Raw genomic sequence first — 57671 nt, forward strand, 5'->3', positions numbered from 1 at the left:
GCTTGCACCCTCCGTATTACCGCGGCTGCTGGCACGGAGTTAGCCGGTGCTTCTTCTGCGGGTAACGTCAATTGCTGTGGTTATTAACCACAACACCTTCCTCCCCGCTGAAAGTACTTTACAACCCGAAGGCCTTCTTCATACACGCGGCATGGCTGCATCAGGCTTGCGCCCATTGTGCAATATTCCCCACTGCTGCCTCCCGTAGGAGTCTGGACCGTGTCTCAGTTCCAGTGTGGCTGGTCATCCTCTCAGACCAGCTAGGGATCGTCGCCTTGGTGAGCCGTTACCTCACCAACTAGCTAATCCCATCTGGGCACATCTGATGGCAAGAGGCCCGAAGGTCCCCCTCTTTGGTCTTGCGACGTCATGCGGTATTAGCCACCGTTTCCAGTAGTTATTCCCCTCCATCAGGCAGTTTCCCAGACATTACTCACCCGTCCGCCACTTGTCAGCGAAGCAGCAAGCTGCTTCCTGTTACCGTTCGACTTGCATGTGTTAGGCCTGCCGCCAGCGTTCAATCTGAGCCATGATCAAACTCTTCAATTTAAAAGTTTGATGCTCAAAGAATTAAACTTCGTAATGAATTACGTGTTCACTCTTGAGACTTGGTATTCATTTTTCGTCTTGCGACGTCAAGAATCCGTATCTTCGAGTGCCCACACAGATTGTCTGATAAATTGTTAAAGAGCAGGTGCGACGCGGCTTTCAGCTCACCGTCGCGAGGTGGCGTATATTACGCTTTCCTCTTTCAGAGTCAACCCTGAATTTCAGGATTTTTCTCTTCAACCGACCGACTGTTTGTGTGAAGTGATTCACATCCGCCGTGTCGATGGAGGCGCATTATAGGGAGTCGGTTCAGGAAGACAAGCGGAAAAATGCATTTTTGTTTTAACCGCTCATCTTTTATCCATAACGCTTATTTTTGCTGCTTTTTTATCGCCGATGGCAGGTCAGCAAGGCTGTTTAACACCCAGTCCGCCGCGTTTTCTGCTTCTGCCGTGACCGGTTTGCCCGTACGCACCAGCACTTTTGTCCCGACATTTGCCGCCGCTGCCGCCTGCATATCTTCCAGCTTGTCTCCCACCATATAAGAAGCCGCCATATCGATATGCAGGAAATCACGCGCCGAGATAAGCATTCCTGGATGCGGCTTGCGGCAATCACATACCTGACGGAACTCTTCTATGCTGCCCTGCGGATGGTGAGGACAATAATAGATGCCGTCCAAATCAACATCGCGATCCGCCAACGACCAGTCCATCCATTCGGTTAACGTTTCAAACTGCGCCTCAGTGAATTTGCCGCGCGCGATTCCGGACTGGTTCGTCACCACCACCAACGCATAGCCCATTTTTTTTAGCTCGCGCATCGCGTCAATAACGCCGTCTATAAACTCAAATGCATCGATTTCATGTACGTAGCCGTGATCCACATTAATGGTGCCGTCACGGTCGAGAAAAATTGCGGGTACAGACTTTGCCACCTTTTATAGCTCCTGAGTAAAGCAAGTGGCGCTAGTATCGCATGTTTCAGCAGGCAAGAAAGTGCTCATCGTATAAAGCCTGATTGATTTAGACGTCTGGATGCCTTAACATCCATTCTGTTGACGGCGTTGACCGTATTAGGCAGACGAAAATGCCTCCGCTCATTTCATTACGATAATAAAGAATCAATGATTAAACTTTCGAATATTACCAAAGTGTTCCAGCAGGGGACGCGCACCATTCAGGCGCTAAATAATGTCAGCCTGCACGTGCCTGCCGGGCAGATTTATGGCGTCATTGGCGCCTCCGGCGCCGGTAAAAGTACGCTTATCCGCTGCGTTAACTTACTTGAACGTCCTACTGAAGGAAGCGTAATGGTCGGCGGTCAGGAGCTGACAACGCTTTCAGAGTCTGAGTTGACCAAAGCTCGCCGTCAAATCGGCATGATTTTCCAACATTTTAACCTGCTCTCTTCCCGTACCGTGTTTGGCAACGTCGCGTTGCCGCTGGAACTGGATAACACACCAAAGGAAGAGATCAAACGCCGTGTCACAGAGCTGCTGGATTTAGTCGGTCTTGGCGACAAGCACGACAGCTATCCGGCAAATCTTTCCGGCGGTCAGAAACAGCGTGTCGCGATTGCCCGCGCGTTAGCCAGTAATCCAAAAGTGTTGCTGTGCGATGAAGCCACCAGCGCGCTTGATCCCGCAACGACCCGTTCGATTCTGGAATTGCTGAAAGATATCAACCGTCGTCTGGGGTTGACGATTCTGCTTATCACTCATGAAATGGATGTCGTGAAACGTATCTGCGACTGCGTTGCCGTTATCAGTAATGGCGAGCTTATTGAGCAGGATACGGTCAGCGAAGTCTTCTCGCATCCTAAAACGCCGCTGGCGCAGAAGTTTATTCAGTCCACTCTGCACCTGGACATTCCGGAAGATTACCAGGCGCGTTTGAAAGCGTCGCCGGAAACTGACAGCGTGCCGATGCTGCGCATGGAATTCACCGGACAGTCTGTGGATGCCCCGCTGCTTTCTGAAACCGCGCGTCGTTTCAACGTGAACAATAATATTATCAGCGCGCAGATGGATTACGCGGGCGGTGTGAAGTTCGGCATTATGCTAACGGAAATGCACGGCACACAAGAAGAGACGCAAGCCGCAATTGCCTGGCTGCAGGATCACCATGTGAAAGTAGAGGTACTGGGTTATGTCTGAGGCAATGATGTGGTTACTGGTTCGTGGCGTCTGGGAAACGCTGGCGATGACCTTTGTCTCCGGTTTCTTCGGTTTCGTGATTGGCCTGCCGGTCGGCGTATTGCTGTATGTTACGCGCCCGGGGCAGATTATGGAGAACGCCAGGCTGTATCGCTCCCTCTCTGCGGTGGTCAATATTTTCCGCTCAATTCCCTTTATCATCCTGCTGGTGTGGATGATTCCTTTTACCCGAATAATTGTCGGCACCTCCATTGGTTTGCAGGCCGCGATTGTACCGCTGACCGTTGGCGCCGCGCCTTTTATCGCCCGTATGGTGGAAAATGCGTTGTTAGAGATCCCTGCCGGGCTGATTGAAGCCTCGCGAGCGATGGGCGCCACGCCGCTGCAAATTGTACGTAAAATCCTTTTACCGGAAGCGCTGCCTGGTCTGGTGAATGCGGCAACCATTACACTGATCACCCTGGTCGGTTACTCCGCAATGGGCGGCGCTGTCGGCGCAGGCGGCCTCGGTCAAATCGGCTATCAGTACGGTTATATTGGATACAATGCTACCGTGATGAATACGGTGCTGGTATTACTTGTCGTTCTGGTTTATTTAATTCAGTTATCCGGCGATCGCATCGTCAGGGCTGTCACGCATAAGTAACGTTAAACACAACACAAATACTCATTAAGGAAATAAGCATGGCGTTCAAATTCAAAACCTTTGCGGCAGTGGGTGCTCTGATTGGTTCTCTGGCACTTGCGGGTTGCGGTCAGGATGAAAAAGATCCGAATCATATTAAAGTCGGCGTAATCGTTGGCGCAGAGCAGCAAGTTGCCGAAGTCGCGCAGAAAGTCGCGAAAGAAAAATACGGCCTGGACGTGGAATTGGTGACCTTTAATGATTATGTTCTGCCTAATGAAGCGCTGAGCAAAGGCGATATCGATGCCAATGCCTTCCAGCACAAACCGTATCTGGATCAGCAAATCAAAGATCGCGGCTACAAACTGGTTTCTGTTGGTAAGACTTTTGTCTATCCCATTGCAGGATATTCCAAAAAAATCAAATCTCTGGATGAGCTCAAGGACGGTTCCCAGGTCGCTGTGCCTAACGACCCGACCAACCTTGGTCGTTCCCTGCTGCTGCTGCAAAAAGTAGGGCTAATTAAACTGAAAGACGGCGTCGGTCTGCTTCCTACCTCGCTGGATATCGTGGAAAACCCGAAAAATCTGAAAATTGTTGAGCTGGAAGCGCCGCAGTTGCCGCGTTCGCTGGATGACGCGCAGATCGCGTTAGCGGTCATCAATACGACATACGCCAGCCAGATTGGCCTGACGCCAGCGAAAGACGGTATCTTCGTTGAAGATAAAGATTCTCCGTACGTTAACCTGATCGTGACGCGTGAAGATAACAAAGACGCCGAGAATGTGAAAAAATTCGTTCAGGCTTACCAGTCTGATGAAGTGTACGAAGCCGCAAATAAAGTTTTTAATGGCGGTGCGGTGAAAGGCTGGTAAGTTTTAGGCTGATTCCACAATCTGTAATATTATTCAGGACGGGCTATTGCCCGTCTTGTCATTTATGCAAGCTCCTGATTCAATATCTGGCAATTAGAACATTCATTGAGGAAATATTATGCGTGCTTTACCGATCTGTTTATTGGCACTCATGCTGGGCGGTTGTTCCATGCTAAGCAGATCCCCTGTTGAACCCGTTCAAAGCACCGCAACCCCGCCAAAAGCGGAGCCGGAGAAACCTAAAGCGTCGCGTGCCGCTCCCGTCAGGATTTACACCAATGCTGAAGACTTAGTCGGCAAACCTTTCCGCGATCTTGGCGAGGTTAGCGGCGAATCCTGCCAGGCAACAAATCAAGACTCTCCGCCTAACATTCCAACTGCGCGCAAGCGTATGCAGATTAATGCCTCTAAAATGAAAGCCAACGCCGTCCTGCTGCACAGCTGTGAAATTACCAGCGGCACGCCAGGCTGCTACCGTCAGGCGGTTTGTATCGGGTCCGCCCTGAATATTTCGGCGAAATGAGCAGCTTTCAGTTTGAACAAATCGGCGTTATTCGCTCCCCCTATAAAGAAAAATTCGCCGTTCCGCGCCAGCCTGGTCTGGTCAAAAGCGCCTGCGGCGAACTGCATCTGATAGCGCCTTACAACCAGGCCGATGCCGTTCGCGGCCTGGAAGCTTTCAGCCATTTGTGGGTGCTTTTCGTTTTTCATCAGACGATGGACGGCGGCTGGCGGCCGACAGTTCGTCCGCCCCGTCTTGGCGGTAACGCCAGAATGGGCGTTTTTGCCACGCGCTCCACGTTCCGCCCCAATCCGATTGGCATGTCGCTCGTTGCGCTAAAAGGTATCGAGTGCCGGAAAGAGAGCGTAATTCTGAAATTAGGCAGTCTGGATCTGGTGGATGGCACGCCGGTGGTGGATATCAAACCGTATTTACCGTTTGCCGAGGCCTTACCGGACGCCGCCGCCAGCTATGCGCAACAGGCGCCGATAGCTGAAATGCCCGTGAGTTTTACCGCTGAGGTGGCTCAACAGCTTACGACGCTGGAAAGGCGTTATCCGCAGCTACGGACATTTATTTGCGATGTGCTGGCGCAAGATCCTCGCCCGGCTTATCGTAAGGGTGAAGAGACGGGCAAAACCTATGCCGTCTGGCTGCATGATTTTAACGTGCGCTGGCGTGTGGTTAACTCGGGATTTGAAGTGTTTGCGCTGGAACCACGGTAATTTCACGCCCTTCTCTTTTGACATCTCTTGCACGCTGGTAAACTAAATCACTTTTTTTGTATCAGGCTCACATTGAGCCTGTTCGATCGTTCAACTGGAACCGTAACAACATGCGTACTAGCCAATACCTGCTCTCCACTCTGAAGGAGACACCTGCCGACGCCGAGGTTATCAGCCACCAGCTGATGCTGCGCGCCGGGATGATCCGCAAGCTCGCCTCCGGGTTATATACCTGGCTGCCGACCGGCCTGCGCGTCCTGAAAAAAGTCGAAAACATCGTGCGTGAAGAGATGAACAACGCCGGTGCTATCGAGGTGTCGATGCCAGTCGTTCAGCCAGCCGACCTGTGGCAAGAGAGTGGTCGTTGGGAACAGTACGGTCCGGAACTGCTGCGTTTTGTCGACCGTGGCGAGCGTCCGTTCGTACTCGGCCCGACCCACGAAGAAGTTATCACTGATCTGGTGCGTAATGAACTCAGCTCTTATAAGCAGTTGCCGCTGAACTTCTTCCAAATCCAGACCAAATTCCGTGATGAAGTGCGTCCGCGCTTTGGCGTGATGCGTTCGCGCGAATTCCTGATGAAAGATGCTTACTCTTTCCACACCTCTCAGGAGTCGTTGCAGGAAACCTATGACGCCATGTACGCCGCGTATAGCCGTATCTTCAGCCGTATGGGGCTGGATTTCCGCGCGGTACAGGCCGATACCGGTTCTATCGGCGGCAACGCCTCGCATGAATTCCAGGTGCTGGCGCAAAGCGGCGAAGACGATATCGTTTTCTCTGATGTTTCTGATTACGCGGCTAACATTGAACTGGCAGAAGCTATCGCGCCGCAAACGCCGCGCGCAGCGGCGACGCAGGAAATGACTCTGGTCGATACGCCAAATGCCAAAACCATCGCGGAGCTGGTGGAACAATTCAACCTGCCAATTGAAAAAACGGTAAAAACGCTGCTGGTGAAAGCGGTGAAAGACAGCAAGTCTCCGCTGGTGGCTCTGCTGGTTCGCGGCGATCATGAACTGAATGAAGTTAAAGCGGAAAAACTGCCGCACGTTGCCAGCCCGCTGACCTTCGCTACTGAAGAAGAGATTCGCGCCGTGATTAATGCCGGCCCTGGCTCCCTCGGCCCGGTCAATATGCCGATTCCGGTCATCATCGATCGTACCGTTGCCGCCATGAGCGATTTTGCCGCTGGCGCTAACATCGACGGTAAACACTACTTTGGTATTAACTGGGATCGCGATGTGGCGACGCCTGTTGTTGCCGACATCCGTAACGTAGTCGCCGGCGATCCGAGTCCGGACGGTCAGGGAACGTTGCTTATCAAACGCGGTATCGAAGTGGGTCACATCTTCCAGTTAGGTACCAAGTACTCAGAAGCGCTGAAAGCCTCCGTTCAGGGTGAAGATGGCCGTAACCAGATCCTGACAATGGGCTGCTACGGTATCGGCGTAACACGTGTCGTTGCCGCGGCTATCGAGCAGAACTTTGACGAGCGCGGCATTGTATGGCCTGACGCCATTGCGCCTTTCCAGGTCGCTATTCTGCCGATGAATATGCACAAATCCTTCCGTGTGCAGGAGCTGGCGGAAAAGCTGTACAGCGAATTGCGCGCGCAAGGCATTGAAGTGCTGATGGACGACCGTAAAGAGCGCCCGGGCGTGATGTTTGCCGATATGGAGCTGATTGGTATTCCACATACTATCGTGATTGGCGATCGCAACCTGGATAACGACGATATTGAGTATAAATACCGTCGTAGCGGTGAAAAATCGCTGATTAAAACCGGCGATATCGTTGATTATCTGGTCAAGGCGATTAAAGGCTAAACGACATTTTGTTGGGATTGCCCGGCGCCATCCGGCAGATATGTAAAGGCCTCGCACCCTGCGAGGCCTTTTATTAGTGAGTGCAATCTTTACCCGGCGCAAACTTCACATTTTTATCAGCTATTAGCGTTTTTACCGGCTCGCCCGTGTCCGGATTCGCGGCTAACACAAAATGCCCTTCTACCGTCAGCAGCACCGGTTTTTCCGCTTCACCTTTCGCCGCCAGATAGCCGCGCTCAAGCTGGGCGTTACTGGCGACCGGCAGCCGTTTTCCGGTCGCGCAATCGGTAAAGGTCGCCGCATCGGCCCTGTATACATACATACCACGCAACGGCATTGGCGTTACCGGCAGGCTGGCGGTAACAGGCACCAGCGTATAATTAAGCTGCGAAGCCACCGGATTGCCTTCTCTGTCGAGCATCTCCAGCGCATTGCCTTTCGCGCGATAATACGATTTCTCGCCATTGCTGTCGGTTAACACCAGTTTATCCGCCGTCCGCGCCCAGGTACCGTATGACGCAAAAGAGGAAGGTTCTTCGCGCACGCCCTGATAGCGCTCGTTCATCACCCATGTGCCGTCTTTTTCCAGAAACAGTGACGTTTCAATACCTTCACAATCCGCACAGGGCAGCACGCCGCGCCAGCTTTGCTGCATGGGTTTTAATTCCGCCGCCTGCGCAGGTTGCAGGGCGTCAACTTCCGCACGGTTATTACACCCTATCAATGCAAATAGCGTACAGGCTGCCGCTACTGACAATATTGCTGTTCTCACCATAAAATCCTTATGAAATTGCTATTCCTGCCCGTCAATCCAGTGGACGACGAACTTTGCCGCGAAGCGCCTTTACAGAAGATTTTTGCGCCTTTGAGGACAAGCGGCGCTCTTTCGAGGCACGCGTCGGACGTGTTGCGCGACGGCTTTTTTGCTCCGCGGTTAATTCTTTTATGACGGCAACCAGCCTGGCGATAGCCGCTTCCCGGTTGAGCTCCTGGCTCCGGAACTCCTGCGCCTTAATGATAATGACGCCATCATCGCTTATCAGATGGTGGCTGGCCGTCAGCAAACGCTGTTTATAATACTCTGGCAGGCCAGAGGCCCGAATGTCAAAGCGCAAATGAATCGCGCTAGAGGTCTTATTTACGTGCTGACCACCCGCGCCCTGCGCGCGAATGGCCGTAATTTCCAGCTCATTATCGGCTATGGAGACCGTCCGGGAGATGGCAATCATGAGGGCTGTTGCCAGGCGGTTAGCTGTATTTCCAGATTATTCCGAGCATCAGAAAGCCAGATTGCGCCGTCCTGAATCGTCGCCTGTAGCGTCATGGTACGATCGGCAAATTCACTGAGCTGCGCCAGCTGCCCGTCATCCAGATACCAGACGGACAGGTTAGCGAACTGCGCGCACTTGCTTTGATGCTGCTGCCACCAGATTTGCGCCGCCCGGGAGTTATAAGCAAAGAGCGCGACATCGCTCGCCTGAGTACAGGCTTTCTTAATACGGCGCTCATCCGGCAGCCCCAGCTCTATCCAGAGATCGATGCCCAGATGATCGTTGCGCAGCCAGGCCTCCGGCTCATCTTCCGCGCTGAGCCCACGTGTAAACTGCAACCGTTCATCAGCATATTTTATCCATGCCAACAGGCGCAGCATCATGCGCTCCTGCGTTTCAGAAGGGTGACGCGCCAGCGTCAATGCCGCATCCAGAAACCGGTTGCGATCAAGGTCAGCCACATTGACGACGGCTTTATAAATTGTCGCTTTAAGCGCCATGAGAAAACTCCTTTCGAATCAGGCGCCCATTGTAGCGAAAACCGCGCTAAAAGGCTGTTAACGAATCTTTTACCCACTCGCGTCAGGCGCTGATATTGCGCAAATGAGTATGGTATAGTCACCTTGCTAAACAAGATTTAACTTCGTAGGCTTAGACTTGCATCCACGGTTAAGTCAGAATGCTGACAGGAGGGCATGTGGAAAAATATTGTGAGTTAGTACGCAAGCGGTATGCGGAAATCGCCAGCGGAGACTTAGGGTATGTCCCGGATGCGCTGGGTTGTGTATTGAAAGTGCTTAATGAAGTGGCGGCAGATAGCGCCCTTTCAGAGTCGGTCAGGGAAAAGGCAGCTTATGCTGCCGCGAACTTACTGGTGAGCGATTATGTCAATGAATGAAACGTATCAACCCATTAATTGCGATGACTACGATAGTCTTGAGCTTGCCTGCATGCATCATTTAATACTGACGCTAACGTTAAAAGATGGCGAGGTTTTGCAGGCAAAAGCGAACGATTTGATCTTACGTAAAAACGTAGAATATCTGCTTGCCGAAGTTTCCGGCGAGTCTTGTGAGCTTCGTCTCGATAAAATCGCCAGTTTCAGCCACCCGGAAATTGGTACCGTGGTAGTTAGCGAATCCTGAGTATTTTGTTGCCGGATGGTGGTGCAAGCACCTTATCCGGCCTACGTTCCATGCGATACGTAGGCCTGATAAGCGCAGCGCCATCAGGCATGCCAAACCAGACTCACCCCTTCTTTATCTTCTGCTGCTCCCTCACGCGTCACAAAAACACCCGCAGCCGCAATCAGCGTTTCGCCGTAAAACAACAGCGGCGTGGTGTCTCGTCGCCAGGGCGGGATCCCCTGCTCCTGCCAGATTTTCTTTAATTTACGTCCACCGTTACGCCCGACAATATGTAACACGCCTGGCGCTTTAAAACGAATGCTGACGGATTCTTCCTCTCGCGGTCGGCGCAGTTCGCCGCCAGGAACGAGCTGTACCGTCCCTAAGCCGGCAGGCAGCGCCAGCGGTGTTTGCCAGACGGGCCAGGCGACCGTCGTTTCGTGTTGTCCGGCCACGGATTTAATCCACCACAGTTGCGACTGATAACGGCGAATCTCGTGATCGCCAAAACGTAAACAGGGAGAGGCATCGTCGCGCGCCAGCGCCACCTCCTGCCAGATACGTTCCAGCGCGTCGCGAGAGGGCATCGGCGCATTACGCATCGCCAGCCAGCGACGCAAAATCGCCGCCCGCCGCACATCGCTCATCGACATTAATGGAGAGAGCCGCAATGTTCCCTCCGTCGTGATACAGTCCGTAAGATCGCTGGCCAGAAGCTCGTCCAGCAGCCTTTCTTGCTCGGCGCAGAGCGTCGCGCTACGGGCTACCGCCGCAGGAAAATGCGGCCAGCGCTGCTGTAAGAGCGGAAGCGCGCGCAGGCGTAAAAAATTGCGATCGTAGGCGTCATCCTGATTGCTTTCATCTTCAATCCAGCATAAGCCATGCCGCACAGCCCACTGTTCCAGCGTCTTCCGCGTTTCTCTCAACAGCGGGCGAAGAAGCAGAGTTCCGGCAAAAGGCGAGCATTCTCCCATCGCGGAAAGTCCGGCCGGACCGCTGCCGCGCTTTAACGCCAGCAGGAATGTTTCACACTGATCGTCAAGGTGCTGCGCGGTTGCCAGCACTTCGCCAGGCAATAGCGTCTGTGCGAACGCCCGGTAGCGCGCTTCACGCGCATGGGCCTCGATACCCAGGCCATTATCTGCCAGCGTCACCCGCTCCACTACCAGCGGAACCTGCCAGCGTGCGCATACGGTTTCGCAATGCCGCACCCAGCTATCAGCATGAGGGCTTAAACCGTGATGAATATGGATAGCACGCAGCGTAACGTCAGGGTGGCGTTCTCGCCACAACACCAGTTGATGCAGAAGCACCGTAGAATCCAGGCCACCGCTAAAGGCAGCCAGAATACGGCGAGAAGAGAGTAACGAGGTATTCAACGTGAGAGTGGTCATGATCCATGCTTATAGTGACTTAGCCCGGCAACGTTACCTGGCGAGCGTCTTAATGACAAGCCTTACTGCTCATACAGCTCAAGCGGTAAACCGTCCGGATCGTTGAAAAAAGTAAAGCGCTTCCCGGTATACGGATCGATGCGTATCGGTTCGCACTTAACCTGATGCTTTTCCAGATGCGCAACGGCGTTTTCCACATTTTCCACGCTGAAAGCCAGATGGCGCAGGCCGCAGGCTTCAGGTCGGCTTGGACGCGCCGGAGGGAAGGGAAAAGAGAAAAGCTCAATCACATACTGCCCGTTTAGCGCCAAATCGCCCTTCCATGAGTCACGCTCTTCCCGCCAGGCTTCGCTTAGCAGATCGAACCCCAGAATATCGCAATAAAACGCCTTGCTCACCGCATAGTCTGTCGCAATGATCGCGATGTGATGAACCTGTTTTAATCCCAGCATAGCGTCTCCTTTATTGATTATCAGTACGTTACTCGTCACATTCCCGTCAGGCAAGCTAACAGGCGTGTTTTAAGACTCGTACCTGGTAAACCCCGTCTTCATTCCGTTTCGCGCCGTGAATATCCGTTTCAAAACCGGGATAATGCTGGCCAATCGAGCAGAGCATCAGCAGAAAATCGAGCACGGCCCGACTCTGTTGCGTGATCCTCTCGCCGGGCATCAACAGCGGAACGCCTGGCGGATAAGGCAGGAGCATATTCGCGGAAACGCGCCCTGGCAGTTGATCGAGCGCCACGGTTTCCACCTCGCCTTTGATCTGACGCTGCCAGGCCTGGTGCGGGGTCATGATCATCTCCGGTAAAACCTCGAACGCCCGCAGCATCAGCCCCGGAAGATCGTGCTGGCGGATCAGTTTATGGATCCCCTGCGCCAGATCCTGAATGCGCATATTGCGATAAAAATCCGGATCTTCCGCATACAGATCCGGCAACATATTTTTGACGCGCAGGTTAAGATCGTAGGCGCGTTTAAATTCCGTCAGTCCGCGCAGCAGCCCCATCGCACGGGTCTTATCAATCCCTATGCTGAACAAAAACAGCAGATTATACGGCCCGGTTTTTTCCACCACTACGCCTCGCTCATCGAGGAACTTCGCCACCAGCGCGGCGGGTATCCCCTCTTCGCTCATGTTGCCCTGTTCATCCATCCCCGGCGTCAGGATTGTCACCTTAACCGGATCGAGAAACATATGATCGTCATCAGCATCGGTGAAGCCATGCCAGGTTTCTCCCGGCGTGACCGGCCAGCATTCGGCCTCATCAACCTCTTCCGGCTGCCAGATATCAAAGAACCAGCTATCGGACTCTTCACGTAACCGCTGTACCTCTTTACGAAAATGGAGCGCCCGCTCCACCGAACGATTAATCAATCTTTTCCCTGGATTGCCGCGCAGCATCGCCGCCGCGGTCTCGATAGAGGCGACAATGGGATAGCTCGGCGATGTGGAAGTGTGCATCATAAACGCTTCGTTAAACGTCTCTTCGTCATATTCCCCTTTGATATGAATAAGCGACGCCTGCGAAAAAGCCGCCAGCATTTTATGGGTGGATTGCGTTTCGAAAATCACTTTTCCGGGCACCCGATCGCCGCTCATCCCGCTTTTCCCCTGGTAGATCGGATGGAAATGGGTATAGGGTACCCAGGCGGAATCAAAATGGATCGAGGGAACGTCCAGCATCTGCTTGATCCAGTTAGTGTTATACAGCAGACCATCGTAAGTAGAATTGGTGATAACCGCATGAACCGGCCATTGCGCCTGCGAGGTTTCCGCCACCTTACGCGCAATGCTGTCGCGGGTAAATTCACGCTTAGGAATACCGCCGAGAATACCGAGCGCATTGCGCGTCGGCTTCAACCAGAGAGGCACCACATCGCTCATCATCAGCAAATGCGCCAGCGATTTATGGCAATTACGATCAATAAGTAGCGTACTTCCCGCAGGCGCGGCATACATACCGACAATTTTATTCGAGGTCGACGTACCGTTCGTCACCATATAACTCTGCTCGGCGCCAAAAGTACGGGCGATATACTCTTCCGCTTCCAGATGCGGCCCGGTGTGATCCAGCAGCGATCCCAGTTCAGTCACCGAAATCGACACATCAGCTTTTAAGGTATTGCCGCCAAAAAAGTCATAAAACAGACAGCCTGGCGGGCTTTTCTGATACGCCGTTCCTGCCATATGACCCGGCGTACAAAAGGTATATTTTCCTTCTTTGGCGTAGGTAAACAGCGCTTTGGTAAACGGCGGCGTAATATTATCGAGATATTCGTTTGTATATTGATGAATGCGCGTCGCGATATCTTCAGCCAGCCCCAATGCATACTCAAAAAACCACAGCGCCATGCGCATATCGTGAACGCTAACGTCCAGCGTGGAGTTGGTATTGATAAAGGCGTAGAGAGGAAGGTATTCATTTAGCTGGTTGATTTCGCTACAAAGGTCGAGACTGTATTCATCCCAGTCAAAAATAACGCCGCAGATGCGCGGGTTATGTTCAATAAACTTCAACAAGTCAACGCTATTTTGCGGCCAGATAATTTGAAATCCCAGGGATTGTAATGCACGCTCAAGCTCCTTGATGGGTTCATCTTTATAATAAACCCCGTGCGGCCCCATAATGGCGATGATGTTCATGCTTTCTCCTGAAAAAACCTGAGATAAGCATAGTAACAATCCTGCCGATGCAAAGCACCGACAGGATTTATCTTATTACAATGCGTTCCATGCATCGGCCCAGGCAATCCCTACGCCGGGCTCATAGTAGGCAGGCGCAACATTACACCATGAGCCTTCCGGGAACGGTTTGCACTGGTACAATGCGCCATTATTGTTGACGATGTCGCCCGGATTCCATTTCTGGCTGCTGCTCCAGGCAGGGTAGCTGGTGGTCTTATCTTCGTCATCCGCAGCGGCGGCCTTCGCTTTCACATTCAGCGTATAAACCGCAGTGCTGGAGAGCGTACCGTCGCTAACGGTCAGATTCACCACATACTGGATGTTCTGAGTGACATCCGGCGCGTTGAAAATCACAACGGCTTTATCCTGGCCGCTCAGCGTTTTGCCATCCTGCGACATCCAGGTATAGGTGAGCTTGTCGCCATTCGCGTCGGTCGATCCTTCCGCGCTGAGTGAAACCGGGCTACCGGCTTCCACCGCCCCGACCGGCCCGGCAATACGCGCGACTGGCGCCACGTTTTCATCCGTCACTGGCGCCGGAGTTGGCGTGACATCCGGTTCAGTGGTTCCGTTATCATCGACGACATTAACGTTGAAATAATGCTGTACACATTTCGTGTAGTCACCCTCTTTAAAGGCGGTATACGGCGTCTGATATCCCACTAACTGGCAGGAATAGGTTTTACCGTCCGCAGTATCGGCGCTCCAGCCCCAGTCTTGTTCCCAATAGATCGGTAACGCGCCAGCGCCGCCTTCATCGAACTGCTTCATCTTTTTACAGCCCAACACTTCGTCCGCCGGCACCGGCACTTTCAGGTAGTTGGCAAACTCTTTGTAGTAGGCGATACGGTTAAGCGACTGCGCATTCTCATCTGCGCCGCCGCACTCCACGCCGCCATTGATGATTTGAATGGTGACGCCGAAACCTGATACCAGGCCGTTTGCTTTATCGCGATCGTTTGGCTGCCAGGTACCGTCAATCACATGTAGCATAGACGGCTTCGGCGGCTGCGGATACACAAAGAAGAAGACGGCGCTCGCCAGGTTCATCCAGGTATCCGCCACCAGCTCGGGTTTATCCAGCAGAGGGCGAACGTCACCATACATCGCGTCAGAGAAAGGCCCATAGTTGTAGTTATAAGAAAGCTGTTTTGCCCCGCGACCAAAATAGCTGAGGAAATCGCCGTCCTTATCTTTACCGCACGGCCAGGTCTGGCCCTGCCATACATCCGGGTTACATTCGCCGTTGTAGCCGCCTTTCTGCCCTTCTGTCCAGCCGACTTCGCGCAGATAGACCAGCGCCTGACGCCATTCCGGAATGTCACGCCAGCTTTCGTGACCGCCCGTCTCCTGGGCAAAATGCGCAAACATCGTAGCCAGGGTTTTACGGCAGATAGCGTCGCTATCGCGTCCATCGGTGTAGGTACCACAAACCGCCGGGAATTTACCTATCGCTTTCAGGAAGTTAGAGTAAGTGTATTCCGGTGCGCGCATCGGGAACAGATAATCCCAGTCGGCCTCTTTCAGAATACTTTCAACGCGTTTTACGTTTGCCGGGTTAGCGGCGCGCCCCGGTTCGATTTGTTCGACCGCGCTGTTATCTAACGTCTGGATAGAGGATTTCACTGCCTCCATTAACGGAAAATCCGTCAGCGCTTTCTCTTTCGCCGCCAGATCGCTGGCGTTAATGGTCATTGGCTCACTACTGCTAAGCAGCGGCGCGGCCTGCGCACCGGATAAGCTCAACATGATCCCTGCCGCTACGGCGCTGAGCGCCAGTGTTTTTTGCAATCCCATAATTTTCTCCTTGAAGGGTAGTTCACTGCCTGCCCTGGCCACACGCCTGGCAGTTGATACAGTGTCAGGGAGAACATGCCGTTGCGTTTAATCACATCAACTCATCGGCGTCTCATTTTTCCTCGTCCAAAAAAAAGAGGCCGGATTATCCGGCCTCCTGAGAAAAATGAGGTAAATGATTAGGCGTAACCGTAGCTCATCAAACGCTGGTAACGACGGTTTTTTAAATCATCGGTGCTTAACACATCGAGATCGGCTAAATCTTCCAGCAGCTGCGCTTTTAGCGATGCCGCCATCGCTTCCGGATTACGGTGCGCGCCGCCCAGCGGCTCCGGAATGATGGAATCGATTAGCTTCAGCTCTTTCAGACGCGGCGCGATGATGCCCATCGCTTCAGCAGCCAATGGCGCTTTGTCGGCGCTCTTCCACAAAATAGAGGCGCAACCTTCCGGGGAGATAACGGAATAGGTGCTGTATTGCAGCATATTCACTTTATCACCCACGCCAATCGCCAATGCGCCGCCGGAGCCGCCTTCGCCAATCACGGTGCAGATGACCGGTACGTTCAGACGAGACATCTCACGCAGGTTGCGGGCGATGGCTTCAGACTGACCACGCTCTTCCGCGCCCACGCCAGGGTAAGCGCCCGGGGTGTCGATGAAGGTGATAATCGGCATGTTGAAGCGTTCAGCCATTTCCATCAGGCGCAGCGCTTTGCGGTAGCCTTCCGGCGCAGGCATGCCAAAGTTACGACGAATTTTTTCTTTGGTTTCACGACCCTTCTGATGACCAATGATCATCACCGGTCGCCCTTCCAGACGCGCGATACCGCCGACGATGGCTTTGTCATCCGCATAGGCGCGATCGCCCGCCAGCTCATCAAACTCATCAAACGCCAGACGGACATAATCCAGGGTGTACGGACGCTGCGGATGGCGCGCCAGTTGGGCTACCTGCCATGCGCCGAGATCGGCGAAGATTTTGCGCGTCAGTTCTACGCTTTTTTCGCGCAGGCGATGGACTTCTTCATCGATATTAATATCCAGTTTCTCATCCTGGCGGCTTACCGCAGTCAGAGAATCGATTTTCGCTTCCAGCTCTGCTATCGGCTGTTCAAAATCAAGGAAATTCAGACTCATAGTATTCCTGTATTAGTCAAACTCCAGTTCCACCTGCTCCGAACCAATGAGGCCACGCAGATCGTTAAGTAAACGATCGCTCGGAGAGACACGCCACGTTGCGCCAAAACGCAGCCGCGCACGCGCATCCGCCCTCTGATAGTAGAGATGTACTGGAATGGTCCCCGAGCGGTGGGGTTCCAGAGACTGACGGAGTCGGTTTAAAAGCTGGTCATCAATTTGCCTGTCCGTCAGCGAGATAGCAAGCCCGCGAGCGTATTTTTCGCGAGCTTCGTCAATATCCATCACTTCGCGGGCGGTCATTTTAAGCCCCCCGCTGAAGTCATCAAAGCTGACCTGTCCGCTGACGATAAGTATGCGGTCTTTTTCCAGCAACTGCTGGTATTTATCCAGCGCGTCGGTAAATAACATCACTTCCAGACGCCCGGAACGGTCATCCAGCGTACAGATGCCGATACGATTGCCGCGCTTGGTGACCATAACCCTTGCGGCAATCACGAGCCCCGCAGCCGTGGTGACTTTACCACGTTCTGTCGGATGCATGTCTTTGAGCCTTACCCCGCCGACATAGCGCTCAATTTCTTTTAAATACTGATTGATAGGGTGGCCCGTCAGGTACAGCCCCAACGTTTCACGTTCCCCATCTAACACCACCTGCTCCGGCCACGGCTGGCAGCTGGCATAGGATTGCTCGATTTGCTCCGGCTCTTCCGCCAGTACGCCGAACATATCCGCCTGACCGATAGCTTCCGCTTTGGCGTGCTGGTCGGCGGCTTTCAGCGCATCGCCCAATGAGTTCATCAGCGCGGCGCGGTGCGGCCCCAGGCGGTCGAACGCCCCGGACATGATCAGCTTTTCCAGCACCCGGCGGTTGAGCTTTTTGGTGTCGGTCCGCGCGCACAGATCAAACAGCTCGCGGAAATAGCCGCCCTGATTACGCGCGTCGATGATCGCTTCGATCGGCCCTTCGCCGACGCCTTTGATCGCGCCGATGCCGTAGACGATCTCGCCCTCATCGTTAACGTGGAAATGGTACAATCCGGAGTTAATATCCGGCGGCAGAATTTTCAGTCCCATCCGCCAGCACTCGTCCACCAGGCCGACGACCTTCTCGGTGTTGTCCATATCGGCAGTCATCACCGCCGCCATAAATTCAGCCGGATAGTGCGCCTTTAGCCATAGCGTCTGGTAAGAAACCAGCGCATAAGCGGCGGAGTGCGATTTGTTAAACCCGTAACCGGCGAATTTCTCCACCAGGTCAAAGATTTTCATCGCCAGTTCGCCGTCGATACCGTTCTTTTTCGCGCCCTCTTCAAAAACGGAACGCTGTTTGGCCATCTCTTCCGGCTTTTTCTTACCCATCGCACGACGCAGCATATCCGCGCCGCCGAGAGTATACCCGGAAAGTACCTGGGCAATCTGCATCACCTGTTCCTGATACAGAATGATGCCGTAAGTCGGCTCCAGTACCGGCTTCAGGCTTTCATGCTGCCACTGAACGTCCGGGTAAGAGAGTTCTTCACGACCGTGCTTACGGTCGATAAAGTTATCTACCATCCCTGACTGCAACGGGCCGGGACGGAACAGGGCCACCAGTGCGATCATATCTTCAAAGCAGTCCGGCTGCAGACGTTTGATCAGATCTTTCATGCCGCGCGATTCAAGCTGGAAGACCGCCGTGGTTTCCGAGCGCTGCAGCATGTCGAAGCTTTTTTTATCGTCCAGCGGAATGGCGGCGATATCCAGCGGCGGCTCGCCGTTTTTCTCGCGCCGCTTGTTGATCATCTCCAGCGCCCAGTTGATGATGGTCAGCGTACGCAAACCGAGGAAGTCGAACTTCACCAGCCCGGCATATTCCACGTCGCTTTTATCAAACTGGGTAACCGGATGCTTGCCCTCTTCATCGCAGTACAGCGGCGCAAAGTCGGTAATTTTGGTCGGCGCAATGACCACGCCGCCAGCGTGTTTACCGGCGTTACGCGTGACGCCTTCAAGCTTACGCGCCATATCGATCAGCGCTCTGACCTCTTCGTCCGCCTCGTAAATTTCCGGCAGTTGCGGTTCCGCTTCAAAGGCTTTTGCCAGCGTCATGCCCGGATCGGGCGGCACCAGCTTCGAGATACGATCGACAAAACCGTACGGATGCCCCAGCACGCGGCCCACATCGCGGATAACGGCTTTCGCCGCCATCGTACCGAAGGTGATAATTTGCGATACCGCATCACGCCCGTACATGTCTGCGACGTGCTCAATCACCTGGTCGCGTTTCTCCATACAGAAGTCAACGTCGAAGTCAGGCATCGAGACACGTTCCGGGTTCAGGAAACGTTCGAACAGCAGGTCAAATTCCAGCGGATCAAGGTCGGTAATTTTCAGCGCGTAGGCCACCAGCGAACCGGCCCCGGAGCCACGTCCCGGCCCTACCGGCACGCCGTTATCTTTTGACCACTGGATAAACTCCATCACGATGAGGAAGTAGCCAGGGAACCCCATCTGGTTGATAACTTGTAGTTCAATATCCAGACGCTCGTCATATTCCGGGCGACGCTTTTTGCGCTCTTCTTCGTCCGGAAACAGGAAAGCCAGACGTTCTTCGAGCCCCTCTTTCGATTTTTTGACCAGATAATCTTCGGTGGTCATATCGCCGGTCGGGAACTGCGGCAGGAAATATTCACCCAGACGCACCGTTACGTTGCAGCGTTTGGCAATCTCCACCGTATTTTCCAGCGCCTCCGGAATATCGGCGAACAGTTCGCACATCTCATCGATGCTGCGCATATATTGCTGCGGCGAGTAATTGCGCGTACGCTTAGGATCGTCAAGCGTGAAACCGTCGTGGATCGCGACACGAATTTCATGGGCGTCAAAATCATCGCTTTCAAGAAAACGGACATCGTTTGTCGCGACAACCGGCAAACCACGTGCCTCAGCCAATTCAACCGCAGCATGGAGATAGGTCTCTTCATCCTGTCTGCCGGTACGGATCAGTTCCAGAAAGTAGCGATCGGGAAAATGCGCTTCATAGAAAGCAACGCACTCCTCCACCAGCGCCTGGTTGCCGCGTAGCAGACAGCGGCCTACGTCGCCCATGCGCCCGCCGGAAAGCAGGATCAAACCTTCTTTAAGCTCTACCAGCCAGTCGCGCTCGATAATCGGGCCTGCCGCGCCGTAGCCGCGCTGATACGCTTTCGAGATCAGCAACGTCAGGTTCTGGTATCCCGTATTATTCGCCGCCAGTACCGTCAGATGAGTCAGCTCATCTCCCAGCAGTTCGTTGTGAACGTTAAAGTCCGCCCCGACGATGGGTTTAATGCCCGCGCCATGACCCGCTCCGTAGAACTTCACCAGACCGCAGAGGTTGGTAAAATCGGTGATCGCCAGCGCAGGCATACCTAATGAGGCCGCCTTTTTCACCAGCGGCCCGGTCTTCGCCAGCCCATCGATCATAGAGTAGTCGCTGTGCACCCGCAGGTGAACGAAACGTGGTTCAGACATCTTCAGATTTCTCGATACAAGAATCAGGACACAAGTCCCAGAGCGCGTTTAACAGGCGCAAAACTGCGTCGGTGGTGCGCCGTCGCGCCATACTGTGCCAACTTTTCCAGATGAAAAGCGGTTGGATAGCCTTTGTGCTGCGCAAAGCCATACTGAGGAAAAACGATATCCAGCGCCGCCATTTCTGCGTCGCGGGTGACTTTCGCCAGAATAGACGCCGCGCTAATCTCCGCCACGCGGCTGTCGCCTTTCACCACGGCCATTGACGGCACAGGCAGCGCCGGACAGCGATTGCCGTCGATCAGCACATATTCTGGCGCAATATGCAGACCAGCGACAGCGCGCTGCATGGCGAGCATGGTGGCGTGCAAAATATTCAGCTCATCAATTTCATGCGCTTCCGCGCGTCCCAGACTCCAGCTTAACGCCTTTTCTTTAATCTCGTCATACAATGACAGACGACGCTTTTCAGACAATTTTTTGGAATCATTCAGACCGACGATCGGACGAGCCGGATCGAGGATCACGGCGGCGGTCACTACGGCGCCCACCAGCGGGCCACGGCCCACTTCATCCACACCCGCCACTAAATGGGTGTGTGGATAAACAAATTCGATCATTGTGCTAACTCCAGGACGGCATCTGCCGCCTGCTCATCGGCATTACAGCGGATCTGCTGATGCAATTCACGGAAGGTATCGTGCATCGCATGGCTGGTTTTACCGTTCGCCAGTAGCGGCAACAGCGCTTCGGCGAGTTTTTGCGGTTCGCACTCTTCCTGCAACAGCTCTTTGACTAATTCTCTTCCCGCCAGCAGGTTAGGCAAAGACACATACTCCGTTTTTACCAGACGTTTCGCCAGCCAGAAAGTGAAGGGCTTCATACGATATCCCACTACCATCGGGCATTTTGCCAGCATACACTCCAGCGCCGCCGTGCCTGAGGCCAGCAGAGCCGCGTCGCTGGCGATCATCGCCTCGCGCGCCATGCCGTCCAGCAAATGAACGGCGAGATCCGGTGCAACCTCCACTTTAATTTTTTCAAACTGCTCGCGGCGTTTCGCGTTCACCAGCGGCACTACCACTTCCAGATCGGGATAGCGCTGTCGCAGCAATTGTGCGGTTTTCAGGAAGTCGGCGCTGAGCATTTCCACTTCCGCGCCACGGCTGCCTGGCAGTAGCGCCAGACAATGGGCGTCATGCGGGATACCCAGCACGTCGCGCGCCGCATTTTTATCCGGGTCCAGCGGCATGGCATCCGCCATGGTGTGACCGATAAAGCGGCACGGGACGTTAAATTTATCGTAAAACGCTTTTTCGAAAGGCAGAAAAGCCAACACCATATGAGTGGATCTGCCTATTTTGAAAACGCGTTTCTGTCGCCAGGCCCAAACGGACGGGCTGACATAATGAATGGTCTTAATCCCTTGTTTTTTCAGATTACCTTCGAGGGTAATGTTGAAGTCAGGGGCATCAATCCCGACAAAAACATCGGGCTTGAGTTCGGTAAAACGGCGGGTCAGATCGGCGCGGATATGCAACAAACGGCGTAAACGACCGAGCACTTCAACAATGCCCATGACCGCCAGCTCTTCCATTTCGTACCAGGCTTCACACCCTTCGGCCTGCATACGCGGCCCCGCAACGCCCACAAAGCGGGCGTTGGGTACGCGCGCTTTCAGCGCACGAATTAAGCCTGCGCCAAGAATATCGCCGGACGTTTCACCGGCGACCAGGGCAATCGTTAAAGGACGCTGTGCCGCCATTAACGAATCGGACCGCGCGTTGAACGCTCAAAGAACTCGGTAAACGCCTTCACTTCCGGATGCTTTTCAGCAAGTTCAGCGATTTCCAGCTTCGCTTCGTCGAGCGTTTTACCACTGCGGTACAACAGTTTGTAGGCATTACGAATCGCCACCAGCCCTTCACGGCTAAAGCCGCGACGCTTCAGCCCTTCGATATTTACCCCGAACGGCGTCGCATGGTTACCCTGCGCAATCACATACGGAGGGACATCCTGCGCCACGCCGGAGCAGCCGCCGACCATCACATGCGCACCGATAATGCAGAATTGATGAACTGCCGTCATACCGCCGATGATCGCAAAATCATCGACTGATACGTGCCCCGCCAGCGTGGCGTTGTTGGCGAGGATACAGCGATTACCTACCGTACAATCATGTGCGACATGCGCATTGATCATCAGCAGGTTATCGCTACCCACCTTCGTCAACCCACCGCCCTGCACTGTACCACGATGAATGGTGACGCTTTCGCGGATGCGGTTACGATCGCCAATTTCCACACGGGTCGGCTCACCCGCATATTTCAGATCCTGGTTCACTTCACCGATAGAGGCAAACTGATAAATCTCGTTGTCGCGGCCGATTTTGGTTTGACCATTCACGACCACATGAGACTTCAGTACGGTTCCCTCACCAATTTCGACCTGCGGCCCAACAATACAAAAGGGACCAATGTGGGCATTAGCGCCAATTACAGCGCCGTCTTCCACAATGGCGGTAGGATGAATAAAGGCGGATTTATCAATCACGAATCAGGCCTCCCGGCTACGAGCACACATCATGGTTGCTTCGCACACAACTTTACCGTCGACCAGCGCAACCCCTTTAAAGCGGGTCAGGCCACGGCGCGTTTTCTCGAAAGTGACTTCCATGATCATCTGATCGCCTGGCACCACCGGACGCTTAAAGCGCGCTTCATCAATACCCGCGAAATAATACAGTTCGCCAGGTTCCAGTTTACCAACGCTTTTAAACGCCAGAATACCGGTTGCCTGCGCCATCGCTTCCAGAATCAGCACGCCTGGCAAAATCGGTTTGCCCGGGAAGTGTCCCTGGAAAAACGGCTCGTTGACGGAGACATTTTTCACCGCACGCAGAAAACGACCTTCTTCAAAGTCCAGCACGCGATCGACCAGTAAAAACGGAAAACGGTGCGGCAGAAGCTCTAAAATCTCTTCAATCTGCAGAGTATGAGTGTTAGTAGTCAAAATACTCTTCCTGTCCAAATATACAAAAAGGCAATAATAACACGGCCTGCCGCAATCGTATGAATGTGACAGGCCGGAAAAGAATGGCAACTACAAGGCGGAACGTTAGTCTTGTTGATTAACCTTGCGCTCAATCGCTTTGAGACGCTTGCTCATATCATCAATGTTCATCACCAGTGCAGCAGTTTTACGCCATACTTTGTTAGGTTGCAGCGGAATGCCTGAGGAGTAGACGCCCGGCTCCGTGATGGGACGCATCACCATACCCATGCCAGTTACCGTGACTTTGTCGCATATTTCCATATGCCCATTGATCACGCTGGCGCCGCCAATCATGCAGTAACGGCCAATCTTCAGGCTACCCGCCATAATGACGCCACCGGCAACTGCCGTATTGTCGCCAATCACGACGTTATGTGCAATCTGGCACTGATTATCAATAATCACGCCATTGCCAATAACAGTATCATCCAACGCGCCACGGTCAATGGTGGTACAGGCGCCGATCTCGACACGATCGCCAATAATGACCCGGCCCAGTTGTGGGATCTTCACCCAGTTGCCACGATCGTTAGCGTAGCCAAAACCGTCCGCGCCGATCACCGTACTGGACTGGATCAGGCAATTCTCACCGATCTGAATGTCGTGGTAAATCGTTACGTTCGCCCACAAGCGTGAACCCGCCCCGATTTTGCTATTTTTTCCGACGAAACACCCTGCGCCGATAACCACGTTATCGCCCAGTTGTACGCCAGATTCAATCACCGCATTCGCGCCGACTGAAACATTGCTACCCAGCGTTGCCGTCGCATCAATCACGGCGCTTGGCGCGATATTCTGCGCGGGCTGCGGCGTAGTATCTAAAATTTGCGCCATGCGCGCGTAGGTCAGGTAGGGATTTTTAACTACCAGCGCCGCGCTCTTAGCAAAAGGAAGATCGTCCTGCGTCATGACAACCGCAGAAGCCTGGCATAAACCTAAGTGTTCACGGTACTTAGGATTTACCATAAACGTAATGTGGCCTGTTGTTGCAGATTGCATGGACGCAACGCCGGTGATGACGATATCGCCATCACCGTGTAATTCTGCATCCAACTGTTCTGCTAAGTCAGCCAGTCGAATTGAAGGCATTACTTATTTAACCTGTTTCAGTACGTCAGCGGTGATGTCTTTCACATCGCTGCTGTTGTAAGCAACGGTGTTTGCGTCTACCACCAGATCGATACTCTGGTCGTTAGCCACTTTTTTCACTGCAGTCTGGATACGAGTCACCAGTTTGTTGCGTTCTTCGTTGGAACGACGAGCGCGATCTTTCTCAAAAGCCTGCGCTTTTTGCGCGAAAGTCTGGCGCTGAGACATCACGTCTTTTTCCAGCTTAGTACGATCGCTACCTGCTTTCATGGATTGCAGACGCTGCATTTTAGATTGCAGATCGGTTTCCATTTTTTGCAGTTCAGCCGCACGGCCTTTAAATTCGTTTTCCAGTGTATTGGATACACCCGTCTTCTGCGCAACCTGTTGGAACAGATTACCCATGTTGACGATTGCAATTTTGTCAGCAGCCTGTGCGGACGTTACCATCGCCAAACCAAGACCTGCAGCTAATAACCACTTTTTCACAATAAACTCCTTACCATCCCATTTGCACCCGAAGGTACAGCTCTTTGCGTGGCCTGGCGATCCCTGGGGGCATCGCCAAAAGTCATCGCTACACTACCAATGCATTCCTTTGCAGTGAACAATTACCAGGTTTTACCAATGTTAAACTGGAACTGCTCGGCTTTGTCTCCATCGTACTTTTTAAACGGCTGGGCGTAGGAGAAGACCAACGGCCCCAATGGGGACATCCATTGTAATGCGATACCCGCGGACATACGGATGTTGCCTGGATCGCTGTAATCCGGTACATCTGACGGCGCAGATGACGGATCCCAGTTCGTATCCCAAACGGTACCCATATCCCAGAAGAAGGAGGTACGAACCGAGTTGGCATACTTGTCGCTGATGAACGGCGTCGGGGTAATAAATTCCAGGCTGGCGACAGCCATGGCATTACCACCTACCGCATCATCTGATTTACAGCCTGATTCCTGAGTACAGTCTTCGTAATCATCATTATCGTCCCCACTAGTGTGGGCGCCATTTTTATAGACCGCTTTCGGGCCGATAGTATTCGACTGGAAACCACGCACGGTACTGGAACCACCGGCATAGAAGTTCTCATAGAACGGCATTTCCTTGCCGCCTAAACCATCGCCATAACCCCAACGAGTACGCCCCAGAACCACCCACTTGTGATCGTTATCAATAGGCACATAGGTCGCGGTATCCAGCGACACTTTGTAGTATTCGTTGTCGGAACCTGGAATCGTCACCTTACCCGTCAGGTTGACTCGCGAGCCGTCCGTCGGGAAATAACCACGGTCAAGCTTGTTATAGGTCCAGCCGTAGTTAAAGGTGAAGTCATCAGCGGCAAAACTGCTGGTATCAGCAGATTGTCCCATCGACTCAAGATAACGATCCATCGCGATCTGCGGCTGCATGTTGGACAGTTTGTTATGGACATAACCCAGACCAGCACGCAACGTGTTGTACTCGTTGATGGGGAAGCCAAGCGTCACGTCCGTACCGTAACTCTTGTTGGTATAGTCGGACAGGTCGGCATCGTCCGCCTGGAAGTCGTTATAGAAGATACGACCACCGAGGCTCACGCCGTCAACGGTAAAGTATGGGTTAGTAACGGACAGTTCGCTGTAGGTCTGGTAGTCGTTTTTGGTGCCGTTAATCCCCACGGAATAACCGGTACCTAACCAGTTGTCCTGCTGAACGCCGGCCTGGAAGCTCACGCCGCTTTCTGTACCGTAACCGATACCGAAGTTGAAGCTACCGGTATTACGCTCTTTCACCTTGTACACCACATCAACCTGATCCGGGCTACCCGGAACGCGCTGCGTGTCGGTGTCGACGGTTTCAAAGAAGCCGAGACGGTTCAGACGCTCTTTACCCTGGTCAACCAGGTCGCTGCCCAGCCACGCCCCTTCCATCTGGCGCATTTCACGGCGCAGAACGGAATCTTTTGAGGTATCGTTGCCTTCAAAGCGGATCTTACGCACGTAGAAACGGTTGCCCGCATCGACGTTCACGCGCAGTTTTACGGTTTTGTCAGCATCGTTAATTTCAGGCTGTGACTGCACGCGCGGATAGGCGTAACCATAGCGACCCAGAAGCTTTTTGATGTCATCTTCCATTTTGGTCACTTTGGTGCCGTTATAGAGCTCGCCCGGTTCAATTTTCGTCAGTTTCTCAATTTCAGCGGAATGTCCGGCCAGGTTACCGCTCACCTGAACCCCGGAAAGCTTGTACTGATCGCCTTCGGTGATATTGACGGTGATGTAGATCCCTTTCTTATCCGGCGTCAGACTCACTTGCGTGGAGTCAATATTGAAACGCGCGTAGCCGCGATCCAGATAGTAGCTGCGCAAGGTTTCAAGGTCGCCCGCCAGCTTCTGTTTCTGGTATTTACGATCGCCGACGACGTTCCACCACGGCACTTCGTCACGCAACTGGAAATGAGAAATGAGTTCTTCGGTGCTAAAGGCATGGTTACCGACGATGTTGATCTGTTGGATCTTCGCCGATACGCCCTCCTGGAACACCAGTTTAAGATCAACACGGTTGCGCGGCAGCGGCGTGACGACCGCCTTAACGCTGGCGCTGTATTTACCTACGCTATAGTAAAAGTCTTCCAGACCTTTTTCGATATCAGACAGCGTGGTGCGATCCAGAGACTCGCCAACACGTACGCCAGACGCTTCGAGGTTTTGCTTGAGCATGTCATCTTTCACCGACTTGTTCCCGGAGAAAGTGATGCTGGCAATGGTCGGACGTTCTTTTACCTGAACCAGAAGGGTATTACCATCGCGCAGGACGCGGACGTCCTCAAAGTTGCCGGTGGCGAACAGAGCGCGAATGGTGTTACTGATATCTTCATCATTAACCGTGTCGCCTGTGCGCACCGGCATACTGAGGAGAGCCGCACCAACGGCGACTCGCTGCAGGCCTTCGAAATGAATGTCCTTCACTACGAACCCTTCAGCACCGTATACGGTGGCGCTGCTGAACAGCAGCGACGCTATGAGCAACTTTTTCATCGCCATCGTTATTATGCGTTCTTCCTAACTAACTCTCTTACAACCGAGAGAAATCATTGAAAAGTGCAAGCCCCATTAACAACACCAGCAAAATCGAGCCAATGCGATAACTAAAGTCTTGAACCCGCTCGGATACCGGCCCGCCCTTAAGCTTTTCAATCGCCAGGAACAGCAGATGACCCCCGTCAAGAACGGGCAGCGGAAACAGGTTGATTATCCCTAAGTTCACGCTGATTAGCGCAAGGAACATCAGGTAATAAATCACCCCGAACTCCGCTGACATCCCAGCCCCCTGAGCGATAGAAATCGGCCCACTGAGGTTGTTCAGTTTCACATCACCGGTTATCAATTTACCCAGCATACTGACCGTCAGCTTCATCAACTGCCACGTCTTATCCGTGGCTTCGAGGATGGCGCTAAAAGGCCCATACTGGCGTATAGTCTTGTACTCTTCCGGCAGAGGAATAATTTTAGGCACCACGCCTGCAAACCCTTCCGCCTTTCCGTTAACCGATTTCGTATCCGGCGTTAACGTCAACGACAAGGCGCTCCCCTGCCTTTCAATCTCTAACGCTAACGGCTTACCGGGATTATCGCGTACAAACGTCACGAATTTCATCCACTGCGTTAACGGCTGACCATCGACTTTAACGATCCTGTCGCCCGCTTGCAAACCCGCTTTACTGGCTGCGGAATTCGCCTGCACTTCTGACAGTACCGGTTCAATCTGTGGCCCGCGGGGCCGAATCCCTAAAGAAGATACAGGATCTTGCTTATCAGGCTCAAATGCCCAGTGACGTAAATCAAGCGTTTTGTCCTGCCGCTGGTCGCTACCAAACGGCGCGACGCTCACCGTCGTCTGCTGATCGCCAATTTTGGACACCAGTTGTAAACGCACGGCATCCCAATCAGGGGTTTCGATACCATCAACAGCTTTAAGTTCCGTACCAGGCGCAATTTGCGCCTGCGCAGCAATCGAGTTGGGCGTTATTTCGCCAATGACCGGACGAACGCCTGGGACGCCGATGATAAAGACCAGCCAGTAAGCAAAGATAGCAAAAATGAAGTTCGCAACCGGACCTGCGGCAATAATTGCGGCGCGCTGGCCCACCGTTTTGTTATTGAAGGCGTGACGACGCAATTCCGGCGCTACCGGTTCGGCGCGTTCATCCAGCATTTTGACGTAGCCGCCCAGCGGGATCAGGGCGATGACATACTCGGTGCCGTACCGATCGGTACGACGCCAGAGCGCTTTGCCAAAACCGATGGAAAAGCGCTCAACTCGCACACCGCAGCGCCGGGCAACCCAGAAATGACCAAATTCATGCACAGTGATCAGCACGCCCAGTGCGATGATGAATGCAGCCAGATTCCAGAGAATACTCAGCATAAAACCTTCCGTTAGAGCGTCCTGAACACCAGTAACAACAGGCAAGCAAAGACCGGTACGGCAGCCGTCAGGCTGTCAATTCGGTCCAGAATGCCGCCATGGCCTGGAATCAAGTGGCCGCTATCCTTAATTCCTGCTTCGCGCTTAAACATACTCTCGGTGAGGTCGCCCAGTACAGAAGCCAGAGCCGCCACCACAGAGCAAATCAGCAAGATAACAGGCGCAACATTCAGATTCGCCCACATACCGTAACCCCATGAGATCACGGCAGCCGTAGCAAGCCCGCCGATAAACCCTTGCCAGGTTTTACCCGGGGAAACCTTCGGCGCCAGCTTATGTTTGCCAAATAATTTACCAAACATATACGCGCCAGAGTCCGCTCCCCAGACCAGGATCATGACATAGAGTAGCCATATTGCGCCACTGTAATGATTCTCGTCATAGTGCCAGGCGCGCAGCGCCAGCATTCCCCAGAAAAATGGCACAATAGTTAACAAACCGAAAATGAGACGCAATGTTTTTGAGTTGCGCCAGATTGCCGCCGAACCGGGATAAAATAGCACCAGCAGTAGCGCGACAACCCACCATCCTAACGATGCCCAAAGCGACATCTCAACCAGCGGTTGACGAATGTTGTGATGATACTCAGGCAACAAAAATAGCATCAGCGCCAATAACAGACCACACAGCACCGCCAGCCAAACCCGCTGTGAACGCGCGGCGAAACCGCTTAACTGTCCCCATTCCCACGCGGCCAGCATACAGACAACCAGCGTAATAATGGCGAACCCCACCGGCGGCAATAAAAAAAGCGCAGCGATGACCGCGGGTATTAACACAAAAGCAGAAATCAGGCGATACTTCAGCAAAAGCAACCCCCATCAGGCTTTGTCATCACCAAGCTCGGTACCGCCGAAACGACGCTCTCGATTAGCAAAGGCATGCAGCGCACCTTCAAAGTCTTGTTCATCGAAATCGGGCCAAAGAACATCCGTAAAGTAAAGTTCGGCATAGGCAATTTGCCAAAGCAAAAAGTTACTAATGCGATGCTCTCCCCCAGTCCTAATTACTAAATCCACAGGCGCCAGCTCATGCATACAGATTTGCTGGCCTAGTCTCTCTTCATCAATCTGATCGGGGCGCAGCACTCCAGCCTGCACCTGTTCCGCCAGTTGTCGGACTCCCTGGACAATATCCCAACGTCCGCCGTAATTCGCAGCGATATTCAGCGTTAGACCCGTATTATGGGCGGTAAGCGCTTCTGATTTGCGAATACGTTCTTGTAAACGTGAGTTGAATCGGCTGATATCGCCGATAATACGCAGGCGAACGTTATGGCGGTGCAGGCTTTTGACTTCGCTATCCAGCGCCCACACAAACAGCTCCATTAACGCGCTCACTTCCTGCGCCGGTCGGTTCCAGTTTTCACTACTAAAGGCATACAGCGTTAACGCATCAATACCGTTATTGGCAGCAAAAGAGACCGCTCGCCGGACGGACTTCGCCCCGGCTTTATGCCCAAAGGCCCGGATCTTCCCTTGCTTTTTCGCCCAGCGACCATTGCCATCCATAATTATTGCAACATGACGGCAGCCATGCGCTGGCAAATTTTCGCTTACTGGTTGAGTTGCAGACAACATAACGCGTTTTTTGTCCCTGAAAGGATTTAGCGGTACTCAGGAATACTGAAGCCTTTATACACATTCTCTTCGGTCCGCTTCGCGGATGGCTGCGCGTCATCGCCCCTGTCGTGCGCTGTCTGCGCACGCCGGGAACGTATTCGCCTGCCGTCCCGATGCGTCCTGAATGATTTTGTGTATCCACAAAAAAGCCGTGTAAAACCACGGCTAACCTGACCGAAAAAAGCCAAAAACCTGCGATCAGGTGGCGCAGACTATATCACCGAAGCCCAACGCTAACAAATAGCACGATCTTCTGTCGCGGGATAATCGTCAGCGTGAGAGCCGTATCACTTGTTTTCTGGCTACTTCACGCGCGATGGCGTCAACCTGCAATACGTCCTCAACGCTTGCCGGTTCCTGTAAATCCATCCTCTCCAGCACCGCTAAATTGAGCCCGGCGATATCGGTAAAACGAATCTGTTGCGCCAGAAACGCGGCAACGGTGATTTCGTTTGCCGCATTGAGCGCCGTCGTTGCCGCCTGACCTTGCTCAAACGCCTCCATCGCCAGCTTCAGGCACGGATAACGCTGATAATCTGGCGCGCTAAACGTCAGCGCGCTGAGTTTGCAAAAATCAAGCGGCTGCGCGCCGGACGTGACGCGATTCGGCCATGCCATCGTATGCGCAATAGGCGTACGCATGTCAGGTTCTCCAAGCTGCGCCAGGACGCTGCCGTCCTGATAACGCACCATCGAATGAATGACCGATTGCGGATGGATCAACACTTCCATCTGACGTGCGCTGGCATTAAATAACCAACGCGCTTCAATGTATTCCAGACCTTTATTCATCATGGTGGCGGAGTCGACGGAGATTTTTCGCCCCATCGACCAGTTCGGATGACGACATGCCTGATCCGGCGTCATCGCTGCCAGATCGCACATTGGCGTTTCACGAAACGGGCCACCAGACCCGGTAAGCAAAATCGACGTTACGCCATTTTGCTCAAGGTCAGCGTATCCCAGATTATGCTGAATAGATTGCGGCAAACTCTGAAAAATCGCGTTATGTTCGCTATCGACGGGTAAAAGCCGGGCGTTGCTGCGTTTTACTTCGTCCATAAACAGCCGCCCGCAGGTCACCAGCGATTCTTTATTCGCCAGCAGAATCGTCTTCCCTGCGCGAATCGCCGCCAGGGTCGGCAGTAAACCAGCCGCGCCCACAATGGCCGCCATCACATGCCCGACCTCATCAAGCGCCGCCATCTCACAGGCAGCCTGCTGACCGCTCAGAACCTCGGTGCGGCTGCCATGCTGCTGAAGCATTATTTTGAGCTGTTCTGCGCTCGACGTATCGTCCATCACGGCATAACGCGGCGAGAACTCCAGGCACTGCTCCGCCATGCGGGCGACATTTTTACCCGCCACCAGCGCGATAACGCGGAAGCTATCAGGATTATGGCGCACCACGTCCAGTGTGCTGCAACCAATAGAGCCGGTCGAGCCCAGAATGGTTAATTGCTTCATGAAACGTCCAGAAGTGTTGAAACGGAATAAAAAGCAAAACGCCGCACAGGAGACCTGATAATGTCTTCTGCGCGGCGCTTTGTACACCACTCATCCGCCAGGTTTAGCGGTGGAATGAGTTTATATCTGCGTACAGATCAATCAGAACTGCATCAGTTCTGCTTCTTTATCTGCCAACGCCGCATCCACTTTCTTAATTGCCGCGTCGGTCATTTTCTGTACTTCTTCCTGAGAGCGACGATCGTCATCTTCACTGATCGCTTTATCTTTCAGCAGAGCTTTTACTTTATCGTTCGCATCACGGCGGACGTTACGAACGGCGACACGCGCCTGCTCCGCTTCGCCACGGACAATTTTCGTCAGATCTTTACGACGTTCTTCGGTCAGCGGCGGCAGCGGAACGCGAATGTCGGTGCCCGCAGAGCTTGGATTCAAACCGAGGTCTGACGCCATGATCGCTTTTTCAACGGCTGGCCCCATAGAACGGTCAAACACGTTAATTTTTAAGGTACGGGAGTCTTCTACCGTTACGCTTGCCAACTGGCGCAGCGGGGTCGGAGTGCCATAGTATTCTACGACAATACCATCCAGCAGGCTGGGAGAAGCACGACCCGTGCGCACTTTGCTGATTTGGGTTTTGAACGCTTCAACGCATTTTTCCATGCGTACTTCAGCATCTTTTCTGATATCGCTAATCACGTTACGAATCCTTGAAAACTAGTCTCAGTCAGACCAGACGGTCACACAATATAAAGATGTGCTAAGTATAGTCTCGTTTAATTTCTGCCAGGTAATAAGACCCGTCAATAGAACAGAATCTTACCCGTATTTGGCGCTCACGGGAATTATTCCGTGATTAACGTCCCTTCTTTTTCGCCCATCACCACACGACGCAGCGCGCCCGGTTTGTTCATGTTGAAAACACGAATCGGCAGTTTGTGGTCACGAGCCAGCGTGAACGCCGCCAGATCCATCACTTTCAGCTCTTTATCCAGCACTTCGCTGTAGGTCAGCTGATCGTACATGGTCGCGGAAGGATCTTTTGCCGGATCGGCAGTGAATACACCATCCACTTTGGTCGCTTTCAGTACGACATCCGCTTCAATTTCGATCCCGCGCAGACAGGCCGCAGAGTCGGTAGTGAAGAACGGGTTACCCGTACCTGCAGACAGAATCACAACACGGTTATTACGCAGCAGGCTAATCGCCTCGGCCCAACTGTAGTTGTCGCACACGCCGTTTAAAGGAATTGCCGACATCAGGCGGGCGTTCACATAGGCGCGGTGAAGCGCATCACGCATTGCCAGGCCGTTCATGACGGTGGCCAACATGCCCATGTGGTCGCCCACAACGCGGTTCATCCCCGCTTTTGCCAGACCCGCGCCACGGAACAGGTTACCACCGCCAATCACCACACCAACCTGAATACCCAGTTCAACCAGTTCTTTGATCTCCTGAGCCATACGATCCAGTATGCTTGCATCAATACCGAAGCCTTCCGTACCCTGCAGAGCTTCGCCGCTTAATTTAAGCAGAATGCGTTTATAGACGGGTTTTGCATTGGTAGCCATGTTTCTTTCCTGAGACTGTCAACGATTGATATGAGTTAATTCCGGCGACATTGTACGTCGCATTTCAGCGCAGACGCCAGGCGTCGGCTGATTTTACAAGAGAGGCGCAAAAAGAAGCCGCCCTCAGGCGGCTCCTCAGGAAAATCAGGACTGCTTAGACATCGCAGCAACTTCTGCTGCAAAGTCAGTCTCGACTTTCTCAATGCCTTCGCCCACTTCAAAGCGGATGAAGCCAGTCACGTCAGCGTTGTGCTCTTTCAGCAGTTGGCCAACAGATTTGCTCGGTTCCATGACGAAAGGCTGACCAGTCAGAGAAACTTCGCCGGTGAATTTCTTCATGCGGCCTTCAACCATTTTCTCTGCGATTTCTTTCGGCTTACCGGACTGCATCGCGATGTCCAGCTGTACCTGGTACTCTTTCTCTACCACGTCAGCAGACACATCTTCCGGCTTAACGAATTCCGGCTTGCTTGCCGCAACGTGCATCGCCAGCTGCTTAACCAGCTCTTCGTCAGCGCCTTTAGCGGCAACCAGAACGCCGATGCGCGCACCGTGCTGGTAAGAACCCAGAACGTCGCCTTCCAGGGAAGCGACGCGACGAATGTTGATGTTCTCGCCAATTTTCGCTACCAGAGCAACGCGCTCTTCTTCGAACTGTGCTTTCAGAACTTCTACGTCAGTGATTTTGCCAGCAACAGCGGCGTCCAGCACTTTGTCAGCAAATGCCTGGAAGCCAGCATCTTTAGCCACGAAGTCAGTCTGGCAGTTAACTTCCAGAATGAAAGCGACGTTGCCGTCGATTTTGGTTTTGATTACGCCGTCAGCAGCCACGTTGCCTGCTTTTTTCGCCGCTTTGATAGCGCCAGACTTACGCATGTTTTCGATTGCCAGCTCAATGTCGCCATTCGCTTCAGTCAGCGCTTTTTTGCAATCCATCATGCCTGCGCCGGTACGCTCACGCAGCTCTTTTACCAGGGATGCGGTAATTTCAGCCATTCTAAAATCCTCGAAAGATTTGATCTGCCCGGCATCAAACCGCACAGATATAAAAGTGAAAAAGGGGGCCATATACAGGCCCCCTAACCAAACGTGATACTACCTGGTCTATAAGGGCTCTCCCCTTCATATTTCGAGCCGCAGGCGCGTTGCCTTCACTCGCTCATCCCGGTCACTTACTGATGTAAGCTCCCGGGAATTCTCGAGCTTGCCGCCTTCCTGCAACTCGAACTATTTTAGGGAGTTATCAAGCCTTATTACTCGGCTTCTACGAAGCTTTCTTCCGCCTGGGAAGCCAGATCCTGAGAACGGCCTTCACGAACGGTTGCAGCGACAGCGCCCAGGTACAGGCTAACAGCACGGATTGCGTCATCGTTACCCGGGATAACGAAGTCAACGCCGTCCGGATCAGAGTTGGTATCAACGATAGCAAATACCGGGATACCCAGGTTGTTCGCTTCTTTGATAGCAATGTGCTCGTGGTCAGCATCGATAACGAACAGAGCGTCCGGCAGACCGCCCATGTCTTTGATACCGCCCAGGCTGTTTTCCAGTTTCTCAAGCTCACGAGTACGCATCAGCGCTTCTTTCTTGGTCAGCTTTTCGAAAGTACCGTCCTGAGACTGAGTTTCCAGGTCTTTCAGACGTTTGATGGACTGACGAACTGTTTTCCAGTTAGTCAGCATACCGCCCAGCCAGCGATGGTTCACGAAGAACTGGTCGCAGCTGTTAGCAGCTTCTTTCACCGCTTCGCTTGCAGCGCGTTTAGTACCAACGAAAAGGATTTTACCTTTACGAGCAGAGATCTTGTTCAGTTCAGCCAGAGCTTCGTTGAACATCGGTACAGTTTTCTCAAGGTTGATGATGTGAACTTTGTTACGCGCGCCGAAGATGAAAGGCTTCATTTTCGGGTTCCAGTAACGGGTCTGGTGACCAAAGTGAACACCAGCCTTGAGCATGTCGCGCATGGAAACAGTTGCCATGATTTAAAACCTCTATAGATTAAGTTGGGGTTATGCCTCCACGTATCCCATATTACCGACCCCAAAGGGCACCCCGGAATATGTGCCGATACGTGTGTGTTGTTACACAAAGTGAGATTTGTCGCTCCCGTCCATCGTGTGTAGTCTTCGAATGGATCGGAAGTCCGGCGCGCTTTATACCACAAATACGCCACCGACACCAATAATTGTTGGCACTCAGTGCTGAACTGAACGATGAATTTCGTGTTACAGGCAGGCGGCAAATTTTTGCATCCCCGGGAGCTTACGGCCAGTAAGTGACTGGGGTGAAAAAATGTCGCCAACGCACCTGTGGCACGAAAGGCGAAGTTCAGAATGATTCTCAATTTGGCAGGGTACACCCCTGACTGATACCATTGTCAGCACTTACACAATTATTGCCGAAATCATCGGCACTGATGGACAGAATTCATGGCTATCTCTATCAAGACATCTGAAGACATCGAAAAAATGCGCGTCGCGGGCCGTCTGGCAGCCGAAGTGCTGGAAATGATCGAACCGTATATCAAACCGGGCGTCACCACCGGCGAACTGGACCGTATCTGTAACGATTACATCGTTAACGAACAACACGCGATCTCCGCCTGCCTCGGCTACCACGGCTATCCGAAATCCGTCTGTATCTCTATTAATGAAGTGGTGTGCCACGGCATTCCGGATGACGCTAAACATCTGAAAGATGGTGATATCGTCAACATCGACGTGACCGTGATTAAAGATGAATTCCACGGCGATACCTCGAAGATGTTTATCGTCGGCAAACCGACCATTCTCGGCGAGCGTCTGTGCCGCGTCACGCAAGAGAGCCTGTATCTGGGCATCAAAATGGTGAAACCGGGCATCCGCCTGCGCACCATTGGCGCCGCCATCCAGAAATATGCCGAAGGCGAAGGTTTCTCCGTGGTACGTGAATACTGCGGACACGGTATTGGTCGCGGCTTCCATGAAGAACCGCAGGTGCTGCATTATGATGCAGACGATGGCGGCGTCGTGTTGCAGCCTGGCATGACCTTTACCATTGAACCGATGCTGAACGCCGGGGATTACCGTATCCGCACCATGAAAGACGGCTGGACGGTAAAAACCAAAGACCGCAGCTTGTCTGCTCAGTACGAGCATACTATTGTGGTAACGGAAAACGGCTGTGAAATTCTGACGCTGCGTAAAGATGACACCATCCCGGCGATCATCACACACGACGAATAATGTTTTGCCTGATGGCGATGCCTTCGCATCTTATCAGGCCTACAAATTACACCTTTACTCAAAATCATTCGAGTTGCCTCAAGGCGGCAAGAGAGTGAATCTTCAGGAGCGTACATAAGTACGTGACTGGAGTGAACGAGCGCAGCCAACGTAGAAGCAACTTGAAGGATGAAGAGTAAATACGTAGGCCGGATAAGGCGTTCACGCCATTATCCGGCTTTTTAATGGGTGGCGCATATGAATACTCTTCCTGAACAGCACGCGAATACCGCACTCCCCACCCTCCCTGACCAGCCGCAAAACCCTGGCGTCTGGCCGCGCGCTGAACTGACCGTCGCCGGTATCAAAGCCCGCATCGACATCTTTCAACACTGGCTGGGAGAGGCATTTGACAGCGGCATTTGTGCTGAACAGCTTATTGAAGCCCGAACCGAATTTATCGACCAGTTGTTGCAACGCCTGTGGATTGAGGCCGGTTTCGGTCAGATTGCCGATCTGGCGCTGGTCGCCGTCGGCGGCTATGGACGCGGCGAACTGCATCCGCTTTCCGATATTGATCTGCTCATTTTAAGCCGCAAAAAGCTACCCGATGAACAGGCGCAAAAGGTCGGCGAGCTGCTGACTTTATTATGGGACGTCAAGCTGGATGTCGGGCATAGCGTACGTACGCTGGAAGAGTGTCTGCTGGAAGGTCTGTCTGATTTAACCGTTGCGACAAACCTCATCGAAACGCGCCTGCTGATCGGTGATGTCGCTCTGTTTCTGGCACTGCAAAAACATATTTTCAGCGAAGGTTTTTGGCCGTCCGACAAATTTTACGCCGCCAAAGTAGAAGAGCAGAACCAGCGCCACCAGCGCTATCACGGTACCAGCTATAATCTGGAGCCGGATATTAAAAGCAGCCCCGGCGGCCTGCGCGATATCCATACGTTACAGTGGGTCGCCCGACGTCACTTCGGCGCTACCTCGCTCGATGAGATGGTGGGATTCGGCTTTTTAACCCCGGCTGAGCGCGCGGAGCTCAACGAATGCCTGCATATCCTGTGGCGCATTCGCTTTGCGCTACATCTGGTGGTCAGCCGCTACGATAACCGCCTGCTGTTCGACCGCCAGTTAAGCGTCGCTCAACGCCTTAACTACAGCGGCGAGGGCAATGATCCGGTTGAGCGGATGATGAAAGACTACTTCCGGGTTACGCGTCGGGTGAGCGAACTTAATCAGATGCTGCTTCAGCTATTTGACGAGGCGATTCTGGCGCTACCTGCGGATGAAAAACCACGTCCTGTTGACGATGAGTTTCAACTGCGCGGCACGCTTATTGATCTGCGTGACGACACGCTGTTTATCCGCGAACCGCAAGCGATCCTGCGCATGTTTTATATGATGGTGCGCAATAGCGCGATCACCGGCATTTACTCTACGACATTACGCCACTTGCGCCACGCCCGCCGCCACCTGAGCCAACCGCTATGTTACATCCCGGAGGCGCGCACTCTGTTTCTTAGTATGCTGCGCCATCCCGGCGCGGTCAGCCGCGGCCTGCTGCCCATGCATCGCCACAGCGTACTGTGGGCTTATATGCCGCAGTGGTCGCACATCGTCGGACAAATGCAGTTTGACCTGTTCCACGCATACACGGTGGATGAACACACCATCCGCGTAATGCTCAAACTGGAGAGCTTTGCGAAAGAAGAGACGCGCCAGCGCCATCCGCTATGCGTCGATCTCTGGCCGCGGCTTCCCCATCCGGAACTGATCCTGATCGCCGCGCTGTTCCACGATATTGCGAAAGGACGCGGCGGCGACCATTCCGTACTGGGCGCGCAGGATGTACTCACCTTCGCCGAACTGCACGGTTTGAACTCACGCGAAACGCAACTGGTCGCGTGGCTGGTGCGCCAACACCTGCTAATGTCAGTCACCGCCCAGCGCCGCGACATCCAGGATCCGGAAGTCATCAAGCAGTTTGCCGAAGAGGTGCAAACCGAAACACGGCTGCGTTTTCTGGTCTGCCTGACCGTCGCGGACATCTGCGCGACCAACGAAACCTTGTGGAATAGCTGGAAACAGAGCCTGCTGCGCGAGCTGTACTTCGCCACTGAAAAACAGCTCAGGCGTGGAATGCAAAATACGCCGGATATGCGTGAGCGCGTGCGTCACCATCAGCTTCAGGCGCTGGCGCTGCTGCGAATGGACAATATTGATGAAGCCGCGCTGCACAAAATCTGGACCCGCTGTCGCGCTAACTATTTTGTTCGTCATAGTCCAAATCAGCTCGCCTGGCACGCACGCCATTTATTGCAGCACGATCTGCGCCAACCGTTAGTGTTGCTCAGTCCGCAGGCCACGCGCGGCGGAACCGAAATTTTTATCTGGAGTCCGGACAGACCCTATCTGTTTGCCGCCGTCTGCGCCGAGCTGGACAGGCGTAATTTAAGCGTCCATGACGCGCAGATCTTTACCACTCGCGACGGCATGGCAATGGATACGTTTATCGTTCTGGAACCAGACGGCAGCCCGCTGGCGGCGGATCGCCATGACGTTATTCGCACCGGTCTTGAACAAACCATTACGCAGCGTAGCTGGCAGCCGCCGCAGCCGCGTCGGCAACCGGCAAAGTTACGGCACTTTACGGTCGAAACGGAAGTCAATTTTCTGCCCACCCATACCGACAGAAAATCATTCATGGAATTGATCGCGCTCGATCAGCCTGGTCTGCTGGCCAGGGTCGGACAAATTTTTGCCGATCTGGGAATTTCGCTTCATGGCGCCCGAATTACAACCATTGGTGAACGAGTAGAAGATTTATTCATAATCGCCACAGCGGATCGGCGCGCACTTAATAATGTGCTGCAACTTGAGGTGCAACAACGGTTGACAGCGGCCCTCAATCCAAACGATAAAGGGTAGTGTGTTTATTTATATGAAAGAGTTTAACAATGCAGCAGTTACAGAACGTTATTGAGACCGCTTTTGAGCGCCGCGCCGATATTACGCCGGCTAATGTAGATACCGTGACCCGAGAGGCGGTAAAACAGGTCATTTCTCTACTTGATTCCGGCGCGCTGCGTGTCGCAGAAAAAATCGACGGTCAGTGGGTCACTCACCAGTGGTTGAAGAAAGCGGTTCTGCTCTCTTTCCGTATTAACGATAACCAGGTTATCGACGGTGCGGAAAGCCGCTACTTCGATAAAGTCCCGATGAAATTCGCTGATTACGACGAAGCGCGTTTTCAGAAAGAAGGCTTCCGCGTCGTTCCGCCTGCGGCCGTTCGTCAGGGCGCATTTATCGCCCGCAACACCGTGCTGATGCCGTCTTACGTTAACATCGGCGCCTACGTTGACGAAGGCACCATGGTTGACACCTGGGCGACGGTGGGTTCCTGCGCGCAGATTGGTAAAAATGTTCACCTTTCCGGCGGCGTGGGTATCGGCGGCGTACTGGAGCCGCTGCAGGCTAACCCAACCATCATTGAAGACAACTGCTTTATTGGCGCGCGTTCTGAGGTCGTGGAAGGCGTCATTGTCGAAGAAGGTTCCGTCATTTCCATGGGGGTATACCTCGGCCAGAGCACCAAAATCTACGATCGCGAAACCGGTGAAGTTCACTATGGCCGCGTACCGGCGGGCTCCGTGGTCGTTTCCGGCAACCTGCCGTCAAAAGACGGTAAGTACAGTTTGTACTGCGCGGTGATCGTGAAAAAAGTCGACGCCAAAACGCGTGGTAAAGTGGGCATTAACGAATTATTGCGCACTATTGATTAAGCGAGTGAAAAGCGGGGGCGACAGCCCCCCTTTGCATTACGGCGAATGCGGTAACACGGTTTCCGGCGCAATCTTTGCCGCAAACGCCGAAGCCAGCGCAGTCAAAACGACATAACCGGCAACCAACGTCCAACTGTTATCATAGACTGCGCTTAACGCTTTAGCGATAAACGGCGTGAATCCCCCTGCCACAACCGCCCCCAACTGAGCGCCAATTGATGAACCGCTGTAGCGTACAGGCGGATGAAACAGTCCGGCGAAAAAAGAAGGTTGCACGGCATTCAGTGAATTATGACCAATGTTAATAAGCAGAACGTAGCCCATTGTCATCAGTATGAGCGAACGGCTTTCCAGCAGCCAGAAAAAGGGAAAAGCCATTGCCGCGACAAAAAGCGCGCCGAAAATATACACCTGACGGCAGCCACGCCGATCCGACATGATGCCAAATAGCACGTGCATGGGATACGCCAGCAGACAGGTGAACATTACAATGTACAGAATAGTCAGGCTGGCAATCCCAAGCTGCGTCGTCGCCCAGGAAACCGCGAAGACGGTAGCAAGAAAAAAGGGAACGCTTTCCGCAAAACGCAGAATTATAATCAGCAAAATGCTGCGCCATTGTTCTCGTACTACTTTGACCACCGGCCTTTCTTCTCTTTGCTGCCTATGATTAATGGCCTGCTGCTTTTTAAACGCACGGAAGACAGGCGTCTCATCCAGACGATGACGCATATATAATCCCGGCAACACCAAAAGCGCACTGAGCAGAAAAGGAATACGCCATCCCCACGATAACAACGCCTCCTTCGGTAATTGGGTCACGACTATAAATACGCCTGTCGCCAATAATTGTCCCGTGAGTCCTCCTGTTTGCGATAGCGCGCTTAACCGCCCCCGGTGCTTTCCAGCAGCATATTCCACGACCATCAACATGGCGCCTCCCCATTCACCTCCAACCATAAATCCCTGTAGAAAACGCAGAATAACCAGTAAAGCAGGCGCCAGCGCGCCGATACTGGCGTAAGAAGGCAGGCAACCGATGAGAAACGTGACCGCGCCCATCCCGCCTAACGTGATTAATAACGTGTTTTTACGCCCAAGCGTATCCCCCCTGTTGCCAAAAAATAGCGCGCCCAGCGGTCGGGAAATAAATCCCACGCCGAAACTGGCAAAAGAAGATAACGTTGCAGTCAATGGGCTGGCGCCAGGGAAAAAAAGCGGGCCAAATACCAGCGCGCTTGCCAGGCCATATAATAGAAAATCATAATATTCAATGGAGTTTCCTATCCAGGCGGAAATCACCACCCGGCGAATAGTGGCATTATACGTTCCGGACATAGATTCCGCCTCTCAAGGTTATCGACCACTGCCTCCGGTCAATTTCCCACACTGACCTCAAACGCTTTCTCTATAAACGGAATATCGCGTTGAATTACTTAAGCTATCAATAACCGCCGCCCTTTTGCTCATGACGTTGCCGAGACGTCTTCTGCGATCAACTACGCTTTTTTTGTATACATTGGTGGCGAAAAACCAATTTTTCGTTAATTATTCAAAAGTTATAGTGTGATGAAGGATACCGCTATGTATGACAATCTAAAAAGTCTGGGCATTACCAATCCTGAGGAAATCGATCGTTACAGCCTGCGGCAAGAAGCCAATAACGATATCCTGAAAATCTATTTTCAAAAGGATAGAGGTGAATTCTTTGCTAAAAGCGTGAAGTTTAAGTATCCACGCCAGCGTAAAACGGTGGTGGCCGATGGCATCGGTCAGGGTTATAAAGAAGTACAGGAGATTAGCCCTAACCTACGCTATGTGATTGACGAGCTGGACCAAATCTGCCAGCGCGACCGCTCAGAACTCGATCTCAAACGTAAGATCCTCGACGACTTGCGCCATCTGGAAAGCGTCGTCGCGAATAAGATCAGTGAAATCGAAGCCGATCTGGACAAGCTTACCCGTAAGTAAGCTGTGTGTTGCCGGATGGCGACGTGTTACGCCTTATCCGGCCTACAGATATATCCCGGTAGGCCTGATAAGCGTAGCGCCGCCGGGCTTAACGCTGTTCATCCAGTTGTAGCGCCACATACAGCAACAGCCGATCGTCAAAATTTCCCAAATCCAGCCCGGTCAGTTCCGAAATACGATTTAGCCGATATTCCAGCGTGTTACGATGAATAAACAGCGCCTTAGAAGTCGCCAGCGGCTGGACATTATGGCGAAACCACGCCGTCAGCGTCCGACGTAATAACCCGTTGTTATCCATCGCTTTGAGTTTTACCAGCGGGCGCGCCAGCTCATTGGCCTGCCAGCCGCCACGCAGGCTATCTAACAGAACCGGCAGCATCAAATCCTGATAAAAATAGCTGCGGCTTTCTGGCATCCGCTGTTTGCCGACCATCATCGTGGTGCGCGCCGTGCGGTATGAGCGTGCAATACTGCCCGGCCCGGTAAAGTAATTACCCAGCGCCACGCGAAAACGTAGCTGACCATTCTCTTTCATGCGCGAGATAAGCTGCTCTACGCGCTTACGATGATCTTCAGCATCCCAACGACCAAACGAGTTTAAGGCGGGTTTGAGCACCACCATCTCGGTGAGAGAAACAATGGCTATCAGGTTGTTACGCTCCGGCGTGGTAAGCGCATTCTGCAACTGCTGAAGTTCCGCCATTGCGCTATCGACGCCAAGCTGGCCGCTGTCGACTTCCACCACCGCCGCCACACGCGGCTGGTTCAAATCGATCCCCAAACGCTGCGCCCATTCCACCAGCGCCGGCGTATTTTCTTCGGCCTGAATCAGGTTCATCACCAGCTCTTCGCGCAAACGGCTATCCTGCGCCAAAAGGTGCATTAACCGCGACTGCTCCAGCATCATTTCGGCAGTCATACACACCAGTTCGCCATATTTACGCAGGTGCTCTGGTTCGCCGGTGAGGCCGATCACGCCGACAATTTCGCCCTCAAGACGTAAGGGAAGATTAATCCCCTGACGCACCCCGTGCAGGTGTCGCGCCACGGCGTCGTCGATATCCACAACCCGGCCCTGCGACAGCACTAACAGCGCGCCTTCGTGCAATTCACCAATACGTTCCCGATCGCCGCTGCCGATAATGCGCCCGCGGGCATCCATTACGTTGATATTGGTATCGATGATGCGCATAGTGCGCGCCACGATATCCTGCGCCATTTTGGTATCAAGATGCCAGCCAGCCATAAATCCCTCCTGTGAGCAGAGCACAAGCATAAGGAAGATGACAGGTCTCGACATTGTGCAAATGCACAAAACGGTGCAAATAAGTATGGAGTTGTGGGGGGTTTCACAGAAAAGTGTTGCCCCCTTCCATGGCGGAAGGGGGACAAAGGTGATTACTGCATCAGCAAATAAATAGAACTATCACCACGCTGAATATTCAGCGCCAGAACCGACGGCTTGCTGTCGAGAATCTTACGCAGCTCGGCGATATTTTTCACCGGCTGCTGGTTAGCGCCGATAATCACATCGCCTTTTTTGAGGCCAATTTGCGCGGCGGGTGAGTTCGCTTTCACGCTGCTCACCACAACGCCTTTATCCTGGCCTTTATTGCTCATTTCAGCGCCTTCAATCCCGCTGAAGATGGTGCTGGAATCAACCTGACTCTGGCTGCTCTGCTGCAGTTCCAGATTCACCGTAATCGCTTTACCTTCACGCAGCAGACCGAGGCTGATTTTGCTGCCGACCGGCATAGTGCCGACCTGAGCGCGCAGCGCCGCAAAGCTGCTGATCGGTTTACCGTTCAGCGAGGTAATGACATCCCCGGCTTTGATACCCGCTTTCGCCGCGGACGAATTCGGCATCACCTGGCTGACGAACGCGCCTCGCTGGGCGTCGACTTTCATCGCTTTCGCCAATTCGGAATTCAGCTCAGTCCCCATGATCCCCAGTTCGCCGCGTTTCACCTGGCCGTATTCCACCATCTGCGACGTCAGGTTTTTCACCATGTTACTGGGGATAGCGAAGCCGATACCGATGTTGCCGCCGTCCGGCGCCAGAATCGCGGTGTTAATACCGATCAGCTCACCGTTCAGGTTCACCAGCGCGCCGCCGGAGTTACCACGGTTAATCGCGGCGTCGGTCTGAATAAAGTTCTCGTAATTTTCTACGTTCAGGCCGCTACGCCCCAGCGCCGAAACGATACCTGACGTCACCGTTTCGCCCAGACCAAACGGGTTACCAATAGCGACGGTATAATCCCCCACGCGCAGCGCGTCGGAGTCCGCCAGCTTAATCGCCGTCAGGTTCTTCGGATTCTGAATTTGAATCAGCGCGATATCAGAACGCGGATCTTTGCCCACCACTTTAGCATCGAATTTACGCCCATCGCTAAGCTGTACTTTAATCACGCTGGCGTTATCAACCACGTGGTTGTTGGTGACGACGTAGCCCTTCGCGGCGTCAATAATTACGCCGGAGCCCAGCGCCATGAATTTCTGTTGTTGACCGCCGTTGCCGCCGTTACCGCCGCCCTGGCAGAACGGAGAATTCTGGAACGGAGAACCGTCCTGGCAGAACGGGGAGTCATCGCCAAAGAACTGCTGGAAATTACGCGGCATACGCGGCGTATTCACCGTGGTGCTACCTTCAACATTAATACTGACCACCGATGGCATCACTTTTTCGAGCATCGGTGCCAGGCTTGGCATCTGCTGGGCAGTCATTGCTGAAGAGGACGTTTCAGCCGCCGTGGCAGACAGAGGCGACAATGCCAAACCTAAACTCAGAGCCAGTGCACTCATTGCTAATGTGGTTTTTTTCATGTGTTTCAATCTCGATTAACAGGTAACGCAAAATTGCTGTGTACGTCAGATTCATTTTATAACGCGAAGTTCCGGAATAAAGTTTCTGGAAAAAGTAAAAATTTATTGTCCATCTTTACAAAAGTCCATTTACTGTTCGACCGCCATCAAACGCCGATATTCATCCCATGCGTAAAGGTCAGTCATCCCGCTGATATAATCCTGAATCAACCGACAGCGATAATAATATTCCAGTACCGGGTACTCCGCCGAATCCGTGGGTAATTTACTGACGACTTCCACGTAGGCCAAACGATGGCGCGTAGAAAGTTTCTGAAATAAGCGCGATTCTATGGGGAAGCGTTTCAACCGTTCTTTTTCCACCAGCTCGCGAAAGTCGTTAAGCGACAAGCTTAATAGCGGCTGATAGATATCTAATAACCCGCTGATCACCCGGTATCCCTGTAGTTCAAGCTGTTCTACATCCGGATGGCTAAACACATGCTCAACCGCCACATTCTTATAGAGTTCAAGCAGGCGGCTAAAACCGCTGGCATCTTCCAGTAACGCCTGATTGAAGGTACCGGCAAAAATCTGCGGCAAATTATCAATAAAACGCTGAGCGGCATAGGGCACCAGTTTATTTAATGTATTTACGCGTAAATACATAAAAAACTGATCTTCGGTACTGCGGCTTAATGTATTGGCGCGTGATTTTTCCCACGCATTTCCTACCACCAGCTCAAACAGCGAATCCTTCTCATGGTGGCCCCACGCGTGATATAAATGGTGATAAAGCTGCTCAACGCTAAAGATTCTTTTCTCTACCGCGTCTTCAAGATCGGCGACACAATAAGAAATATCATCTGCGGCTTCCATAATCCACGTTAATGGAAAGCGACTGTAAGGCGCTAACTGCAGTTCTTTACGTAACCTCGCAATATACTTCTCTTCAGAAAGATAATAGCCCGGTTTCTTCATTAAATAGCGATGGGAATCCGGCACCGGCCCTCGCCACCATGCCGGACGGGTATATTTTAAAATTCCGCCGACCTGCGCCCAGGTAAGATTCATCCGCATGAGCGTATGTACCAGACGAATTCCCTGTGCATTGCCTTCAAAATGGCAGATATCCTGACGTACCTTGCGGCGAATATCGTTCAGATTTTCTTCGCCTTCCTGTAACCGTAGCGAGGAAACCACACAGCGATCATGCGTGAGCGGCTGACTTTCCGCATCTTCCGGATGCAGCCGCTGACGAAACCAGTCATTGATCGCCGCCTCGCCAAAATGACCGAACGGCGGATTACCGATGTCGTGCATCAGGCAGGCCATTTCCACAATACTTTCAAAGGGACCGGTCAGCGCGTCCAGGCCGTACTCCTCCAGTCGGTCTTGCTCTTTCAGACGGCTTAAAATCTCTTTCGCGATATAACGCCCTACCTGCTGCACCTCCATCGAATGCGTCAGGCGAGTACGCACCGCGGCATTGCGCTCCAGCGGGAAAACCTGCGTTTTTTGCTGCAAACGGCGTATAGCCGGAGAGTTGATAATCCGCCCGCGATCGCTTTCAAAAATCCGCAGGATCTCATGTTCCGTCTTTACGCCCTGCGGTGAACGATAACGACGATGCCAGTTAATTTTATTTCGGAAATCGATCGATGCCATATCCTCTCCCCGCCTGAGAAATGCGCTTCCCCATAAGCGCATGATAAACTATGCCCCCAAAACTGACTTATCGCGAGTAAATCTATGAAAATCGGCATCATTGGCGCAATGGAAGAAGAAGTTACGCTGCTGCGTGACAAAATTGACAACCGTCAGACGATTACGCTGGGCGGCTGCGAAATTTACACTGGCCAGTTGAACGGCACCGAAGTGGCGTTGCTGAAATCCGGTATCGGTAAAGTCGCGGCGGCGCTGGGCGCAACGTTGCTTCTGGAGCACTGCAAGCCGGACGTGATCATCAATACCGGTTCCGCAGGCGGTCTGGCGTCCACGCTGAAGGTCGGCGATATCGTCGTCTCTGACGAAGCGCGTTACCACGACGCTGATGTGACCGCTTTCGGCTATGAATACGGGCAATTACCGGGCTGTCCGGCCGGATTTAAGGCCGATGACAAACTGATCGCCGCCGCGGAATCCTGCATCAGAGAGCTGAATCTGAACGCGGTACGCGGCCTTATTGTTAGCGGCGACGCGTTTATTAACGGTTCCGTCGGGCTGGCGAAAATCCGGCATAACTTCCCCGACGCGGTCGCCGTAGAGATGGAAGCCACCGCTATCGCACACGTCTGCTATAACTTCAACGTGCCGTTCGTGGTGGTTCGCGCTATTTCTGACGTGGCCGATCAGCAATCGCACCTCAGCTTTGACGAATTCCTCGCGGTGGCGGCGAAACAGTCGACTCTGATGGTCGAAACGCTGGTACAGAAACTGGCGCATGGCTAAGCAAATGTTCAGGGCGCTGGTCGCCCTGCTGCTTACGCTCCCGGTGTGGCTTTACGCTGCGCCGCGCGTCATTACCCTCTCTCCCGCCAATACGGAGCTCGCTTTTGCCGCCGGGATTACGCCCGTTGGCGTCAGCAGCTATTCCGACTACCCGCCCGAAGCGCAAAAAATAGAACAAGTCTCTACCTGGCAGGGAATGAATCTGGAACGCATTGTGGCGCTGAAGCCGGATCTGGTCGTCGCCTGGCGCGGCGGTAATGCGGAACGCCAGGTAAACCAACTGACGTCATTAGGTATTAAGGTCATGTGGGTAGACGCGGTAACCATCGAACAGATCGCCGACACGCTCCGTCAACTGGCCGCCTGGAGCCCGCAGCCGGAAAAGGCTCAGCAGGCAGCGCAGACATTGCTAAACGAGTACGCCGCGCTCAACGCCGAGTATGCCGGTAAAGCTAAAAAGCGCGTCTTTCTTCAGTTTGGCATGAATCCTCTGTTTACCAGTGGTAAAGGGTCTATTCAACATCAGGTTTTGACGACCTGCGGCGGAGAAAACGTCTTTGCTGACAGCCGCGTGCCGTGGCCGCAAGTCAGCCGTGAGCAGGTGCTGGCAAGGCATCCTCAGGCCATTATCGTGGCCGGAAAAGCGGGCGAAATTCTCAAAATTGAACAATACTGGGGAAACCTGTTAAAAATTCCGGTTATTCCGCTTAACAGCGACTGGTTTGAACGCGCAAGCCCGCGTATTATCCTCGCCGCAAAACAACTCTGTAATGCGCTTTCACAGGTGAATTAGAGCCTGTCTTACCAGGCTCCCAGTGGGGATTCGACAATGCTCGTCTATTGGCTGGATATTGTAGGCACGGCTGTATTTGCTATCTCTGGCGTGTTGCTGGCCGGGAAATTACGTATGGACCCGTTCGGCGTCCTGGTGCTCGGCGTCGTTACTGCCGTCGGCGGCGGGACAATCCGCGATATGGCGCTGGATAACGGCCCGGTATTCTGGGTTAAAGATCCTACCGATCTGGTCGTCGCCATGGTCACCAGTATGCTGACCATCCTACTGGTTCGCCAGCCAAGACGTCTACCGAAATGGATGTTGCCGGTACTGGATGCGGTCGGGCTGGCGGTGTTTGTCGGCATTGGGGTGAATAAAGCCTTCCTCGCTGAAACGGGGCCATTAGTGGCTGTCTGTATGGGCGTGATTACCGGCGTCGGCGGCGGGATTATTCGCGATGTTCTGGCACGCGAGATCCCCATGATCCTACGCACCGAAATCTATGCCACGGCCTGTATTATCGGCGGGATTGTTCACGCCACCGCGTTTTATACGTTTTCAGTACCGCTGGAAAGCGCCAGCATGATGGGTATGGTGGTCACGCTGTTCATTCGGCTGGCGGCCATTCGCTGGCATTTGAAATTGCCGACGTTTGCCCTGGATGAAAACGGACGTTGATATTGTTTTGCCCGATGGCGCTACGCTTATCGGGCCTGGAACATCTTTCCTGTAGGCCGGATAAGACGCTCGCGTCGCCATCCGGCACAACGAACAGCAATCAAATGCTGAAGGAAGAGCCACACCCGCAGGTACTTTTCGCATTCGGGTTGGTTACAATGAAGCGGGAACCTTCCAGACCTTCGGTATAATCTACCGAACCACCCACCAGATACTGCAAACTCATCGGGTCAACCACCAGGCCAACGCCCTGTTTTTCGATGGTCATATCCCCTTCGTTAACCTGATCGTCAAAGGTAAAACCATACTGGAAGCCGCTGCAACCACCGCCGGTGATATACACGCGCAGTTTCAGATTCGGGTTATCTTCGTCAGCGATAAGACTTTTTACTTTATTCGCTGCTGCGTCGGTAAACTGCAGCGGCAGCGCTACGTCATCACTCATATTTTGCTCCAAACGACATCGGTAATTGGATAAATTTTCACCCAATATTGGCAGTCATTATCTAATACCCTGGTAATTCGTTCAAGTATTCTCGCCCGCAGGCGCATTCTGGCTTTTCGCCGCCTGTTCCGCATCCTGCTTCGCCAGAGTGCGCGCCAGGATGGTTGAGTATAACGGTTTCCCGCCCAAAAACTGGGCTAATAGTGTCGCGCCAAGACAGGTGATAATCATTGGCAAAATGAGCTGGTAGTTATCGGTCATCTCCAGCACCAGCACAATCCCCGTCAGCGGGGCGCGCACCGACGCCGCCATCAGCGCCCCCATCCCGGCAATCGCAAAGGTACCGGCCTCCAGGTGATACTGCGGGAAAAGCACTGCCGCCGCCATACCGAAGGCCGTACCAAGCAGCGTTCCCAGCGCCAGCATCGGGGCGAAAATGCCCCCCGGCGCGCCGGAAGAAAAGCAAAGCAGCGTCGTGACAACCCGGGCAATAAAGATGAACAGCAGTAGCCCGACGCTAAAATTACCTGCCGCGGCGATAGGAATAAGGTTAAATCCGCCGCCTGCCGCTTCCGGCTCAATCAACCCCAGAATACCGCACAGGCCGCCGATCGCGCCGCCCATAAGCACCCATTTTTTAATTTCGCCGCCATGAAAGCGCTGAAACATATCCTGGGTACGTAGCACCAACGAATTAAATACCGGCCCGACGCAGCCAAAAATAATGCCGAGGATAAGGTATAACCACAGTGTGTTAACCGGCGCATCAGACAGTTTGCCGACTTCAATAATCGGCGCTTCGCCGTTAAATATGCGGAACACAATGCTCGACATGATGACGCCGGTAAACACCGCTTTAATCGAAATCAGGTTGTAGCGAAACTGCGGGCGCATCTCTTCAATAATAAACAGGATACCCGCCAGCGGCGCGTTAAACGCCGCAGAGAGCCCCGCCGCCGCGCCGGTCGCCAGCAACGTATGCCGCGCTTCGGCGCTGCGCATACGAAAAACATCCAGCACCATGCGCCCCAGGTTGCCCCCGATTTGCACCGTTGGCCCTTCGCGCCCTAACACCATTCCTGCGCCCAACGTTCCCATCCCGCCGATAAACTTCACCGGCAACACGCGCCACCAGCGCACCGGACGTAGCTCCTCCAGCGCGCCTTCAATTTCCGGGATACCCGAGCCGCCAGCTTCCGGCGCAAATTTTCGCACCAAAAAGTAGCCGACCATCGCCAGTAACGCCGAAAGGATAAAGGCCAGCGGCCAAAGCAAAAACGCATGGTCCGCGACCTGAACCAGCGCGCCAATGCGCATGTTTTGTACCCAGGAAACCGCCTTTTCAAAGGCGACGCCAACCAGTCCGGTAAGCGTGCCGACAACGGCCGCCATTAACAGGATGGCCAGCGGCGTTTTATCCCGCTGCATTAACCGGCGAATCTGATCTCTGCGCCGTAAACGCACAATTTGCTGAGCTAAAAAGGTGGAAGTGTCTGTTTTCATCAGAAGATCATTAATTGGTAATACAAATCTAAAGTCGGCATTCTACTCGCCAACGCCGTGAAAATCCCCTGCAAATCGTATTGTTTCAAATGCGTAAAACTTTCATAACCTTCTCTGAATAACTTAGAATAGCGGGTATTCACTTTTTCTACGAACCAGGAATCTTTCCATGAGTAAGTCTGAAAATCTCTATAGCGCGGCCCGCGAGCTGATCCCCGGTGGCGTGAACTCCCCTGTTCGCGCCTTCACTGGCGTGGGCGGCACCCCGCTGTTTATCGAAAAAGCGGACGGCGCGTATCTGTACGATGTCGATGGCAAAGCATATATCGACTATGTCGGTTCCTGGGGACCAATGGTACTGGGGCATAACCATCCGGCTATCCGCAATGCGGTGATCGAAGCTGCGGAGCGCGGTTTAAGCTTCGGCGCGCCAACCGAAATGGAAGTGAAAATGGCGGAACTGGTCACCAACCTGGTGCCGACCATGGACATGGTGCGCATGGTGAACTCCGGCACCGAAGCGACGATGAGCGCTATTCGCCTGGCGCGTGGTTTTACTGGCCGCGATAAGATTATCAAATTCGAAGGCTGCTACCACGGCCACGCAGACTGTCTGCTGGTCAAAGCCGGTTCTGGCGCGCTGACGCTTGGTCAGCCGAACTCGCCGGGCGTGCCGGCAGATTTCGCGAAACATACGCTGACCTGCACTTATAACGATCTGGCGTCAGTACGCGCGGCGTTTGAACAATATCCGCAGGAAATCGCCTGTATCATCGTCGAACCCGTAGCGGGCAATATGAACTGCGTCCCGCCGCTGCCGGAATTTCTGCCAGGTCTGCGCGCCTTGTGCGATGAGTTCGGCGCGCTGCTGATTATCGACGAAGTGATGACCGGTTTTCGCGTAGCGCTGGCCGGAGCCCAGGATTACTACGGCGTCGTGCCTGACCTGACCTGTCTGGGTAAAATCATCGGCGGCGGGATGCCGGTAGGCGCGTTTGGCGGTCGTCGAGATGTAATGGATGCGCTGGCGCCGACGGGCCCGGTTTACCAGGCGGGCACCCTTTCCGGCAACCCGATTGCGATGGCGGCCGGTTTCGCCTGCCTGAATGAAGTCGCCCAGCCCGGCATTCATGAAACGCTGGATGAGCTCACCACCCGTCTGGCGGAAGGTTTGCTGGAAGCTGCCGAAGACGCGAATATTCCGCTGGTGGTTAACCATGTCGGCGGCATGTTCGGGATTTTCTTCACCGACGCTGAGAGCGTAACCTGCTATCAGGACGTGATGGCGTGCGACGTGGAACGCTTTAAGCGTTTCTTCCACCTGATGCTGGAGGAAGGCGTATATCTGGCGCCGTCCGCGTTCGAAGCAGGCTTTATGTCCGTGGCGCACAGTGAAGAAGATATCAATAACACCATCGACGCCGCGCGTCGGGTGTTTGCGAAACTGTAAAAGAGAACGTCCAGAAACAACGTAGGCCGGGTAAGGCGAAGCCGCCACCCGGCTTTTTTTTGGTTCATACCAGGTTAGCGTGAATCTTCGCCAAACACCCAGCCCCCCTAAAGCTCATCAATAATATACTGGAAGCTACAGGTCGACGTGAACTGCCCGGAGCCAATGTTGCGGGTGTTCACCGCTACATTAATGTCATGAAGCTCAACATCGGTTATCGGATGATCAACGGCGCTGGTCGTGACGCTCGACTGGTCGCAGCCCAGCACATTGAGCGTAATACCCGATGAGACAAAACGGCAATAAGCGCCACGGTTGTCAAATTTGCTGCCATCGCACAGTTTCCCCCCCTCCATCAAATAGGTATGTAACGTGCGATTCACCGTGCCACCGGTGGCATCAAGCATGAGGGTTGTTTTCTGTTTCGAAACGTTCGCATCCCAGGAGATATCAAAAGTATCAACGGGAACTTTCGGGCAAACTGAGCTGCGCGTATCCGGCGGGGAATACGTTTCGCCAGAGATACCATCAGCAGCAGTGACACGACTCGTTGCCAGCCAGGGGCAACCATAGTCATCGCTTTGTACCGTAATATCCACGGTAAAAGAGCCACAATCGTGCCAACTCGCTGGCATATTCTGGCAACTGGAGCGCGCAACGCTGTTATCGAAATCGCGTAACACAACCGTCGGCGCGGGCTCTGGCCCCGACCAGGATTGTAAGGGTACCGGACGATTTTTAAAAACCCCTCCTAGCTGCCAGGTGCCATAGTATACTCCGTCATGCGTATCCACCATCACATTCAGCAGAATCGAGCGATCGAAGGTACTCGGACCTATGCCGTAATAGAGCGTGGTACTTGAAAACGTCGCTTTCAGCATGGGTTTAGCCACTACCGAACTGCCATAAACGGCAATCAGCAGCAAAAATAAAGTCCGTATTATTTTCATCATAAATACTCAAATGTAACTAGTGCGCTTGCGAAGAACGTTCCCGGAACCAGATCTTCGCCAGGAAGGCGTTGTACCCAGGCATTCAGGTTTAGCGCGTTATTCCCCGTCACCAGCGTGAATATCGCACCCTCTTTATCGTTCATGCCCACGGGAACGCCGGATAGCGTTTCAATACCAATCCCGATCCCAAAAGCACCTGAATGGCTATCGATGGCCAGGATACCGCGCATTCCGGTCGCTTCGGTTCCAGTGAAAGTCACCTGCACCCCGTTACTCAGCGCCGAATCGCAATCCGTGAGTTCAAACACCAAAGGCTTACGAGCAGACTGGCCGTCGGGAGTGAAATCAGAACTGTCAAGCGACGAAAAATCGACTTCGGCAATCCCCGTCCCCTGCATCGTGAGCGTGCAAGGACTGGCCACCAGGCTACCGGAAAAATGCAGGTTATCTGCCGCTGAGACCGGCAATATCAGCGCCCCACAGAGGATGCAGGCCGCGCCGTGTAATAACGCCTGTCTTTTAGCCATTACTGATAATCCACCTGTAATGTTGCCGTCGCATCGAAGCCGCCTTCTTTCAGCGAAGCACCGCTCTTTTTAACCGGTATGGCTTTCAGAACAGGTATCGATTGTTCATTCACCGTAATGGTGGACCCCAACGTAAAGGGTTGGTCGTTCTGCCTGAGTTCAATCCCCAGCCCCGCCACGCTGGTGTTTACCGCCGCCGGATTAAAATCACTCACGGAACCGCTTAGCGTCAGGGTCATCGCCATCGTCTCATCGCGCACCGTTGAATCACAGGTGATCTCATACGGAACATTCTGCGCATAACGCGTACCATCTATTTTATTAATCAGCAGGTTACCGAACTCAACGTCGATCGTCTGATCATTGTTAATCGTACAATTCGGCGGTGAAATTAATGTGCCGTGAAACTTAAGATTATCGGCTGCCTGTGCGGCAAGGCTGCCCCCCATTAACATCGTCAAAACTATTTTTTTCATTGGTAATCCACCACCAACGTGGCGCCTGCGTTAAACGCGCCACCTGTTAACGTTACGCCATTATTTTTGACGGGAATCGCCTCGATGGCCGGACCGCTGCCACCGCTGTATTGAAATGACAACCATTGCGTATTGCCGGGTGAAATCAGCGCGCCATCCGTGGCGGTTTGCAGACGGATCCCCAATCCATCGACATCGGTTTGCAATACCGACTCGCCATTGATAGTCACCGCATTCCCCTGAATCTGTAACTTCAGGTAATCGCTCACTCTGCCGTTACAGCTCAGGCGATAGCCCACCGCCTGCCGGTAATTCACCCCATCCACTTTCGTCGTCAACACATTGCCAAATTCCACCTCACCGCCGGTCACAGTACAGGGCGGCGCGGCATTAACGACTATCGTCAGCGTCATGTTGACCGTCTTACTTCCCGCTGCCAGCGGCATACTGACCGCACTCAGCATGGCCGCACACGTTACCGTGCCCAGCCGTAACCGCCATTGCCTCATCTTGCGTCTCCTTGTCGGTTACGACTTTCTGCTTTTTGCTTCATCTACCGCACAACTGTTGTCAGTACAGTTAAAAATCAGCGGTAACCGCGCGCCATAATCGTTGACGTAAGTCAGCACAGGCGAGCGACCTAATTCACTGGCGTCCCCTCCCAGCGTCACGTTGCTTTTTGGTGCAATCACTAATGGGCTAAAGCCTCTGGCTGGTGTGCCGTCCATGCGGTTACTGGCGTTACTTAACACCACGTAGTAGCCGGTTGTGTTGCTCACCTGATAGCCATTGCCCTGACGCTGAAGGGTGATTTTGTATTGCCAGGGATGCTGCATATCGATTTTCGACAGCGCCTGCGGACGGTAAAAAACTTTGATGCGCGTTTGCAGGGCGATTTGCAGCGTATTGGGCTTGTCGCTTTGCGGCGGAATTTCGCGCACGTTGTAATAAAAAAGGGTTTCCCGATCCTTGGGGAGCGACGCCAGCGCCGGCATCCCCTGAATTTTGACCTGTCCGATTGCCGACGGCTCAATGCGCTGGACCGGTGGGACGACGATTAAAGGCGAGGTGATTTTGACGCCCTTCTCATCTTCCACCCAGGACTGCGCCAGATAGGGCAGTTTGCTGTTGGCGTTTTTCAGATCGACGCTTATCGATTTATCTTCGCCGCGAAACACCAGGCGGGTGCGATCGGGCGCGATGGCGGCCTGGGCGCTACCGTAGCCGCCCAGCAAAAGCAGCAAAACAGCGGCCAGGTTATAACGTTTTAATGGCATCATGAATGCGGTTTCCTGAATCAATGTGTTGGATAACGAGAAGAGAGCGCTTCGGGTTGCGTCGAAGACGTCCGCCGCTGCGTATGAAGCTGGAGTAATGGTTTCTCTTCGGGCTGCGTTGCCTCAGGTGATGAAGCGTCGCCGATGCACGGCAGCAACAGGCTGCTAAACAGATCGCCCGGCAGCGGATCGGGCAACGCCGCTTCACACTGCGTTTTACCTTCCCATGTCACCTGCAACCGCTCGCCGGGGTTAATGCCGATCAGATAAACGCTGCCGTCTTCACCTACGATCCCTAACTGTTGCTGGCGACTGTTGTAAACCTCTGCGCCGAAGGGCGGCGTGCCGCCATCGCGCAGGCGGATACTGGCCATGGCTTTTTTACCGCTGAGCACCTCCATGCGGCGATAACCGATCGCCCCTTCCGTCAGGGTCGCCTGAGCGATGGAGAGGATTGCTTCCGCGTCTTCCGGCAACTGGGTAATGTCGATTTTCACCTGGTTGCGGTAGTAGTCGTTGACGTCGACAATGACGGCTTTACCAAACGCGTTGGTATATACCGGCGTGCTGTAGCCGGAGATGGGTACGTTCGCTTCATCGCCGACATCCACCAGCAGCCGCGAGCCGCCGTTGACGCTGGTGCGGTGCAACGCCCCGCCTTTAGCAGTCAGCGTCGCGCCGCCCTGGATGTTCAGTCCGCCGGAGGTATAGTCGCCTTCCTGATAGTTCGCACTGACGTCAATGTCGGCATAGCTCGCTTGATGACGGTAGTAGCCGTCGAGAGTCGCACCGTTATCCGCGCGACCAGCGTTGATCTGGTAGTTATTGCGATCGTCAATGCGCTCGTAATAGCCGACCTGATTGCTGTTGTTGTCATCGCTAAAGGAGCCGTTGTAGCTCAGCGTGCGGTTGTTGCCCCACGGAATACTGAGCGAGACGTACACGCCGTCATCACGCTCATTGTCATATTCGTTGCGAAAACCGTTCACCGACAGACTGATCCCGCGCACCTCACCGACATCGAAATAGTGCGACAGCGTCAGGTTATAGCTGTCCTGGTTAGGTTGATTCCAGTAGGTGCGATGGGTGTAGTTGATATAGGCGTTGACGTTTATTGCCGAAAAGTTCTGGCTGTACGTCAGGGTATACATCTCTTTATCGTGGCCGGTGCGCTGACGATCGTTATCGTCATTATGCGTATCGATAAACTCGTCCATCGTCATGTAGTTTTCTTCGGAAAAGCGATAACCAGCAAACGTCAGACGGCTGTCTATATCATCAAAATCTTTAGCGTAGCTGGCACGGAACGAGTTACCCTGAATGGTGCCGTCGCCGTAGGCGCTACCCTCTGGCAGCGTCGCACGGGAATGGGTGACATCGACGGAAAACGCGCCCAGCAGCGCCAGATCGCGCCCCAGTCCTAACGCCAGCGCCTGATAATCCTGCTCACCGATGGCACCGCCGTACAGCGACCAGCCGTTAGCGATCCCCCAGGAGGCTTCGGCTGAGGTGAAAAAGCCGCCTTCCATATTGTGATCCCAGTCCTGCGGTCGCCCGGCTGCCAACTTGTAGCGCACCTGGCCGGGACGGGTCAGAAACGGAATGGAGGCGGTGCTGACGTCATATTCCTGCACCTGACCGCTTTGTTCTTCAATTTTGACGTGTAGATCGCCGGATACCGTTTCATTAATATCCTGAATGCGAAACGGCCCAGCCGGGACCTGCGACTCATAAATCACCCGCCCGCGCTGGGTCACGGTGACTTTGGCGTTGGTGCGCGCCACGCCTGATATATCCGGGGCGTAGCCGCGCAGATTAGGCGGTAACATCTGATCGTCGGTGATAAGGCTGCCGCCAACATAGTTAAAGCCGTCGAAAATATCGGATTCCAGCGATCCTTCGCCCAGCGTTAGCTGCGCCCG

General features: G+C 53.4%; 53 protein-coding genes and 1 rRNA gene (1 of these 54 running past the window's edge). 16 read left to right on the forward strand and 38 right to left on the reverse strand.

Annotated elements, in window-relative coordinates:
* Both ACLJRS_RS19425 and gmhB read right to left on the reverse strand, forming a co-directional pair.
* Positions 1-549: ribosomal RNA gene (locus ACLJRS_RS19425) — 16S ribosomal RNA — on the reverse strand; the annotation flags it as partial.
* 370 nt (positions 550-919) lie between these two features.
* Entirely contained in the window at positions 920-1486 is a 567-nt protein-coding gene (gene gmhB / locus ACLJRS_RS19430; protein WP_001140158.1) for a D-glycero-beta-D-manno-heptose 1,7-bisphosphate 7-phosphatase, read from the reverse strand.
* 189 nt (positions 1487-1675) lie between these two features.
* On the opposite strand from gmhB, the gene metN reads away from it, so the two are divergent.
* The 6 genes from metN (at position 1676) to proS (ending at position 7263) form a co-directional block, all read left to right on the forward strand.
* Complete coding sequence (metN, locus tag ACLJRS_RS19435) at positions 1676-2707, forward strand: methionine ABC transporter ATP-binding protein MetN (protein ID WP_000594018.1); 1032 nt, start codon at positions 1676-1678, stop codon at positions 2705-2707.
* Positions 2700-3353, forward strand: a complete 654-nt coding sequence (locus ACLJRS_RS19440) for a methionine ABC transporter permease MetI (protein ID WP_001287486.1) — start codon at positions 2700-2702, stop codon at positions 3351-3353. The genes metN and ACLJRS_RS19440 overlap by 8 nt, the downstream gene beginning before the upstream one ends.
* A gap of 38 nt (positions 3354-3391) precedes the next feature.
* Complete coding sequence (gene metQ, locus ACLJRS_RS19445; protein WP_000874215.1) at positions 3392-4207, forward strand: methionine ABC transporter substrate-binding lipoprotein MetQ; 816 nt, start codon at positions 3392-3394, stop codon at positions 4205-4207.
* Positions 4208-4325: 118 nt separating this feature from the next.
* A complete protein-coding gene (gene rcsF / locus ACLJRS_RS19450; RefSeq protein ID WP_001202317.1) occupies positions 4326-4730 on the forward strand; it encodes an Rcs stress response system protein RcsF in 405 nt (134 codons plus the stop codon).
* Positions 4727-5434, forward strand: a complete 708-nt coding sequence (gene tsaA / locus ACLJRS_RS19455; RefSeq protein ID WP_000093986.1) for a tRNA (N6-threonylcarbamoyladenosine(37)-N6)-methyltransferase TrmO — start codon at positions 4727-4729, stop codon at positions 5432-5434. The genes rcsF and tsaA overlap by 4 nt, the downstream gene beginning before the upstream one ends.
* Positions 5435-5544: 110 nt before the next feature.
* Positions 5545-7263 carry a proline--tRNA ligase gene (proS, locus tag ACLJRS_RS19460; RefSeq protein ID WP_001260683.1) on the forward strand — a complete coding sequence of 573 codons (1719 nt, stop codon included), beginning with the start codon at positions 5545-5547 and terminating at the stop codon, positions 7261-7263.
* Positions 7264-7336: 73 nt separating this feature from the next.
* Here the strand turns inward: proS and nlpE are convergent, their stop codons facing one another.
* From nlpE to ACLJRS_RS19475, 3 genes are read right to left on the reverse strand one after another with little or no spacing between them, the layout of a single operon-like run.
* Positions 7337-8038: an envelope stress response activation lipoprotein NlpE gene (nlpE, locus tag ACLJRS_RS19465; protein WP_000252575.1), complete on the reverse strand. Its 702-nt coding sequence runs from the start codon at positions 8036-8038 to the stop codon at positions 7337-7339.
* Between the two features lie 31 nt (positions 8039-8069).
* A complete protein-coding gene (gene arfB, locus ACLJRS_RS19470) occupies positions 8070-8492 on the reverse strand; it encodes an alternative ribosome rescue aminoacyl-tRNA hydrolase ArfB (RefSeq protein WP_000560527.1) in 423 nt (140 codons plus the stop codon).
* The gene (locus ACLJRS_RS19475; RefSeq protein WP_001185319.1) at positions 8489-9034 is read right to left on the reverse strand and encodes a YaeQ family protein; all 546 of its coding nucleotides are present in this window, start codon (positions 9032-9034) and stop codon (positions 8489-8491) included. Before ACLJRS_RS19475 ends, arfB begins: the two co-directional genes overlap by 4 nt.
* Before the next feature lie 197 nt (positions 9035-9231).
* Here ACLJRS_RS19475 and ACLJRS_RS19480 point away from each other — a divergent pair, with 197 nt between their 5' ends.
* Positions 9232-9432: a YaeP family protein gene (locus tag ACLJRS_RS19480; protein ID WP_001518678.1), complete on the forward strand. Its 201-nt coding sequence runs from the start codon at positions 9232-9234 to the stop codon at positions 9430-9432.
* Positions 9419-9679, forward strand: a complete 261-nt coding sequence (gene rof / locus ACLJRS_RS19485; RefSeq protein ID WP_000062330.1) for a Rho-binding antiterminator — start codon at positions 9419-9421, stop codon at positions 9677-9679. Before ACLJRS_RS19480 ends, rof begins: the two co-directional genes overlap by 14 nt.
* Positions 9680-9762: 83 nt before the next feature.
* Here rof and tilS read toward each other — a convergent pair whose 3' ends face one another.
* The 21 genes from tilS to rpsB all read right to left on the reverse strand — a co-directional run bounded on the left by tilS (position 9763) and on the right by rpsB (position 35429).
* The gene (tilS, locus tag ACLJRS_RS19490; RefSeq protein WP_000210045.1) at positions 9763-11055 is read right to left on the reverse strand and encodes a tRNA lysidine(34) synthetase TilS; all 1293 of its coding nucleotides are present in this window, start codon (positions 11053-11055) and stop codon (positions 9763-9765) included.
* A 62-nt stretch (positions 11056-11117) separates the two neighbouring features.
* Positions 11118-11507 carry a VOC family protein gene (locus ACLJRS_RS19495; RefSeq protein WP_000901086.1) on the reverse strand — a complete coding sequence of 130 codons (390 nt, stop codon included), beginning with the start codon at positions 11505-11507 and terminating at the stop codon, positions 11118-11120.
* 55 nt (positions 11508-11562) lie between these two features.
* A complete protein-coding gene (gene ldcC / locus ACLJRS_RS19500; RefSeq protein ID WP_001021049.1) occupies positions 11563-13704 on the reverse strand; it encodes a lysine decarboxylase LdcC in 2142 nt (713 codons plus the stop codon).
* A 75-nt stretch (positions 13705-13779) separates the two neighbouring features.
* Entirely contained in the window at positions 13780-15543 is a 1764-nt protein-coding gene (locus ACLJRS_RS19505) for a chitinase (protein ID WP_000524165.1), read from the reverse strand.
* Positions 15544-15722: 179 nt separating this feature from the next.
* Positions 15723-16682 carry an acetyl-CoA carboxylase carboxyl transferase subunit alpha gene (gene accA, locus ACLJRS_RS19510; protein WP_000055753.1) on the reverse strand — a complete coding sequence of 320 codons (960 nt, stop codon included), beginning with the start codon at positions 16680-16682 and terminating at the stop codon, positions 15723-15725.
* Positions 16683-16694: 12 nt separating this feature from the next.
* Positions 16695-20177 (reverse strand): DNA polymerase III subunit alpha, encoded by a 3483-nt coding sequence (gene dnaE / locus ACLJRS_RS19515; protein ID WP_410957883.1) that lies wholly within the window; start codon positions 20175-20177, stop codon positions 16695-16697.
* Positions 20178-20200: 23 nt separating this feature from the next.
* On the reverse strand, positions 20201-20797 hold the full coding sequence (rnhB, locus tag ACLJRS_RS19520) for a ribonuclease HII (protein ID WP_000569411.1): 597 nt from the start codon (positions 20795-20797) through the stop codon (positions 20201-20203).
* Positions 20794-21942, reverse strand: a complete 1149-nt coding sequence (gene lpxB / locus ACLJRS_RS19525; RefSeq protein ID WP_000741220.1) for a lipid-A-disaccharide synthase — start codon at positions 21940-21942, stop codon at positions 20794-20796. Before lpxB ends, rnhB begins: the two co-directional genes overlap by 4 nt.
* The gene (gene lpxA, locus ACLJRS_RS19530) at positions 21942-22730 is read right to left on the reverse strand and encodes an acyl-ACP--UDP-N-acetylglucosamine O-acyltransferase (RefSeq protein ID WP_000565950.1); all 789 of its coding nucleotides are present in this window, start codon (positions 22728-22730) and stop codon (positions 21942-21944) included. Before lpxA ends, lpxB begins: the two co-directional genes overlap by 1 nt.
* Before the next feature lie 3 nt (positions 22731-22733).
* Entirely contained in the window at positions 22734-23189 is a 456-nt protein-coding gene (gene fabZ, locus ACLJRS_RS19535) for a 3-hydroxyacyl-ACP dehydratase FabZ (RefSeq protein WP_000210741.1), read from the reverse strand.
* Between the two features lie 105 nt (positions 23190-23294).
* Positions 23295-24320, reverse strand: a complete 1026-nt coding sequence (gene lpxD / locus ACLJRS_RS19540; protein WP_001139265.1) for a UDP-3-O-(3-hydroxymyristoyl)glucosamine N-acyltransferase — start codon at positions 24318-24320, stop codon at positions 23295-23297.
* A 3-nt stretch (positions 24321-24323) separates the two neighbouring features.
* Positions 24324-24809, reverse strand: coding sequence for a molecular chaperone Skp (gene skp, locus ACLJRS_RS19545; RefSeq protein ID WP_000758966.1), 486 nt, complete (start codon positions 24807-24809; stop codon positions 24324-24326).
* Between the two features lie 122 nt (positions 24810-24931).
* Positions 24932-27346, reverse strand: a complete 2415-nt coding sequence (bamA, locus tag ACLJRS_RS19550; protein ID WP_001240928.1) for an outer membrane protein assembly factor BamA — start codon at positions 27344-27346, stop codon at positions 24932-24934.
* A gap of 31 nt (positions 27347-27377) precedes the next feature.
* Positions 27378-28730 carry a sigma E protease regulator RseP gene (gene rseP, locus ACLJRS_RS19555; protein ID WP_000949017.1) on the reverse strand — a complete coding sequence of 451 codons (1353 nt, stop codon included), beginning with the start codon at positions 28728-28730 and terminating at the stop codon, positions 27378-27380.
* Positions 28731-28741: 11 nt separating this feature from the next.
* Positions 28742-29599 (reverse strand): phosphatidate cytidylyltransferase, encoded by an 858-nt coding sequence (gene cdsA, locus ACLJRS_RS19560; RefSeq protein WP_000922422.1) that lies wholly within the window; start codon positions 29597-29599, stop codon positions 28742-28744.
* Between the two features lie 12 nt (positions 29600-29611).
* On the reverse strand, positions 29612-30370 hold the full coding sequence (gene ispU, locus ACLJRS_RS19565) for a (2E,6E)-farnesyl-diphosphate-specific ditrans,polycis-undecaprenyl-diphosphate synthase (protein ID WP_000947412.1): 759 nt from the start codon (positions 30368-30370) through the stop codon (positions 29612-29614).
* 312 nt (positions 30371-30682) lie between these two features.
* Positions 30683-31879 carry a 1-deoxy-D-xylulose-5-phosphate reductoisomerase gene (gene ispC / locus ACLJRS_RS19570; RefSeq protein WP_000811905.1) on the reverse strand — a complete coding sequence of 399 codons (1197 nt, stop codon included), beginning with the start codon at positions 31877-31879 and terminating at the stop codon, positions 30683-30685.
* A 141-nt stretch (positions 31880-32020) separates the two neighbouring features.
* A complete protein-coding gene (gene frr, locus ACLJRS_RS19575; protein WP_000622423.1) occupies positions 32021-32578 on the reverse strand; it encodes a ribosome recycling factor in 558 nt (185 codons plus the stop codon).
* A 146-nt stretch (positions 32579-32724) separates the two neighbouring features.
* Entirely contained in the window at positions 32725-33450 is a 726-nt protein-coding gene (gene pyrH / locus ACLJRS_RS19580; protein WP_000224567.1) for a UMP kinase, read from the reverse strand.
* Between the two features lie 144 nt (positions 33451-33594).
* Positions 33595-34446 carry a translation elongation factor Ts gene (gene tsf / locus ACLJRS_RS19585; RefSeq protein ID WP_000808106.1) on the reverse strand — a complete coding sequence of 284 codons (852 nt, stop codon included), beginning with the start codon at positions 34444-34446 and terminating at the stop codon, positions 33595-33597.
* Between the two features lie 257 nt (positions 34447-34703).
* Positions 34704-35429 (reverse strand): 30S ribosomal protein S2, encoded by a 726-nt coding sequence (gene rpsB / locus ACLJRS_RS19590; protein WP_000246886.1) that lies wholly within the window; start codon positions 35427-35429, stop codon positions 34704-34706.
* A 450-nt stretch (positions 35430-35879) separates the two neighbouring features.
* Between rpsB and map the strand changes: the two genes are divergently transcribed.
* The 3 genes from map to dapD all read left to right on the forward strand — a co-directional run bounded on the left by map (position 35880) and on the right by dapD (position 40438).
* A complete protein-coding gene (map, locus tag ACLJRS_RS19595) occupies positions 35880-36674 on the forward strand; it encodes a type I methionyl aminopeptidase (protein WP_001018214.1) in 795 nt (264 codons plus the stop codon).
* A 237-nt stretch (positions 36675-36911) separates the two neighbouring features.
* The gene (gene glnD / locus ACLJRS_RS19600) at positions 36912-39584 is read left to right on the forward strand and encodes a bifunctional uridylyltransferase/uridylyl-removing protein GlnD (RefSeq protein WP_001094519.1); all 2673 of its coding nucleotides are present in this window, start codon (positions 36912-36914) and stop codon (positions 39582-39584) included.
* A 29-nt stretch (positions 39585-39613) separates the two neighbouring features.
* Positions 39614-40438, forward strand: coding sequence for a 2,3,4,5-tetrahydropyridine-2,6-dicarboxylate N-succinyltransferase (gene dapD / locus ACLJRS_RS19605; protein ID WP_001186670.1), 825 nt, complete (start codon positions 39614-39616; stop codon positions 40436-40438).
* A 36-nt stretch (positions 40439-40474) separates the two neighbouring features.
* Here dapD and ACLJRS_RS19610 read toward each other — a convergent pair whose 3' ends face one another.
* On the reverse strand, positions 40475-41776 hold the full coding sequence (locus ACLJRS_RS19610) for an MFS transporter (RefSeq protein WP_000017181.1): 1302 nt from the start codon (positions 41774-41776) through the stop codon (positions 40475-40477).
* A gap of 246 nt (positions 41777-42022) precedes the next feature.
* Here ACLJRS_RS19610 and ACLJRS_RS19615 point away from each other — a divergent pair, with 246 nt between their 5' ends.
* Positions 42023-42409 carry a DUF3461 family protein gene (locus ACLJRS_RS19615; protein WP_000272193.1) on the forward strand — a complete coding sequence of 129 codons (387 nt, stop codon included), beginning with the start codon at positions 42023-42025 and terminating at the stop codon, positions 42407-42409.
* Positions 42410-42497: 88 nt separating this feature from the next.
* Here the strand turns inward: ACLJRS_RS19615 and cdaR are convergent, their stop codons facing one another.
* The 3 genes from cdaR to dgt all read right to left on the reverse strand — a co-directional run bounded on the left by cdaR (position 42498) and on the right by dgt (position 46882).
* Positions 42498-43655 carry a DNA-binding transcriptional regulator CdaR gene (gene cdaR / locus ACLJRS_RS19620; protein WP_000929420.1) on the reverse strand — a complete coding sequence of 386 codons (1158 nt, stop codon included), beginning with the start codon at positions 43653-43655 and terminating at the stop codon, positions 42498-42500.
* Between the two features lie 152 nt (positions 43656-43807).
* Positions 43808-45235, reverse strand: coding sequence for a serine endoprotease DegP (gene degP / locus ACLJRS_RS19625; protein WP_000753958.1), 1428 nt, complete (start codon positions 45233-45235; stop codon positions 43808-43810).
* A 129-nt stretch (positions 45236-45364) separates the two neighbouring features.
* Positions 45365-46882 (reverse strand): dGTPase, encoded by a 1518-nt coding sequence (gene dgt / locus ACLJRS_RS19630; RefSeq protein ID WP_000146444.1) that lies wholly within the window; start codon positions 46880-46882, stop codon positions 45365-45367.
* An 84-nt stretch (positions 46883-46966) separates the two neighbouring features.
* Here dgt and mtnN point away from each other — a divergent pair, with 84 nt between their 5' ends.
* Genes mtnN through ACLJRS_RS19645 form a run of 3 tightly spaced genes read left to right on the forward strand, consistent with a single transcriptional unit; the run spans position 46967 to position 49118 of the window.
* Entirely contained in the window at positions 46967-47665 is a 699-nt protein-coding gene (mtnN, locus tag ACLJRS_RS19635) for a 5'-methylthioadenosine/S-adenosylhomocysteine nucleosidase (RefSeq protein ID WP_000689822.1), read from the forward strand.
* Positions 47658-48458, forward strand: a complete 801-nt coding sequence (gene btuF / locus ACLJRS_RS19640; protein ID WP_001118843.1) for a vitamin B12 ABC transporter substrate-binding protein BtuF — start codon at positions 47658-47660, stop codon at positions 48456-48458. Before mtnN ends, btuF begins: the two co-directional genes overlap by 8 nt.
* A gap of 36 nt (positions 48459-48494) precedes the next feature.
* Entirely contained in the window at positions 48495-49118 is a 624-nt protein-coding gene (locus ACLJRS_RS19645; protein WP_000964234.1) for a TRIC cation channel family protein, read from the forward strand.
* A gap of 100 nt (positions 49119-49218) precedes the next feature.
* Here the strand turns inward: ACLJRS_RS19645 and erpA are convergent, their stop codons facing one another.
* Together erpA and clcA are read right to left on the reverse strand one after the other, a co-directional pair.
* On the reverse strand, positions 49219-49563 hold the full coding sequence (gene erpA, locus ACLJRS_RS19650; RefSeq protein ID WP_001278668.1) for an iron-sulfur cluster insertion protein ErpA: 345 nt from the start codon (positions 49561-49563) through the stop codon (positions 49219-49221).
* Between the two features lie 81 nt (positions 49564-49644).
* On the reverse strand, positions 49645-51066 hold the full coding sequence (clcA, locus tag ACLJRS_RS19655; RefSeq protein ID WP_000845437.1) for a H(+)/Cl(-) exchange transporter ClcA: 1422 nt from the start codon (positions 51064-51066) through the stop codon (positions 49645-49647).
* Positions 51067-51235: 169 nt separating this feature from the next.
* Between clcA and hemL the strand changes: the two genes are divergently transcribed.
* Entirely contained in the window at positions 51236-52516 is a 1281-nt protein-coding gene (gene hemL, locus ACLJRS_RS19660; RefSeq protein WP_000045247.1) for a glutamate-1-semialdehyde 2,1-aminomutase, read from the forward strand.
* 107 nt (positions 52517-52623) lie between these two features.
* On the opposite strand, the gene stfH is transcribed toward hemL, so the two are convergent.
* The 6 genes in view from stfH to ACLJRS_RS19690 are tightly spaced (at most 18 nt apart) and all read right to left on the reverse strand, a layout consistent with a single transcriptional unit that may run on beyond the window.
* Positions 52624-53466: a fimbrial adhesin StfH gene (gene stfH, locus ACLJRS_RS19665; protein ID WP_001750269.1), complete on the reverse strand. Its 843-nt coding sequence runs from the start codon at positions 53464-53466 to the stop codon at positions 52624-52626.
* The gene (locus ACLJRS_RS19670) at positions 53466-53996 is read right to left on the reverse strand and encodes a fimbrial protein (protein ID WP_001129315.1); all 531 of its coding nucleotides are present in this window, start codon (positions 53994-53996) and stop codon (positions 53466-53468) included. The genes stfH and ACLJRS_RS19670 overlap by 1 nt, the downstream gene beginning before the upstream one ends.
* A complete protein-coding gene (gene stfF / locus ACLJRS_RS19675; RefSeq protein ID WP_000725074.1) occupies positions 53996-54472 on the reverse strand; it encodes a fimbrial minor subunit StfF in 477 nt (158 codons plus the stop codon). The genes ACLJRS_RS19670 and stfF overlap by 1 nt, the downstream gene beginning before the upstream one ends.
* A complete protein-coding gene (locus tag ACLJRS_RS19680) occupies positions 54469-54981 on the reverse strand; it encodes a fimbrial protein (protein WP_001250313.1) in 513 nt (170 codons plus the stop codon). The genes stfF and ACLJRS_RS19680 overlap by 4 nt, the downstream gene beginning before the upstream one ends.
* An 18-nt stretch (positions 54982-54999) precedes the next feature.
* Positions 55000-55752 carry a fimbrial chaperone StfD gene (gene stfD, locus ACLJRS_RS19685; RefSeq protein WP_000982723.1) on the reverse strand — a complete coding sequence of 251 codons (753 nt, stop codon included), beginning with the start codon at positions 55750-55752 and terminating at the stop codon, positions 55000-55002.
* Between the two features lie 17 nt (positions 55753-55769).
* On the reverse strand, positions 55770-57671 hold the 3' portion of the coding sequence (locus ACLJRS_RS19690; protein ID WP_001750268.1) for a fimbrial biogenesis outer membrane usher protein. It continues 756 nt past the right edge of the window; only the last 1902 of its 2658 coding nucleotides appear in the window; its start codon lies off the right edge, out of view — the gene reads right to left on this strand; its stop codon occupies positions 55770-55772.

Source organism: Salmonella sp. SAL00670, assembly GCF_046552235.1.
GTDB lineage: Bacteria > Pseudomonadota > Gammaproteobacteria > Enterobacterales > Enterobacteriaceae > Salmonella > Salmonella enterica.

Excerpts from the sequence above, each read along its gene's own strand:
- ispU (WP_000947412.1), bottom strand. The coding sequence starts at position 30,370 with ATGTTGTCTGCAACTCAACCAGTAAGCGAAAATTTGCCAGCGCATGGC.
- pyrH (WP_000224567.1), bottom strand. The coding sequence starts at position 33,450 with ATGGCTACCAATGCAAAACCCGTCTATAAACGCATTCTGCTTAAATTA.
- rof (WP_000062330.1), top strand. The coding sequence starts at position 9,419 with ATGTCAATGAATGAAACGTATCAACCCATTAATTGCGATGACTACGAT.
- lpxB (WP_000741220.1), bottom strand. The coding sequence starts at position 21,942 with ATGGCGGCACAGCGTCCTTTAACGATTGCCCTGGTCGCCGGTGAAACG.
- proS (WP_001260683.1), top strand. The coding sequence starts at position 5,545 with ATGCGTACTAGCCAATACCTGCTCTCCACTCTGAAGGAGACACCTGCC.
- tilS (WP_000210045.1), bottom strand. The coding sequence starts at position 11,055 with ATGACCACTCTCACGTTGAATACCTCGTTACTCTCTTCTCGCCGTATT.
- ACLJRS_RS19495 (WP_000901086.1), bottom strand. The coding sequence starts at position 11,507 with ATGCTGGGATTAAAACAGGTTCATCACATCGCGATCATTGCGACAGAC.
- tsaA (WP_000093986.1), top strand. The coding sequence starts at position 4,727 with ATGAGCAGCTTTCAGTTTGAACAAATCGGCGTTATTCGCTCCCCCTAT.
- stfD (WP_000982723.1), bottom strand. The coding sequence starts at position 55,752 with ATGATGCCATTAAAACGTTATAACCTGGCCGCTGTTTTGCTGCTTTTG.
- map (WP_001018214.1), top strand. The coding sequence starts at position 35,880 with ATGGCTATCTCTATCAAGACATCTGAAGACATCGAAAAAATGCGCGTC.
- clcA (WP_000845437.1), bottom strand. The coding sequence starts at position 51,066 with ATGAAAACAGACACTTCCACCTTTTTAGCTCAGCAAATTGTGCGTTTA.
- rnhB (WP_000569411.1), bottom strand. The coding sequence starts at position 20,797 with ATGATCGAATTTGTTTATCCACACACCCATTTAGTGGCGGGTGTGGAT.
- rseP (WP_000949017.1), bottom strand. The coding sequence starts at position 28,730 with ATGCTGAGTATTCTCTGGAATCTGGCTGCATTCATCATCGCACTGGGC.
- stfF (WP_000725074.1), bottom strand. The coding sequence starts at position 54,472 with ATGAAAAAAATAGTTTTGACGATGTTAATGGGGGGCAGCCTTGCCGCA.
- hemL (WP_000045247.1), top strand. The coding sequence starts at position 51,236 with ATGAGTAAGTCTGAAAATCTCTATAGCGCGGCCCGCGAGCTGATCCCC.
- ACLJRS_RS19645 (WP_000964234.1), top strand. The coding sequence starts at position 48,495 with ATGCTCGTCTATTGGCTGGATATTGTAGGCACGGCTGTATTTGCTATC.
- btuF (WP_001118843.1), top strand. The coding sequence starts at position 47,658 with ATGGCTAAGCAAATGTTCAGGGCGCTGGTCGCCCTGCTGCTTACGCTC.
- ACLJRS_RS19505 (WP_000524165.1), bottom strand. The coding sequence starts at position 15,543 with ATGGGATTGCAAAAAACACTGGCGCTCAGCGCCGTAGCGGCAGGGATC.
- mtnN (WP_000689822.1), top strand. The coding sequence starts at position 46,967 with ATGAAAATCGGCATCATTGGCGCAATGGAAGAAGAAGTTACGCTGCTG.
- accA (WP_000055753.1), bottom strand. The coding sequence starts at position 16,682 with ATGAGTCTGAATTTCCTTGATTTTGAACAGCCGATAGCAGAGCTGGAA.
- rcsF (WP_001202317.1), top strand. The coding sequence starts at position 4,326 with ATGCGTGCTTTACCGATCTGTTTATTGGCACTCATGCTGGGCGGTTGT.
- metN (WP_000594018.1), top strand. The coding sequence starts at position 1,676 with ATGATTAAACTTTCGAATATTACCAAAGTGTTCCAGCAGGGGACGCGC.
- ACLJRS_RS19615 (WP_000272193.1), top strand. The coding sequence starts at position 42,023 with ATGTATGACAATCTAAAAAGTCTGGGCATTACCAATCCTGAGGAAATC.
- arfB (WP_000560527.1), bottom strand. The coding sequence starts at position 8,492 with ATGATTGCCATCTCCCGGACGGTCTCCATAGCCGATAATGAGCTGGAA.
- bamA (WP_001240928.1), bottom strand. The coding sequence starts at position 27,346 with ATGGCGATGAAAAAGTTGCTCATAGCGTCGCTGCTGTTCAGCAGCGCC.
- dapD (WP_001186670.1), top strand. The coding sequence starts at position 39,614 with ATGCAGCAGTTACAGAACGTTATTGAGACCGCTTTTGAGCGCCGCGCC.
- ispC (WP_000811905.1), bottom strand. The coding sequence starts at position 31,879 with ATGAAGCAATTAACCATTCTGGGCTCGACCGGCTCTATTGGTTGCAGC.
- tsf (WP_000808106.1), bottom strand. The coding sequence starts at position 34,446 with ATGGCTGAAATTACCGCATCCCTGGTAAAAGAGCTGCGTGAGCGTACC.
- stfH (WP_001750269.1), bottom strand. The coding sequence starts at position 53,466 with ATGAAAATAATACGGACTTTATTTTTGCTGCTGATTGCCGTTTATGGC.
- nlpE (WP_000252575.1), bottom strand. The coding sequence starts at position 8,038 with ATGGTGAGAACAGCAATATTGTCAGTAGCGGCAGCCTGTACGCTATTT.
- ACLJRS_RS19610 (WP_000017181.1), bottom strand. The coding sequence starts at position 41,776 with ATGTCCGGAACGTATAATGCCACTATTCGCCGGGTGGTGATTTCCGCC.
- ACLJRS_RS19670 (WP_001129315.1), bottom strand. The coding sequence starts at position 53,996 with ATGGCTAAAAGACAGGCGTTATTACACGGCGCGGCCTGCATCCTCTGT.
- cdaR (WP_000929420.1), bottom strand. The coding sequence starts at position 43,655 with ATGGCTGGCTGGCATCTTGATACCAAAATGGCGCAGGATATCGTGGCG.
- dgt (WP_000146444.1), bottom strand. The coding sequence starts at position 46,882 with ATGGCATCGATCGATTTCCGAAATAAAATTAACTGGCATCGTCGTTAT.
- rpsB (WP_000246886.1), bottom strand. The coding sequence starts at position 35,429 with ATGGCAACTGTTTCCATGCGCGACATGCTCAAGGCTGGTGTTCACTTT.
- ACLJRS_RS19680 (WP_001250313.1), bottom strand. The coding sequence starts at position 54,981 with ATGAGGCAATGGCGGTTACGGCTGGGCACGGTAACGTGTGCGGCCATG.
- ldcC (WP_001021049.1), bottom strand. The coding sequence starts at position 13,704 with ATGAACATCATCGCCATTATGGGGCCGCACGGGGTTTATTATAAAGAT.
- glnD (WP_001094519.1), top strand. The coding sequence starts at position 36,912 with ATGAATACTCTTCCTGAACAGCACGCGAATACCGCACTCCCCACCCTC.
- ACLJRS_RS19475 (WP_001185319.1), bottom strand. The coding sequence starts at position 9,034 with ATGGCGCTTAAAGCGACAATTTATAAAGCCGTCGTCAATGTGGCTGAC.
- dnaE (WP_410957883.1), bottom strand. The coding sequence starts at position 20,177 with ATGTCTGAACCACGTTTCGTTCACCTGCGGGTGCACAGCGACTACTCT.
- ACLJRS_RS19440 (WP_001287486.1), top strand. The coding sequence starts at position 2,700 with ATGTCTGAGGCAATGATGTGGTTACTGGTTCGTGGCGTCTGGGAAACG.
- lpxD (WP_001139265.1), bottom strand. The coding sequence starts at position 24,320 with ATGCCTTCAATTCGACTGGCTGACTTAGCAGAACAGTTGGATGCAGAA.
- erpA (WP_001278668.1), bottom strand. The coding sequence starts at position 49,563 with ATGAGTGATGACGTAGCGCTGCCGCTGCAGTTTACCGACGCAGCAGCG.
- degP (WP_000753958.1), bottom strand. The coding sequence starts at position 45,235 with ATGAAAAAAACCACATTAGCAATGAGTGCACTGGCTCTGAGTTTAGGT.
- metQ (WP_000874215.1), top strand. The coding sequence starts at position 3,392 with ATGGCGTTCAAATTCAAAACCTTTGCGGCAGTGGGTGCTCTGATTGGT.